Source organism: Pseudomonas sp. HS6-2 (assembly GCF_049325675.2).
Classification (GTDB): Bacteria; Pseudomonadota; Gammaproteobacteria; order Pseudomonadales; family Pseudomonadaceae; genus Aquipseudomonas; species Aquipseudomonas putida_N.
Genome location: NZ_CM143906.1, coordinates 2,825,659 through 2,882,763, shown reverse-complemented (window position 1 = coordinate 2,882,763; position 57,105 = coordinate 2,825,659). Strand labels below are relative to the sequence as shown.

At 65.1% G+C, this 57,105-nt stretch carries 49 protein-coding genes and 1 pseudogene (1 of these 50 only partly in view); 17 read left to right on the top strand and 33 right to left on the bottom strand.

Translation table 11 applies throughout. The annotated features are described in order from the left end of the window. Nucleotides 1-43 precede the first annotated feature (43 nt). Nucleotides 44-511: a VOC family protein gene (locus ACOKS3_RS13430; RefSeq protein ID WP_103447164.1), complete on the top strand. Its 468-nt coding sequence runs from the start codon at nucleotides 44-46 to the stop codon at nucleotides 509-511. A 63-nt stretch (nucleotides 512-574) separates the two neighbouring features. Further along, complete coding sequence (locus ACOKS3_RS13425; RefSeq protein WP_103447163.1) at nucleotides 575-1,762, top strand: hypothetical protein; 1,188 nt, start codon at nucleotides 575-577, stop codon at nucleotides 1,760-1,762. A 72-nt stretch (nucleotides 1,763-1,834) separates the two neighbouring features. Here the strand turns inward: ACOKS3_RS13425 and yiaY are convergent, their stop codons facing one another. The 3 genes from yiaY to ACOKS3_RS13410 form a co-directional block, all read right to left on the bottom strand. Continuing rightward, nucleotides 1,835-2,983, bottom strand: a complete 1,149-nt coding sequence (yiaY, locus tag ACOKS3_RS13420; protein ID WP_422763188.1) for an L-threonine dehydrogenase — start codon at nucleotides 2,981-2,983, stop codon at nucleotides 1,835-1,837. Between the two features lie 78 nt (nucleotides 2,984-3,061). Further along, nucleotides 3,062-4,624 carry a threonine ammonia-lyase, biosynthetic gene (gene ilvA, locus ACOKS3_RS13415; protein WP_103447161.1) on the bottom strand — a complete coding sequence of 521 codons (1,563 nt, stop codon included), beginning with the start codon at nucleotides 4,622-4,624 and terminating at the stop codon, nucleotides 3,062-3,064. A gap of 183 nt (nucleotides 4,625-4,807) precedes the next feature. Then, a complete protein-coding gene (locus ACOKS3_RS13410) occupies nucleotides 4,808-5,239 on the bottom strand; it encodes a PACE efflux transporter (protein WP_103447160.1) in 432 nt (143 codons plus the stop codon). Between the two features lie 195 nt (nucleotides 5,240-5,434). Between ACOKS3_RS13410 and wecB the strand changes: the two are divergent. The 5 genes and pseudogenes from wecB (at nucleotide 5,435) to ACOKS3_RS13385 (ending at nucleotide 13,832) form a co-directional block, all read left to right on the top strand. Continuing rightward, nucleotides 5,435-6,590: pseudogene (wecB, locus tag ACOKS3_RS13405) on the top strand (non-hydrolyzing UDP-N-acetylglucosamine 2-epimerase). Next, nucleotides 6,587-8,761 carry a cyclic di-3',5'-guanylate-activated glycosyltransferase NfrB gene (gene nfrB, locus ACOKS3_RS13400; protein ID WP_103447158.1) on the top strand — a complete coding sequence of 725 codons (2,175 nt, stop codon included), beginning with the start codon at nucleotides 6,587-6,589 and terminating at the stop codon, nucleotides 8,759-8,761. Before wecB ends, nfrB begins: the two are co-directional and overlap by 4 nt. Beyond that, nucleotides 8,758-11,760 (top strand): phage receptor, encoded by a 3,003-nt coding sequence (locus ACOKS3_RS13395; protein WP_422763187.1) that lies wholly within the window; start codon nucleotides 8,758-8,760, stop codon nucleotides 11,758-11,760. The genes nfrB and ACOKS3_RS13395 overlap by 4 nt, the downstream gene beginning before the upstream one ends. After that, the gene (locus ACOKS3_RS13390; protein WP_422763186.1) at nucleotides 11,760-12,599 is read left to right on the top strand and encodes a DUF4434 family protein; all 840 of its coding nucleotides are present in this window, start codon (nucleotides 11,760-11,762) and stop codon (nucleotides 12,597-12,599) included. The genes ACOKS3_RS13395 and ACOKS3_RS13390 overlap by 1 nt, the downstream gene beginning before the upstream one ends. Before the next feature lie 141 nt (nucleotides 12,600-12,740). Then, a complete protein-coding gene (locus ACOKS3_RS13385) occupies nucleotides 12,741-13,832 on the top strand; it encodes a GGDEF domain-containing protein (RefSeq protein ID WP_422763185.1) in 1,092 nt (363 codons plus the stop codon). Here the strand turns inward: ACOKS3_RS13385 and ACOKS3_RS13380 are convergent. Continuing rightward, nucleotides 13,807-15,105 carry an ATP-binding protein gene (locus ACOKS3_RS13380; protein ID WP_103447154.1) on the bottom strand — a complete coding sequence of 433 codons (1,299 nt, stop codon included), beginning with the start codon at nucleotides 15,103-15,105 and terminating at the stop codon, nucleotides 13,807-13,809. The two genes, ACOKS3_RS13385 and ACOKS3_RS13380, sit on opposite strands and share 26 nt — an antisense overlap. Before the next feature lie 6 nt (nucleotides 15,106-15,111). Then, a complete protein-coding gene (locus tag ACOKS3_RS13375) occupies nucleotides 15,112-15,813 on the bottom strand; it encodes a response regulator (RefSeq protein WP_103447153.1) in 702 nt (233 codons plus the stop codon). 184 nt (nucleotides 15,814-15,997) lie between these two features. Between ACOKS3_RS13375 and ACOKS3_RS13370 the strand changes: the two genes are divergently transcribed. The 4 genes from ACOKS3_RS13370 (at nucleotide 15,998) to ACOKS3_RS13355 (ending at nucleotide 21,616) form a co-directional block, all read left to right on the top strand. Then, the gene (locus tag ACOKS3_RS13370) at nucleotides 15,998-17,167 is read left to right on the top strand and encodes an efflux RND transporter periplasmic adaptor subunit (RefSeq protein ID WP_422763184.1); all 1,170 of its coding nucleotides are present in this window, start codon (nucleotides 15,998-16,000) and stop codon (nucleotides 17,165-17,167) included. Between the two features lie 11 nt (nucleotides 17,168-17,178). Beyond that, entirely contained in the window at nucleotides 17,179-20,301 is a 3,123-nt protein-coding gene (locus ACOKS3_RS13365; protein ID WP_422763183.1) for a multidrug efflux RND transporter permease subunit, read from the top strand. A 61-nt stretch (nucleotides 20,302-20,362) separates the two neighbouring features. After that, the gene (gene mobA / locus ACOKS3_RS13360; protein ID WP_103447150.1) at nucleotides 20,363-20,938 is read left to right on the top strand and encodes a molybdenum cofactor guanylyltransferase MobA; all 576 of its coding nucleotides are present in this window, start codon (nucleotides 20,363-20,365) and stop codon (nucleotides 20,936-20,938) included. Between the two features lie 234 nt (nucleotides 20,939-21,172). Further along, on the top strand, nucleotides 21,173-21,616 hold the full coding sequence (locus ACOKS3_RS13355) for a hypothetical protein (RefSeq protein ID WP_103447149.1): 444 nt from the start codon (nucleotides 21,173-21,175) through the stop codon (nucleotides 21,614-21,616). Nucleotides 21,617-21,856: 240 nt separating this feature from the next. On the opposite strand, the gene ACOKS3_RS13350 is transcribed toward ACOKS3_RS13355, so the two are convergent. The 5 genes from ACOKS3_RS13350 to peaA form a co-directional block, all read right to left on the bottom strand. After that, entirely contained in the window at nucleotides 21,857-23,530 is a 1,674-nt protein-coding gene (locus ACOKS3_RS13350) for a fatty acid CoA ligase family protein (protein ID WP_422763182.1), read from the bottom strand. 123 nt (nucleotides 23,531-23,653) lie between these two features. Beyond that, nucleotides 23,654-24,775, bottom strand: coding sequence for a quinohemoprotein amine dehydrogenase subunit beta (gene peaD / locus ACOKS3_RS13345; protein ID WP_103447147.1), 1,122 nt, complete (start codon nucleotides 24,773-24,775; stop codon nucleotides 23,654-23,656). Between the two features lie 32 nt (nucleotides 24,776-24,807). Next, entirely contained in the window at nucleotides 24,808-25,131 is a 324-nt protein-coding gene (qhpC, locus tag ACOKS3_RS13340; RefSeq protein ID WP_027916687.1) for a quinohemoprotein amine dehydrogenase subunit gamma, read from the bottom strand. A 1-nt stretch (nucleotide 25,132) separates the two neighbouring features. Beyond that, nucleotides 25,133-26,563, bottom strand: a complete 1,431-nt coding sequence (gene peaB, locus ACOKS3_RS13335; protein WP_103447146.1) for a quinohemoprotein amine dehydrogenase maturation protein — start codon at nucleotides 26,561-26,563, stop codon at nucleotides 25,133-25,135. Nucleotides 26,564-26,612: 49 nt separating this feature from the next. After that, the gene (peaA, locus tag ACOKS3_RS13330) at nucleotides 26,613-28,178 is read right to left on the bottom strand and encodes a quinohemoprotein amine dehydrogenase subunit alpha (RefSeq protein ID WP_103447145.1); all 1,566 of its coding nucleotides are present in this window, start codon (nucleotides 28,176-28,178) and stop codon (nucleotides 26,613-26,615) included. A 445-nt stretch (nucleotides 28,179-28,623) separates the two neighbouring features. Here peaA and ACOKS3_RS13325 point away from each other — a divergent pair, with 445 nt between their 5' ends. Then, entirely contained in the window at nucleotides 28,624-30,117 is a 1,494-nt protein-coding gene (locus ACOKS3_RS13325) for an aldehyde dehydrogenase family protein (RefSeq protein ID WP_422763181.1), read from the top strand. Here the strand turns inward: ACOKS3_RS13325 and qhpG are convergent. The 4 genes from qhpG to ACOKS3_RS13305 are packed head-to-tail and all read right to left on the bottom strand — an operon-like array spanning nucleotide 30,081 to nucleotide 35,708. After that, nucleotides 30,081-31,406: a flavin-dependent monooxygenase QhpG gene (gene qhpG / locus ACOKS3_RS13320; protein WP_422763180.1), complete on the bottom strand. Its 1,326-nt coding sequence runs from the start codon at nucleotides 31,404-31,406 to the stop codon at nucleotides 30,081-30,083. The genes ACOKS3_RS13325 and qhpG overlap by 37 nt on opposite strands. Then, on the bottom strand, nucleotides 31,399-32,070 hold the full coding sequence (gene qhpE, locus ACOKS3_RS13315) for a subtilisin-like serine protease QhpE (protein WP_422763179.1): 672 nt from the start codon (nucleotides 32,068-32,070) through the stop codon (nucleotides 31,399-31,401). Before qhpE ends, qhpG begins: the two co-directional genes overlap by 8 nt. Next, nucleotides 32,060-33,793 (bottom strand): ABC transporter ATP-binding protein, encoded by a 1,734-nt coding sequence (locus ACOKS3_RS13310; protein WP_422763178.1) that lies wholly within the window; start codon nucleotides 33,791-33,793, stop codon nucleotides 32,060-32,062. Before ACOKS3_RS13310 ends, qhpE begins: the two co-directional genes overlap by 11 nt. A gap of 1 nt (nucleotide 33,794) precedes the next feature. After that, a complete protein-coding gene (locus ACOKS3_RS13305; protein ID WP_422763177.1) occupies nucleotides 33,795-35,708 on the bottom strand; it encodes a sigma-54-dependent Fis family transcriptional regulator in 1,914 nt (637 codons plus the stop codon). 339 nt (nucleotides 35,709-36,047) lie between these two features. On the opposite strand from ACOKS3_RS13305, the gene ACOKS3_RS13300 reads away from it, so the two are divergent. From ACOKS3_RS13300 to alkB, 5 genes are all read left to right on the top strand, one after another. Then, entirely contained in the window at nucleotides 36,048-37,376 is a 1,329-nt protein-coding gene (locus ACOKS3_RS13300; protein ID WP_422763176.1) for a hypothetical protein, read from the top strand. 32 nt (nucleotides 37,377-37,408) lie between these two features. Beyond that, nucleotides 37,409-39,643 carry an Ig-like domain-containing protein gene (locus ACOKS3_RS13295; protein WP_422763175.1) on the top strand — a complete coding sequence of 745 codons (2,235 nt, stop codon included), beginning with the start codon at nucleotides 37,409-37,411 and terminating at the stop codon, nucleotides 39,641-39,643. Nucleotides 39,644-39,658: 15 nt separating this feature from the next. After that, a complete protein-coding gene (locus tag ACOKS3_RS13290; protein WP_103447139.1) occupies nucleotides 39,659-40,129 on the top strand; it encodes a curlin in 471 nt (156 codons plus the stop codon). A 16-nt stretch (nucleotides 40,130-40,145) separates the two neighbouring features. After that, the gene (locus tag ACOKS3_RS13285) at nucleotides 40,146-41,591 is read left to right on the top strand and encodes a curlin (RefSeq protein ID WP_103447138.1); all 1,446 of its coding nucleotides are present in this window, start codon (nucleotides 40,146-40,148) and stop codon (nucleotides 41,589-41,591) included. A gap of 151 nt (nucleotides 41,592-41,742) precedes the next feature. Then, nucleotides 41,743-42,387, top strand: coding sequence for a DNA oxidative demethylase AlkB (gene alkB / locus ACOKS3_RS13280; protein WP_422763174.1), 645 nt, complete (start codon nucleotides 41,743-41,745; stop codon nucleotides 42,385-42,387). 21 nt (nucleotides 42,388-42,408) lie between these two features. Here the strand turns inward: alkB and ACOKS3_RS13275 are convergent, their stop codons facing one another. The 19 genes from ACOKS3_RS13275 to ACOKS3_RS13185 form a co-directional block, all read right to left on the bottom strand. Next, on the bottom strand, nucleotides 42,409-42,645 hold the full coding sequence (locus ACOKS3_RS13275; protein WP_103448242.1) for a hypothetical protein: 237 nt from the start codon (nucleotides 42,643-42,645) through the stop codon (nucleotides 42,409-42,411). Between the two features lie 740 nt (nucleotides 42,646-43,385). Next, entirely contained in the window at nucleotides 43,386-44,237 is an 852-nt protein-coding gene (locus ACOKS3_RS13270; RefSeq protein WP_103447136.1) for a CsgG/HfaB family protein, read from the bottom strand. A gap of 34 nt (nucleotides 44,238-44,271) precedes the next feature. Further along, nucleotides 44,272-44,685 carry a curli assembly protein CsgF gene (locus ACOKS3_RS13265; RefSeq protein ID WP_103447135.1) on the bottom strand — a complete coding sequence of 138 codons (414 nt, stop codon included), beginning with the start codon at nucleotides 44,683-44,685 and terminating at the stop codon, nucleotides 44,272-44,274. Further along, nucleotides 44,682-45,083: a curli production assembly/transport protein CsgE gene (gene csgE / locus ACOKS3_RS13260; RefSeq protein ID WP_103447134.1), complete on the bottom strand. Its 402-nt coding sequence runs from the start codon at nucleotides 45,081-45,083 to the stop codon at nucleotides 44,682-44,684. The genes ACOKS3_RS13265 and csgE overlap by 4 nt, the downstream gene beginning before the upstream one ends. Beyond that, nucleotides 45,080-45,607, bottom strand: coding sequence for a type II secretion system protein (locus ACOKS3_RS13255; RefSeq protein WP_103447133.1), 528 nt, complete (start codon nucleotides 45,605-45,607; stop codon nucleotides 45,080-45,082). The genes csgE and ACOKS3_RS13255 overlap by 4 nt, the downstream gene beginning before the upstream one ends. Further along, a complete protein-coding gene (locus tag ACOKS3_RS13250; RefSeq protein WP_422763173.1) occupies nucleotides 45,582-45,956 on the bottom strand; it encodes a type II secretion system protein in 375 nt (124 codons plus the stop codon). Before ACOKS3_RS13250 ends, ACOKS3_RS13255 begins: the two co-directional genes overlap by 26 nt. 5 nt (nucleotides 45,957-45,961) lie before the next feature. Then, the gene (locus tag ACOKS3_RS13245) at nucleotides 45,962-46,435 is read right to left on the bottom strand and encodes a type II secretion system protein (protein WP_103447131.1); all 474 of its coding nucleotides are present in this window, start codon (nucleotides 46,433-46,435) and stop codon (nucleotides 45,962-45,964) included. Beyond that, nucleotides 46,432-48,324: a secretin N-terminal domain-containing protein gene (locus ACOKS3_RS13240; RefSeq protein WP_422763172.1), complete on the bottom strand. Its 1,893-nt coding sequence runs from the start codon at nucleotides 48,322-48,324 to the stop codon at nucleotides 46,432-46,434. The genes ACOKS3_RS13245 and ACOKS3_RS13240 overlap by 4 nt, the downstream gene beginning before the upstream one ends. Next, complete coding sequence (locus ACOKS3_RS13235) at nucleotides 48,321-48,830, bottom strand: hypothetical protein (protein ID WP_103447129.1); 510 nt, start codon at nucleotides 48,828-48,830, stop codon at nucleotides 48,321-48,323. Before ACOKS3_RS13235 ends, ACOKS3_RS13240 begins: the two co-directional genes overlap by 4 nt. Further along, nucleotides 48,830-49,393 carry a type 4a pilus biogenesis protein PilO gene (gene pilO / locus ACOKS3_RS13230; protein ID WP_103447128.1) on the bottom strand — a complete coding sequence of 188 codons (564 nt, stop codon included), beginning with the start codon at nucleotides 49,391-49,393 and terminating at the stop codon, nucleotides 48,830-48,832. Before pilO ends, ACOKS3_RS13235 begins: the two co-directional genes overlap by 1 nt. Next, the gene (locus ACOKS3_RS13225; protein ID WP_103447127.1) at nucleotides 49,380-49,922 is read right to left on the bottom strand and encodes a PilN domain-containing protein; all 543 of its coding nucleotides are present in this window, start codon (nucleotides 49,920-49,922) and stop codon (nucleotides 49,380-49,382) included. The genes pilO and ACOKS3_RS13225 overlap by 14 nt, the downstream gene beginning before the upstream one ends. A 1-nt stretch (nucleotide 49,923) precedes the next feature. Continuing rightward, on the bottom strand, nucleotides 49,924-50,703 hold the full coding sequence (locus ACOKS3_RS13220; protein WP_103447126.1) for a hypothetical protein: 780 nt from the start codon (nucleotides 50,701-50,703) through the stop codon (nucleotides 49,924-49,926). Further along, the gene (locus ACOKS3_RS13215; RefSeq protein ID WP_103447125.1) at nucleotides 50,687-52,369 is read right to left on the bottom strand and encodes a GspE/PulE family protein; all 1,683 of its coding nucleotides are present in this window, start codon (nucleotides 52,367-52,369) and stop codon (nucleotides 50,687-50,689) included. Before ACOKS3_RS13215 ends, ACOKS3_RS13220 begins: the two co-directional genes overlap by 17 nt. Before the next feature lie 60 nt (nucleotides 52,370-52,429). Next, complete coding sequence (locus ACOKS3_RS13210; protein WP_181004477.1) at nucleotides 52,430-52,963, bottom strand: response regulator; 534 nt, start codon at nucleotides 52,961-52,963, stop codon at nucleotides 52,430-52,432. A gap of 236 nt (nucleotides 52,964-53,199) precedes the next feature. After that, nucleotides 53,200-53,841 (bottom strand): SurA N-terminal domain-containing protein, encoded by a 642-nt coding sequence (locus tag ACOKS3_RS13205; RefSeq protein ID WP_422763171.1) that lies wholly within the window; start codon nucleotides 53,839-53,841, stop codon nucleotides 53,200-53,202. An 11-nt stretch (nucleotides 53,842-53,852) separates the two neighbouring features. Next, complete coding sequence (locus ACOKS3_RS13200) at nucleotides 53,853-55,370, bottom strand: cytochrome c/ABC transporter substrate-binding protein (RefSeq protein WP_103447123.1); 1,518 nt, start codon at nucleotides 55,368-55,370, stop codon at nucleotides 53,853-53,855. A gap of 3 nt (nucleotides 55,371-55,373) precedes the next feature. After that, nucleotides 55,374-56,009 carry an SCO family protein gene (locus ACOKS3_RS13195; RefSeq protein ID WP_103448240.1) on the bottom strand — a complete coding sequence of 212 codons (636 nt, stop codon included), beginning with the start codon at nucleotides 56,007-56,009 and terminating at the stop codon, nucleotides 55,374-55,376. Nucleotides 56,010-56,032: 23 nt separating this feature from the next. Then, complete coding sequence (locus ACOKS3_RS13190; protein WP_103447122.1) at nucleotides 56,033-56,689, bottom strand: SCO family protein; 657 nt, start codon at nucleotides 56,687-56,689, stop codon at nucleotides 56,033-56,035. Next, on the bottom strand, nucleotides 56,686-57,105 hold the end of the coding sequence (locus ACOKS3_RS13185; RefSeq protein ID WP_103447121.1) for a cytochrome D1 domain-containing protein. It continues 1,569 nt past the right edge of the window; only the last 420 of its 1,989 coding nucleotides appear in the window; its start codon lies off the right edge, out of view; its stop codon occupies nucleotides 56,686-56,688. Before ACOKS3_RS13185 ends, ACOKS3_RS13190 begins: the two co-directional genes overlap by 4 nt.

The following is a 57,105-nucleotide window of genomic DNA, read 5'->3' as shown; positions in this document are numbered from 1 at the left end:
CATCAGGGCGCCCATCGGCGCCCATTGCAAAGGAGAGTCGAACATGGCTGTCAAACCCATCCCCGAAGGCCAGCACAGCATCACCCCGTACCTGGCCATCAACGATGCCGCCAAGGCCATTGAATTCTACAAGAAGGCCTTTGGTGCCACGCAAATGTTCCGCCTCGAAGGCCCAGACGGCCGCGTCGGCCACGCCGAACTGCGCATCGGCGACTCCTCGCTGATGCTCGGCGACCCCTGCGACCGCGAAGGCGGCCTCACCGCCAGCCAGAAACTCGCGGGTGCCGGCGTCGGCCTGCACCTGTATGTCGAAGACTGCGACAAGGTCTACGCCCAGGCCCTGGCGGCAGGCGGCACCCAATTGCATCCGGTGACGGACCAATTCTACGGCGACCGCAGCGGCACGCTGAAAGACCCGTTCGGCAATATCTGGTTCGTCTCTACCCACAAGGAAGACCTCAGCCCCGACGAAATCCGCGCGCGCGCTGCCAAGATGTTCGGCAGCAGCTGAGTGACGAGTTGAAAGCGCGGCGCGTTTGCTTGAAGCTTGAGGCTCGTAGCTTGGAGCTGCCTCATGCGAATCATCGACAAAACCGCCGCGCAGGTGCGCAGCCTGACCCTGGCCGAAGAGGAACTGCTGGTCGGTTTCGCCACCGGCAGCCTCGCCGGGCCACGCCTGCTGCAGGCCAACCAGCTGCTGATGAAGGTTCGCAGCGCCAACCAGTGGCTAGCCTGCGATTGCCGCAAGGATGCCTTGCCGGTGCTCAACGTCACCCTCAATGGCAGCACCGGCACGCTGTTTCTGAAGAACAACCCGGGCACCGCCGAGCATGCGCCCGGCTGCCCGTTCACCAAGGACGAACGCGAGGCCAGCGAGCGCGAGGATGAACCCGTCGCGCCTGCCGCCTGGCTGGCACCTGACACCCCGCTGCGCCTTATCGGCGATTACCGCAAGGCCAGTGATGAGGATGGTACGGCGGGCGAAGGCAATGAACGCCGCGAACAGCAGCGCCTGTTGTCGTTACTGCTGACCTGGATCGAGACCAGCGGCCTTAACCTTTACGCCACGCACCTGAAGAAAGACCTCACCGGCCAGTTCGCCGAGCTGCGCAGTGTCGCCAGCCGCTACCCGTTGCTTGAACGGGTGCCGGCCAGCAACTACCTGGAAACCCGCCTGGACATGAAGCACATGATGATGCTCAAGTCCCGCTTGCGCGAAGCCACGGTGTTCGGCAACCACCGTCGCCATGGCCTGCTGCTGGACTGCGTCGACCAGATCAAGGGGCGCAAGCTTTTCAATAACCGCAGCGAAGACGGATTCGACTTCCAGGGGCATCACCTGTACTGGGGTGGCAGCCGGGCGTCGGGCCCGCTGTTGGCGCTGGCCCTGTACTCACCGACCACGGCGGGCAGCCACTTCTATGAATTGATTCACGTGGCCAGCGTGCCGGTGCTGTCGCGCGCGCAGATGTTCCCGGTGTACCGCGACGAAGAACGCGAGCCACTCAAGGCGCTGGTGTCGCTGATCGACTGGATGGCCAGCAAAGGGGTGAAGGTGCAGATGCGCCGCCCGGTGATCGGTGGGCAGGTGATGGATGAGCTGGTGCTGACCTCGGATCAGGACCGAGTGCTGTCGGTGTCGCTGCTGGAGAAGCCGATCGGCCCGGAGCCCGATGCCGAAAACTTCAAGCGCTATGCGGACTTCAAGAGCCTGGAGACCTTCAGCAAGTATGTGGCCGGGTTCTTCATGCGAGAACGCTGAAGACCGAGTTGCCCGCTCCCACAGCAAGTACAGCCTGTGGGAGCGTGCTTGCCCGCGAATGGGCCCTGACTATCAGAATGCCGCCCGGAAAATCCCCTCGATCTCGTCCTGGCTGGCCGGCCGCGGGTTGGTCAGCCCGCAGGCATCCTTCAAGGCGTTCTGCGCCAGAATGCCAACATCTTCAAGCTTTGCCCCCAGCTCCGCCAACCCCGCCGGAATGCCCACAGCCGCCGCCAGGTGCTCGATGGCTGAAATCGCCGCCCCGGCGCCCTGCTCCGCATCCAGCCCACACACCTTGATGCCCATGGCCTTGGCCACATCACGCAGGCGCGCTGCGCTGACCTTGGCATTGAAGCGCTGCACATGCGGCAACAGCACGGCATTGCATACACCGTGGGGCAAGTCGTAGTAACCGCCCAGCTGGTGCGCCATGGCGTGCACGTAGCCCAGCGAGGCATTGTTGAACGCCATGCCCGCAAGAAACTGCGCATACGCCATGTTTTCCCGCGCCTGCAGGTCGTTGCCATCGTTCACTGCCTGGCGCAGGTTCTCGCTGATCAGGCTGACGGCCTTGAGCGCGCAGGCGTCGGTGATCGGCGTGGCCGCCGTCGACACATAGGCCTCGATGGCATGGGTCAACGCATCCATGCCGGTGGCCGCCGTCAGCCCCTTGGGCATGGCAACCATCAGTGCCGGGTCGTTGACCGACAGAATTGGCGTGACGTTACGGTCGACGATGGCCATTTTCACGTGGCGGCTCTCGTCGGTGATGATGCAGAAACGGGTCATTTCACTGGCCGTGCCAGCGGTGGTGTTGATGGCGATCAGCGGCAGCTGCGGCTTGCGTGAGCGGTCGACGCCTTCGTAGTCGCTGATATGCCCACCGTTGGTGGCGCACAAGGCAATGCCCTTGGCGCAGTCATGGGGCGAGCCACCGCCCAGCGACACCACACAGTCGCAGCGCTCACGCAGCAACACGGCAAGGCCCGCCTCGACGTTGGCAATACTGGGGTTGGGCTTGGCGCCGTCGAACACCACCGAGTCGATATCCTGCAAGGCCAGCATGCGCCCGATGCGAGCGGCGACACCGGCCTTGGCCAGGCCCTGGTCGGTGACGATCAGCGCCTTGCGCAAGCCATAACCAGCAATCGCGGCCATGGCCTCGTCAAGGCAGTCAATGCCCATGATGTTGACGGGCGGGATGAAGAAGGTGCTGCTCATGACCGGATCCTCCTGGTGGGTCTGTCTACCCATGAGGATCCGCCCGTTCAATGCAGCGGATGTTGATCCAGAGCAACGTTAGCCAAGGAACAGCCGGTAAGCCGGATTATCGGTTTCGTCCCAGTAGCGGTAGCCCATCTCGTCCAGCGCCTGGGGCAGGCCGGCCTGCTCGTCGGCGGGCACTTCCAGCGCCGCGAACACCCGCGCTTCGGCCGCGCCATGGTTACGGTAATGGAACAGGCTGATGTTCCAGCGCTTGCCCAGCCGCTCCAGGAAGCCCAGCAATGCCCCTGGCCGCTCGGGGAATTCGAAGCGCAGTACCCGCTCATCGGCCCCCGGCGCTGCATGCCCGCCCACAGTGTGGCGCACATGCAGCTTGGCCAGTTCGTTGTCGGTCAGGTCGAGCACGCTGTAGCCCTGCCCGCGCAGGCTGGCCAGCAGCTGATCGCGCGGGTCGTTCACGGGGTGGGTCTGCACGCCAACGAACAGGCGCGCTTCCTTGCCCGGGTAGTAGCGGTAGTTGAACTCGGTGATCTGCCGCTTGCCCAGCGCCTGGCAGAAGGCCCGGAAGCTGCCGGGCTGTTCGGGGATGGTCACGGCGATGATCGCCTCGCGCTGCTCGCCCAGTTCGGCACGCTCGGCCACGTGGCGCAGGCGGTCGAAGTTGACGTTGGCGCCGGAGTCGATGGCCACCAGGGTTTGCCCCGTGACGCCCTCGCGGGCCACGTACCTCTTGATTCCGGCTACGGCCAGGGCGCCCGAGGGTTCAGTGATCGAGCGGGTATCGTCGTAGATATCCTTGATTGCCGCACACAGCTCATCACTGCTGACGGTCACCACTTCATCGACAAAATGCCGGCACAGCTCGAAGCAATGGGCGCCGATCTGCGCCACCGCCACGCCATCGGCGAAGGTACCGACCTGCGGCAGGATCACCCGCTCGCCCGCCGCCATGGCAGCCTGCAGGCAGTTGGAGTCTTCCGGCTCGACACCGATCACCTTGACCTCGGGGCGCAGGTACTTTACGTAGGCAGCAATGCCCGCGACCAGTCCGCCACCGCCAACCGGCACGAAGATCGCGTCCAGCGCACCTGGTTGTTGGCGTAGGATCTCCATGCCCACGGTGCCTTGGCCGGCGATCACGTCCGGGTCGTCGAACGGCGGCACGAAGGTGGCCCCGTCGCTGTCGGCCAATTGCAGCGCGTGGGCCAGGGCATGGGGGAAGCTCTCGCCGTGCAGCACCACATGGCCACCCCGCGAGCGCACGCCTTCGACCTTGAGCGATGGCGTGGTGGTGGGCATGACGATGGTCGCCTTCATGCCCAGGTGCGCCGCCGCCAGGGCCACGCCTTGGGCATGGTTGCCTGCCGAGGCGGTGATCACGCCACGTTCGCGCTGGGCCGTGGTCAGGCGCGACAGCCGGGTGTAGGCACCGCGGATCTTGAACGAGAAGGTCGGCTGCAGGTCTTCACGCTTGAGCAACACCTGGTTGCCAAGGCTGGCAGACAGCGCGGGGGCCGCTTGCAAGGGCGTCTCGATGGCCAGGTCGTACACCGGCGCGGACAGAATGCGGCGCACCTGTTCCGACAGCAGTTGCTGCGGGGTGGACGGGGTACGAGGGCTGACGTTGAGGCTGGTCATCGATTGCAACTCCTTGGCTTGTTCACGTTGCCCAGGAGTCAGAGAGAAGAAACCCGCCTCCAGGGCGGGTTCGGTGCACGTACGCGCTAGCCCGCCAAACTGATAATGGCGGTAATAATAATGGCGTTCACGTGCGGGAAGGTTTTCATGGGGTAGGACGTTATCCCGCCTGGCTTGGCCAAGTCAACACTTTGCTTGTTGCGCCGACAGCGGCACGTCGAACACCTTGTCGAAGCCCCACTGGAACACGAAGGCATAGACGAAGAAGAACACGAACAGAGCCAGGTTGGTGATCAACGCCGCCCACAGGCTGACATCCAGCCAGTACGCCACCAGCGGCAGCAGGATCAGCACCAGCCCGCCCTCGAAGCCCAGCGCGTGCAGGCCCCGGCGCAGCAACGTGCGCTCGCGCTTGGGCTGGCGTGCCTCCCAGCGCTCGAATGCCCAGTTGTAGGCCATGTTCCAGCTCATGGCGATGCCCGACATCAGCACCGACAGCACTGTCGACTCCGCCATCCCGGCTCCGAACGCCAGCTCCAGTGCCGGAGCCACGCAAGCCACGGCAATGGCTTCGTAGAGAATGGCCTGGACGATCTTGCGCGCCTTGCCTTGCATGTTCTGCTCCCAGAAGAATCGGCCTACAAAACTACAAGATGAGCGCCCCAAGCAAAAGCTCGAAATTCAGTGATAGCTGCACGCCATCACCGATCACGTATTGGACAACCCTGCATGCGACTGCTTGTATCTATCACTTGCAAGCGGCGACATGTCCCACCCCTTCGTCCAGGGAAATGAACGAGGAACAAGACGATGGCGTATAGCGTCATGATGGTGTTCGGCACCCGACCCGAAGCGATCAAGATGGCCCCGCTGGCCCGCGTACTGCGCAGCTGGCCGGAGGTCGACCTGCATATCTGCTCCACCGGCCAGCACCGCGAGATGCTCGAGCAGGTGCTGACCGCCTTTGGCCTGAGTGTCGATCAGGACCTCAAGGTAATGACCCAGAACCAGACCCTGAACGGCCTGGCCCGCGACCTGCTGGACAAACTCGACCAGGCCTACGAGCAAGGTAAGGCCCGACATCGTACTGGTCCACGGCGACACCACCACCAGCTTCATCGCCAGCCTCGCGGCCTTCCACCGGCACATTCCCATCGGCCATGTCGAAGCCGGCCTGCGCACTGGCAACCTGCAGCAGCCTTGGCCCGAAGAAGCCAACCGGCGCCTGACCGGGGTGCTTGCCGACCTGCACTTCACCCCGACCCGCGACTCGGACGCCAACCTGATCCGCGAAGGCGTGCCGCCGGAGCACATCGAAGTCACCGGCAACACAGTCATCGATGCCCTGTTGTGGATGCGTGACCACCTGGCCGAACGGCAATGGCAGCCGGCCGCCGACTCACCGCTGAGCGTGCTGCGCCCCGAGCAGCGCATGGTGCTGATCACCGGCCACCGCCGGGAGAACTTCGGCCCCGGCTTCGAGCGCATCTGCCTGGCCCTGGCGCAGCTGGCCGAACGTTACCCCGACGTGCAGTTCGTCTACCCCGTGCACCTCAACCCGCAGGTGCAGAAGGCCGTGTATGGCGTGCTGTCGAACCGCAGCAACATCCACCTGATCGCCCCGCAGGACTACCCGCACTTCGTCTGGCTGATGAACCGCGCCCAGATCATCCTCACCGATTCCGGCGGCGTTCAGGAAGAGGCCCCGGCACTCGGCAAGCCGGTGTTGGTGCTGCGCAAGGTCACCGAGCGCCCCGCCGTGCTCAAGGGCGGCACGGTCAAGCTGGTCGGCACGCTGACCGAACGCATCGTCGAGGAAACCCGCCAGCTGCTCGACGACCCGGTGGCCTACGCACGCATGGCGCGGGTCTATACCCCGTTTGGTGACGGCCACGCCAGCGAGCGCATCGCCGAGCGCCTGACGCGCTGGTTTGCAGAAACGGCCAACCCGCGAGATGACGCATGAGCCTGGCCTTCATCGACTTCCTCACCTATGTGCTGTTCGGCCTCAAAGTCCTGGCGATCATCCTCGCCTCGCTGATGTTCCTGCTCGGCCTCGACGACCTTTTCATCGACCTGTGCTACTGGGGTCGCAAGCTGATCCGCCGTTTCCGCATCTATGACAAGTATGAAAAGGCCGACGAGAAACGCCTGTTCGAAGTAGCGGAAAAACCCCTGGCGATCATGGTCCCGGCCTGGAATGAAGTGGGCGTGGTCGGCGAGATGGCACGCCTGGCGGCCTCGACCATCGACTACGAGAACTACCAGATCTTCGTCGGCACCTACCCCAACGACCCGCAGACCCAGGCCGATGTGGACGCCGTGTGCCTGCACTACCCGAACGTGCACAAGGTGGTCTGCGCGCGCCCCGGCCCCACCAGCAAGGCCGACTGCCTGAACAACATCATCGACGCCATCCTGCGCTTCCAGGACGATGCCCGCATCGAGTTCGCCGGCTTCATCCTGCATGACGCCGAAGACGTGATCTCGCCAATGGAACTGCGCCTGTTCAACTACCTGTTGCCGAACAAGGACATGATCCAGATCCCGGTGTACCCCTACGCGCCGGAATGGAAGGGTTTCACCGCCGGGCACTACGTCGACGAGTTCGCCGAAAACCACGGCAAGGACGTGATCGTGCGCGAAGCACTGACCGGCCAGGTGCCCAGTGCTGGCGTCGGTACCTGCTTCAGCCGCCGTGCCATCAGCGCCCTGCTCGAAGACGGCGATGGCATCGCATTCGACGTGCAGAGCCTGACCGAAGACTACGACATCGGCTTTCGCCTGAAGCAGAAAGGCATGAAGTGCATCTTCGCCCGCTACTCCATCACCGACCCGGCGTTGGCCCTCAAGCACGAATGGCGGCCGGGCATGAGCCGCGAGTTCTCCCAGGTGATCTGCGTGCGCGAGCACTTCCCGCGCGATTGGCAGCACGCGATCCGGCAGAAGTCACGGTGGATCGTCGGCATCGTCTTCCAGGGCACCAGCAACCTCGGCTGGAGCCGTACCGGTGCGCTCAACTACTTCCTTTGGCGCGACCGCCGCGGCCTGTTTGCCTACCTGCTGAGCTTCCTGGTCAATCTGTTGCTGCTGGTGCTGCTGGCCATGTGGCTGGTGACCGTGATCGCCCCGGACTCCTGGCGCTTCATGTCGATCCTCAGTGATAGCCAGCTGCTTACCACCCTGCTCTGGCTCAACGGCCTGATGCTGATCAACCGTCTGTTTCAGCGCGGCTGGTTCGTCACCCGCTACTACGGCATTTTCGAAGGCCTGCTGTCGGCGCCACGGATGATGTGGAGCAACTTCGTCAACTTCTTCGCCAACCTGCGCGCCCTGCGCCAGGTCATGGAGATGGGCGATTCGCGGCGGGTGGCGTGGGACAAGACCACCCACGAATTCCCCGCCCTCGCCTCGCCAGCGCGCACACCACTGGGTCATCGCCTGGTGGAAAAAGGCTATATCACCGAAGAACAGCTGGAGCAGGCGATCACCAGCCCGGTGCGCCGGCGTCTGGGCCGCGAACTGCTGCTGCGGGGCTGGCTGACCAGCGAGCAGCTGGTACAGACGCTGGCCGAACAGCTCGACCTGCCCTGGGCACCGCTCAACCCGTTCAAGCTCGACCCGCAACTGATTGCCCAGTTGCCACGCCGGCTGGCCACGCACTATGGCGTGCTGCCAGTCGCCGAAGACGGCAACACCCTGGTGCTGGCCAGCGAAAGCCCGGTCAGCCAAGTGTCGCTGGGGGTGATCAGCCGCCAACTGAAACGCCCGGTCAGTTGCCGCCTGGCACCCCAGGGCCGGGTCACTCTGGGCCTGCGCTATCACTACCCAAGCCCCTGGCAGACGCCCGAAACCCACGACATGCTCGCGGTGCTGGAGCGGCACCAGGATGATGCCGATCTGATCGAGCGGGTCAGTCACCACCAGGTGATGCTGGGCGCCCTCCTGCAGGTACGCGGCATGGTCCCGGTCACCCTGTTCAACCAGGCACTGATCGATTTCGACCCCGAGCAGCAGAGCCTTGGCGAGCACCTGATCGCCCGCGGCATCATTACCGAAGAGGTGCTGCAACAGGCCCTCGCCGAACAGGCCAGCGAACAGCAGGCTGCCTTTGACCTGACCCGGGAGGTGGCATGAAGCCGCGTCTTTCCCTCACCCTTTCCGGGCTGTTGCTGTGTTCCACCGCGCTGGCGACCCAGGCAGCCCCCATGACCGAGTTCCAGCGTTTCACCAGCTACCCGTTCATGGAGCGCAGCTACCGCGAAGCGAAGAAGGACAACTGGGCCGAAGTCGAACGCCTGACTCGCCATGTACTCAGCCGTGTACCGAACAACGATGAAGCCCGTACGCTGTTGGTCGAGGCCCTGGCCCACCAGCGCCGCTACAAGGAAGCTGAAGCCATGGCCGAGCAGTTCGGCGATGACCCCGAATACGCCAACGCCCTGCTGGAGCTACGCCTGACCTGGATCGAGCAGGACCCGCCAGCGGCCAGCCAGGTGGAAGGCTGGCTGGCCAGCACCGATGGCACCCAGCGGGTACGCCTGTGGCAGGCCTACAGCCTGAGCCTGGCCAAGTTCGGCGGTGCCGGCAAAGCCCTGGACTGGCTCAACCAGCTGCCGCCGCGCGACGATGGCCAGGTGCTGCGCCTGGCCCGGGCCAACTTTGCCGAACAGCTGCGTAACTGGAAGGAAACCATCGAGCAACTGCAACCCTTGGCCGACAAAGGACAACTGCCGCCCAAAGACTGGCAGCGCCTGGCCAACGCCTATGTCCAGCAGGTCGATGAAAAGGGCCTGGAAAAGCTGCTGCAAAGCGCCCCCTCCCCCGAAGTCGCCAACCAGACGCGCCTGGCCATGGCCAATCGGGCCATCGCCGTCGGCCACAACCAACTGGCGCAGCGCTGGTTGGAAAAATTGCCCACCGAGCAGTTGCAGCAACCTGAGCAGCGCCAGCAGTTGTGGGAGCTGGCCCGTGAAGGGGATGACGCGCCGCTGGTACGGCAGCTGAGCAACGAACTGCAACGGCCTTGCCTGGAGACCGTCGACTGGTTATCACGCCGTGACCCGGAAGTTGCCCGCGAACAGTTCAAGGACTGCCCGGCCAGCACAGACCCGCGCGCTTATGCGGTGCTCAAGCAGCGCCTGTATGGCGACCCGGTACAGCCGCCACAACCCCGCACAGCAGCCGAATGGGAAAAACGCTACCGTCAGGACGGTGACCTGGCTGCGCTTGAGCAGGCAACCTATCTGTTGCTGCAACAAGGCCATAGCGAGCGCGCCCGCACCCTGCTGGAGCAGGCCTATGACCGTCGCCAGGGGCGCCTGACACCTTCCTTGCTGCAGCGCTTGGGTAATATTTATGCGCGCAACGATGGCCCGCTGAACAGCCAGCGCATGCTCGGGCTGATCCCCAGGGTCGACGCCAATACTCGCGCCCAGTTGCTTGGCCGCCTGGCTGAAAACGGCCAGTGCGACGCCGTGCGCCGGGCCATCCCGGCGAACCCGAGCGAGGCCGGCCAGTTCCGCGCCCTGGGCCGCTGCGCCATGCCCGATCAACCCGGTGAAGCCGTGGTCTATTACCAGGCCGCCGAACGTCTGGGCGACAGTGGCAACCGCCTGCCCCTGGCCTACGCCCTGGAAGCTGCGGGTGACTCCGAAGCGGCCATGCCGATCTGGCGCAACCTGCCGGCCAGCGTCTGGAACGACAACGCCCGCCTGACCGCCGCCCGTGGCGCCTTGAATGCCGGCGATGCCGACGCCGCCCGCCGCTACTGGGACGGCGCCGCGCACAACAGCGCCGATGACTGGGCACTGGGTGCCGCCATCGCGCAACGTCAGGGCGACCTGAACGCGGCGCTGGGCTTCCAGCGCCAGGCCCTGGCGCACGACCCGCGTGCCGACCACTACTACGCCGCCGCCAGCACGGCGCAACTGGCCGGCGACAGTGAGCAGAGCACCGCCTGGCTGGCCGAAGCGGTGCGCCTTGAGCCCAACCAGCCGCGCTATCGTGCCGACTACGGCATGCGCCTGGCCGGTTCGCCGGACAAGGCCCAACGTCGCCAGTCCATCCCTTATCTGGAGCGCGCCAGCCACGACTTCCCCGAGGACTATCGCCTGGGCGAGACCCTCGCCCTGCGCTACGACGAAGCCGAGAACAGCGCCGCCGCACGCCGCGAGCTGCGCCGGGTGATCGACGTGGAAGAGAACCTGGTCGATGGCGACGACGAATACGGCAGCCTGGAAGCGCGCAAGTACCGCCAGCGCCGCGCCCACGAAACCCTGTCGCGGCGCGACACCATTACCCTGGCCAGCACCTGGTCGCCCGCCGGCACCTCGACCAACGACAAGTTCCTCGACAACGGCGAGCGCAGCGGCACATCGCGCCGTGCGCAATCGCAGAACGTGCAGCTGGCCATGTGGGACCACGCCCTGGGTGAGGAGCCCAGCCGCAATGGCAGCACCCTGTCGGTCTATGGCCGTGTGCTGTTCGGTGGGCAGAGCCGCACCGACTATGCGCAAAGCATGGGCACTGGCGTCGGCCTGCGCTACAAGCCGCTGGGCCAGGCCAACCTCAACCTGTATGCCGAGCTGTACCACCAACGGCAGATCGACGACGACCACTACAGTGGCCTGAGCCTTGGCGAGCTGCTCAGCCCGGCCAAGGTCGGCGGCAACTGGGGCGACTTGCGCCACCATGCCGAATCGAGCAACGACCTGCTGCTGCGCGCCACCGCCTCGTTCCTCGACCAAGGCGACTGGCGCAACGACTGGCGAGTCGACGAAGACGACTGGAACGAGCGTTTCCTCTACCTCGATGCCGCCTGGTGGACCCGCGCCGGCGACCACGCCTGGCTGTCGCGCTACCAGCAGGGCCATGCCTGGAAGCTGCCTGGCAACTCGCCACAAACCCTCATGCCTTACGGCTTCTTCGAGTTCTCAAGCCAAGACCCGAGCAACGACTGGCGCCAGGACGCCCGTGCCGGGGTCGGTGTGCGCTGGCAGTGGTGGTTCGACGATGACCGCTACAACGCCTACCGCGGCTCGCTGAAAGTGCGTGCCGAGTACCAGCAGTCGCTGGGTGGCAACCTCTACAAGAGCGCCAATGGCGTGCTGGTTGGCGCGGAGATGACCTTCTGATGCGTACGCTCCTGGCAATCTGCATGCTCGCCCTGTGCCTGCCGGCCCTGGCCGACCAGCGCCTGTTCTACCAGCCGCTCAACCGCGATGCCGCCGTGACCCCGGCGCAGTGGCAGCAATTGTGGCGGGCCACCAAGGCGCAAGGTGGCAAGACCCTGATCGTGCAGTGGAGTGCCTACGGCGACAGTGATTTCGGCGGTGCCCAGGGCTGGCTGGCAAACAGCCTGCGCGAGGCCCACGCGCAAGGTCTGGAGCTGGTGCTCGGGCTGTACCTGGACCCGGCCTATTACCAGCGCATCGAGGAACTCGACGGTGACGGCCTGAACAATTACTGGAAGGCGCAACTGGGCCGTTCGCTGGGCCAGTACCAGCAGCTGCGCAAGGACTGGCAGCTGCCCGTCGCCGGCTGGTACCTGCCCATGGAACTGGACGACCTGCACTTTCGCGACGCCGGTCGCCGCGAGGCCTTGTACAGCCAGTTGCAGGCCTTCAATCGGCGGCTGGACAAGCCGCTGCACATCAGCGCGTTCAGCGCAGGCAAACTGGCACCGCGGGTCAATGGCGCCTGGCTGGATCAACTGGCCAGGTTGGGCTTGACTGTGTGGTGGCAGGACGGTGCCGGGACCGGGCGCTTGCCGCCGCTGGTGCGCCAGAATTACGAACAGGCGCTGCCGTGCCGGGTGGGGGTGGTGCGCGAGGCATTTCGCCAGGTGAGTGCGCCGGGGCAGGCGTTTCGGGCTGAGGCTGCAGAGCCGAAGCTGGGTGCTGGGTGCCATGCCGAAGCGGTATTTGCCTTGCGCTATCGGCCTTGGGCCCGGGGTGTTCTGCCACTGAATTGAGTCGACCTGTACCGGCCTCTTCGCGGGGCAAGCCCGCTCCTACAGGAATAGTGCAAGCCGAGGCAACGCTATTCCTGTAGGAGCGGGCTTGCCCCGCGAAAGGGCCGTAACAGGCAGAGCATTCCTCCCAGGAGCCCACCGATGTTCAAGACCATCGAAGAGCACGTGCGCAAGCAGGTCGCCCCCGCCGCCCTGCGCGCCGAGTTCCGCCAGCACGAATTCGAAGCCATGCGACCGTTCTGCATGCTGGTGTTTTGCGTCAGCATCGCCATCTGGCTGGTCTTCGACCTGATCGTCAGCTTCCTCGGCGGCCAGGGCTTCACCTGGTTGTCCTACCTGTTCATCGCCCTGCTCGGCAGCCTCACCGTGATACTGCGCTTCACCCGCCGCAGCCATCACTTCGACGTGCTCAACCTGCTGTTCATCGCCGTCATCACCCTGGGCATGCGCCTGGTGATCGAAGGCATTCCCGAGCCGCTGCGCCCCGTGTGGCTGGTGCTCGGTGTTTCGACCGTGCTGTATGCCGTATCGGTGCTGCCGGTGCGGCGCTGGTCGTTCTTCTGCGCCATGGTCATCACCTGGGTCATGCTCAGCCCCTTCTACCACACCCGCATAGATGTCGATCAGCTCGAAGGTGCCATGCTGCTGAGCTACGCGCTGTTCCTCAGCGGGCTGGTGATCTACAGCTATCTGCAGATACGCCAGGCCAAGCTGCACAACTTCTACCTGTCCAAAGTGTTGCTGGAGCAGGCTTACTTCGACGCCCTGACCGAGATTCCCAACCGCCGCTCGTTCATGACCAACGCTGAGCGCCAATTACGCCTGGGCACACCCGGGCAATACCTGGCGATGATCGACATCGACAATTTCAAGCGGGTCAACGACCGCTTCGGGCATGACGTGGGCGACGCCGTGCTCAAGCGCGTGGCGCGGCATATCAAGGCAGGGGTGGCTGGGCACGAATTTGCCCGGCTCGGTGGCGAGGAATTCGCCATCTTCTTCGCCGGGCTGGATCAGCAGGCTGCCGAGCGCTGCGTGACGGCACTGTGCAAGCGAGTGCGCGACGATCTTGGTGTGCCACCGGTAACCATCAGCATCGGCCTGGCCAGGGTAGACAGCGGTGACACACTCAGCATGGCGCTGATACACGCCGACCAGGCGCTGTACGAAGCCAAGCACAGTGGCAAGGACCAGTTCGTGCTGTGGACTAGCCAGCTGGCAGCCGAATCCTGAACTGCGCCCCTCCCAGCGCTGACTGCGCCACAGTCAAGGTCCCGCCCTGCCCCTCGATCGCCCGGCGGCTGATCGCCAGGCCCAGGCCAAAGCCGCCGGTGTTGCGATCGCGGCTGCGGTCCAGACGATAGAACGGCTGGAAGATCCGCTCACGCTCCTCGGCCGGGATACCGATCCCGTCGTCTTCCACGGTCAAAAGGCAGGCGCCGTCCGCCTCCAGACGCAACCTCAGCAACAGGCTTTCATCGCAATAGCGCATGGCGTTGCGCACCAGGTTCTGCACGGCCCGTGCGGTCAGCCGCGGGTCCAGCACGAAGCGCGGCAAGTTGTCCTCGGCCTGCACTTCCCACTGGATACCCCGTGTATCGAGCTCCTCGGCAAACCCGCCGAGCACGCTGTCGACCAGCTCCAGCAACGACACTTCGACCCGTTCCCGCGCCTGGTCGGCGTTGTACAAGCGGCTGTACGACAGCAGTTCGAGCACCAGCTCGTCCAACTCGCGCACATGCCCGACCAGCTCCAGCAGGCGCTTGCGGCTGGTCGGTGGCACCTCGTCGAACAGCAGCACCAGGCCGAAATCCAACCGGGTCAGCGGCGTGCGCAGCTCGTGGGAGACCGCATTGAGCAGCTCGCGCTGCTGGTTGACATGGCGTTCGAGGTCGCTGGCCATGGCGTCGAACACCCCTGCCAGCTCGCCGATGTTGGAGTGCGGCGAGATGTGCGTGCGCTCGGCCATCCGCCCCTGGCCCAGGCGCCGGGCGGTTTCCTTCAGCCGCTCCAGGTCACGCCAGTGCGGCCACACCCACAGCAGCAGGCAGCCGAGCATTGCCGCGCCGATCAGCACGGTCACGCCCCAGGACAACACGTTGATGTCCAGTGGGTCTGGCGGCGAGTGCAGGCTGACCAGCCAATCCTTGTCCAGCGGTGCCAGAACGGTCTGGTAATAGCCCCAGTCACCGATGCGCACGGCGTACTGGCCCTGCTCCAGGCGCGCCTGTTCCTCCGGGCTCAGGCCGGCGTTTTCGCTGCGCAGCAGTTTGACCTCCAGGGGCGCGAAGGCCCTGGCCAGGTCTTCCTCCACCGCTGGCCATTGCGCTTCTGGCACCTGGCGAAACTGGCGGACGATCAGCGACTGCACGCCCTTGGCCTGGTCCAGGTTGTAGGCCACGAAGCGGTCGTGGAACAGGCCGACAATGGTGTCGGGGATCAACAACAGCGCCCCGGCGTAGGCGACGATGATCACCAGATACAGACGCACCAGGATCTTCAGCATGGTGCGTCAGCACTCCCACTCGACACGGCTGAACAGGTAACCCTTGCCCCACACGGTCTTGATCTTGCGCGCCTCGCCGGCACTGTCATCGAACTTGCGGCGCAGCTTGGAAATGGCCACGTCCACCGAACGGTCGGTACCGTTGAACTCGATGCCGCGCAGCTGCTGGAGGATGCGATCACGGCTGAGTACCACACCGGCATTGCGGGCCAGCACTACCAGCAGGTTGTATTCGCCGCTGGACAGTTCCACTTCCTCGCCGCGCCAGCTGACCAGCCGCTCGGCGAGGTCGATGCGCAGGCCACCGATAAGGATCTGATGGTTGTCCAGGCGCGGTTCGTTGACGCTGCTGCGGCGCAGCAAGGTGCGCACGCGGGCCAGCAATACCCGTGGCTCGCAAGGTTTGGTCACGTAGTCGTCGGCGCCCATCTCCAGGCCCAGCACTTGGTCGTGGCTGTCGTCGCGGGCGGTCAGCATCAGGATCGGCAGGCTTTGTGATTCCTGACGCAGCAGGCGGCACAGTTGCAGGCCATCGATGCCGGGGAGCATCAGGTCGAGAATCACCAGGTCGGGGTGGTCTTGCCGGAAAGCTTCCAGCACGTGGTCGCCACGGGCAATCACCCGGACATGGAAATCGTTACGTTGCAGGTAGCTGGCGATCAGCTCGGACAGCGCGCTGTCGTCTTCGACCAAAAGAATGTTGGGCATAGAGGGTTTGCTTGTAGGAGCGGATACATCCGCGATGAGGCCGGAACAGGTACCTGCAGAGTATAGAAACCTACAAATCGGTAGGACTGTTCTTAACACTTTTTCACACAGGTCCTACAGGTGTTAACAGCTGCCCACGGAACGGTTGCCTTAGTATACGCAAGGTCATCATCGGAAGATCCGCATGCCTATTACCCTCCCCCCGCACCTGCGCCCCCTGGCGCTCGTGGCGCTGCTTGCCCTGCCCCTGGCCGGTTGCGACGACGCGGCCGAGCAGGACGAAAAACAACCCGTACCCCAGGTCCGGGTCGAGACCCTGCAACTGCAGCCCCTGGCCATCAGCACCGAGCTAAGCGGGCGCATCCTTGCCCCGCGCACGGCAGAAGTGCGCGCGCGCGTCGCGGGCGTGGTGCTCAAGCGGGTATACCGCGAGGGCAGCGACGTCAAACAGGGCGATGTGCTGTTCCTCATCGACCCGGCGCCGTTCAAGGCCGACTACGACAGCGCCCGCGCGACCCTGGCCAAGGCCGAGGCCACGCTGTACCAGGCGCGCCTGCAAGAGCAGCGCTACCGCCAGCTGGTCGACGACAAGGCGGTCAGCCGCCAGGATTACGACAACGCCCGCGCCGCCTTCCTCCAGGCCGACGCGGCGGTTGCCGAAGCCAAGGCGGCACTGGAGCGCGCCCGCCTGAACCTGGGTTATGCCACAGTCACCGCGCCAATCTCCGGGCGCATCGGCCGCGCCCTGGTCACCGAAGGCGCCCTGGTCGGCCAGAACGAGACCACGCCGCTGGCGACCATCCAGCAACTGGACCCCATCCACGCCGACGTCACCCAGTCGACCCGCGAGCTCACCGCCCTGCGCCGGGCCTTGCGCGCCGGTGAACTGCAGCAGGCCGGCGATGGCCAGGCCCGCGCCACGCTGATTCAGGACGATGGCAGCGCTTACCCGTTGCCGGGCAAGCTGCTGTTCTCCGACATCAGTGTCGACCCGAGCACCAACCAGATCACCTTGCGCAGCGAATTCCCCAACCCGGACCTCGACCTGCTGCCGGGCAGCTACGTGCGCGTGCGCCTGGAGCAGGCCGTGCAGCCCAAAGGCCTGAGCGTGCCGCAGCGGGCCATCCTGCGTGACAGCGCCGGGGTGCCGAAGGTGCTGGTGGTCGACGCGCAGTCGCGCATCAGCGAACGCCAGGTAGTGCTGGGGAACGCCCAGGGTGATCGCTGGCCGGTCACCGAGGGCCTGGCGCCCGGTGAGCGGGTGGTGGTCGAAGGCCTGCAGCACGTCAAACCGGGCGACCAGGTTCAGGTCGACCCCGACGCCCAGTCCATCGTCCAGCACACCGGCCAGTGAGGGCCTGATCCATGCCGCAGTTCTTCATCGACCGCCCGATCTTCGCCTGGGTGGTCGCGCTGTTCATCCTGCTTGCCGGCGCCCTGGCCATCCCCCAGCTGCCGGTGGCGCAGTACCCCAACGTGGCGCCCCCGCAGGTGGAAATCTACGCCGTGTACCCGGGCGCCTCGGCGGCCACCCTGGACGAAAGCGTGGTCAGCCTGATCGAGCAGGAGCTCAACGGCGCCGACAACCTGCTGTACTTTTCGTCGCAGAGCAGCCTGGGCAGCGCCACCATCACAGCCACTTTCGAGCCCGGCACCCACCCCGACCTGGCCCAGGTCGATGTGCAGAACCGCCTCAAGGTGGTCGAGTCGCGCCTGCCGCGCCAGGTGACCCAGCAAGGCCTGCAGGTGGAGAAGGTGTCCACCGGTTTCCTGCTGCTCGGCACCCTCACCTCGGAGGACGGCAGCCTCGATGAAACAGCACTGTCCGACATCCTCGCGCGTAACGTGATGAACGAAATCCGCCGCCTCAAGGGCGTCGGCAAGGCGCAGTTGTACGGCTCCGAACGCGCCATGCGCATCTGGATCGACCCGCAGAAGCTGATCGGCTTCAACCTCACCCCCAATGACGTGGCCGAAGCCATTGCCGCGCAGAATGCCCAGGTCGCCCCCGGCAGCATCGGCGACCTGCCTGCCCGCGGCACCCAGGAAATCACGGCCAACGTCGTGGTCAGGGGCCAGCTGAGCACGCCCGAGGAGTTCGCCGCCATTGTCCTGCGGGCCAACCCGGACGGTTCCAGCGTCACCGTCGGCGATGTCGCCCGGGTCGAGATCGGTGCTCAGGAGTACCAGTACGGCACCCGCCTGAACGGCAAGCCGGCCACCGCCTTCAGCGTGCAGCTGGCGCCGGGTGCCAACGCCATGGAAACCGCCACCCTGGTGCGGGCGAAAATGAAAGACCTGTCGCGCTACTTCCCCGAAGGGGTCAAGTACGACATCCCCTACGACACCTCGCCGTTCGTCAAGGTGTCGATCCAGCAGGTCATCAACACCCTGTTCGAAGCCATGCTGCTGGTGTTCGCGGTGATGTTCCTGTTCCTGCAGAACCTGCGCTATACGCTGATCCCGACCCTGGTGGTGCCGGTGGCGCTGATGGGCACCTTCGCCGTGATGCTGGCCATGGGTTTCTCGGTCAACGTGCTGACCTTGTTCGGCATGGTCCTGGCCATCGGCATCCTGGTCGACGACGCCATCGTGGTGGTGGAGAACGTCGAGCGGATCATGGCCGAGGAAGGCCTGCCGCCCAGGGAGGCCACGCGCAAGGCCATGGGCCAGATCAGCGGCGCCATCGTCGGCATCACCCTGGTGCTGGTGGCGGTGTTCCTGCCGATGGCCTTCATGAAAGGCTCGGTGGGGGTGATCTACCAGCAGTTCTCGCTGTCGATGGCGGTGTCGATCCTGTTCTCGGCCTTCCTCGCCCTGAGCCTGACCCCAGCCCTGTGCGCCACCCTGCTCAAACCGCTGGCCAAGGGCGAACACCATGAACGCAAAGGCTTCTTCGGCTGGTTCAACCGCCGTTTCGAAAGCATGAGCAACGGTTACCAGCGCTGGGTGCTGCAAGCGCTCAAGCGCAGTGGCCGCTACCTGTTGGTGTATGGCGTGCTGCTGGCCGTGCTGGGTTATGGTTTCAGCCAGCTGCCCACGGCGTTCCTGCCCACCGAAGACCAGGGCTACACCATTACCGATATCCAGCTGCCGCCGGGCGCCAGCCGCATGCGCACCGAGCAGGTTGCCGCCCAGATCGAGGCGCACAACACCGACGAGCCGGGCGTGGGCAACACCACGCTGATCCTCGGTTTCAGCTTCTCGGGCAGTGGCCAGAATGCCGCGCTGGCCTTCACCACGCTCAAGGACTGGTCCGAACGTGGTGCCGACGACAGTGCTCAGTCGATCGCAGACCGGGCAACCCTGGCCTTTACCCAGCTCAAGGACGCCGTGGCCTACTCGGTGCTGCCACCGCCGATCGACGGCCTGGGCGAGTCGACCGGCTTTGAGTTCCGCCTGCAGGACCGCGGCGGCATGGGCCATGAGGCGCTGATGGCCGCCCGTGACGAACTGCTGGCCGGTGCACACAAGAGCAAGGTGCTGGCCAACGTGCGCGAGTCTTCGCTGGCCGAAAGCCCGCAGGTGCAGCTGGAGATCGACCGCCGCCAGGCCAACGCCCTGGGCGTGTCGTTCGCCGACATCGGCTCGGTGCTGGACGTTGCCGTCGGCTCCAGCTACGTCAACGACTTCCCCAACCAGGGCCGCATGCAGCGGGTGGTGGTGCAGGCCGAGGGTGACCAGCGCAGCCAGGTGGAAGACCTGCTGAAGATCCACGTGCGCAACAACAGCGGCAAGATGGTGCCCCTGGGCGCGTTCGTCCAGGCCAGGTGGGTCAGCGGCCCGGTGCAGCTGACCCGCTACAACGGCTACCCGGCGGTGGCGATTTCCGGTGAACCGGCGGCGGGCTACAGCTCGGGTGAAGCCATGGCCGAGATTGAGCGCCTGGTCGCCCAGCTGCCGGCCGGTACCGGCCTGGAATGGACCGGCCTGTCATTACAGGAACGCCTCTCCGGCAGCCAGGCCCCGGTGCTGATGGCGTTGTCATTGCTGGTAGTGTTCCTGTGCCTGGCGGCGCTGTACGAAAGCTGGTCGATCCCCACCGCCGTGCTGCTGGTGGTACCGCTCGGCGTGCTCGGCGCAGTGTTGGCGGTGACCCTGCGCGGCATGCCCAACGACGTGTTCTTCAAGGTCGGCCTGATTACCCTGATCGGCCTGTCGGCGAAGAACGCCATCCTGATCATCGAGTTCGCCAAGCACCTGGTCGACCAGGGCGTGGACGCCGCCGACGCCGCCGTACAGGCCGCCCGCCTGCGTCTGCGGCCGATCGTCATGACCTCGCTAGCGTTCATCCTTGGCGTGGTGCCCCTGGCCATTGCCACCGGAGCCAGCTCGGCAAGCCAGCAGGCGATCGGCACCGGAGTGATCGGCGGGATGCTCAGCGCCACGTTGGCGGTGGTGTTCGTACCGGTGTTCTTCGTGGTGGTGATGCGCCTGGCCGGGCGCGGCCGCAGCAAGGCCGAACAGCCGCAGACCCGCGAAGCCTGACTGGACAAGCCGGGCGTTGAATGAGAGGGTTCCGGGCATTGACTGCCCGGAACCCTTTTTCATGCCTGATGCCCTGCCCCCCTGCTCCGTCCTGATTCTCGCCGGTGGCCGCGGCCAGCGCATGGGTGGCCGCGACAAAGGCCTGCTGGAATGGCGCGGCGAGCCGTTGATTGCGCATATCCAACGTACCGTGCGGCCGCTCAGTGATGACCTGGTGATTTCCTGCAACCGCAACCAGCAGGCCTATGCCACTTATGCCGATCAATTGGTGGGCGATGCCGACGCGGACTTCCCCGGGCCGCTGGCCGGGGTAATTGCCGGTCTGAGGGTGGCCAGGCATGAGTGGGTGGTGCTGCTGGCCTGTGATGCACCGTTGGTTGACCGGGCATTGATCGACGCGCTGCGGGAAGTCGCAGCGTCCGGTGACAGTGCTGCGATGGTGCGCCAGGGCGGGTATTGGCAGCCGATGTTCAGTGTCCTGCCGCGCCGGTTGTTGCCGGTGCTGGAGCAGGCCTGGGCGGCGGGTGAGCGGAGTTTGCAAAAGGCCTTGCTGCGCGAAGCCGTGCAAGGGGTGGAGTGTGCCGACAATGATCGCAGGTTGAGCAATTTCAACAGCCCGGAATTGTTGCAAGGCTGAAGCCTGCACGGCCTGAGCAGGAGCGGCCATGCCAGGGTGCGGTCCAGTCGGAACGCGCCGCGCAGCTGCATTTCAACCACCGTAATGAATACCTCTGGCAGCGCTGAAGCACCTATCAGAAATGCCAGGTGACACCTCAAAAACGACTGGTTAGGCTCCCTATTGAGAAAGCAATAAACACCCGTTGGGTCAGACTCGACACCGTTGAACCGCCTCGACATTCGGAGAGCCGCCATGAGCACCAAAGACAATGTGAAAAAGCCGCTGCTGACTTTGTACAGCGATGGCGAGGGTAGCAACGGATACCCGATTGACCTCGACAAAACCACCCTGAATGAAAAGCTCCCCGCCCTCCAACCACCCCTGGCCTATACACATTACAAAATCGAGAATGCAAAGTCGGCAAACCTCATCACTTTCAGCAACAGCCTTGAAAGCCAGGTAAACGGCAATGAGCTTCTGATCTTCGCGCCTATTCAATCTACGGGCCACGCTACGGGTACTTTCCAGATAAGGGTGATCGTCCAGAACACCACCACTGCCATATGCCCGCTGTCCGACATCTATCACGTAAAAGCTGACGAGGAAGTCATCACGCGGGGCATACGGGTCATGAAATGTGAGCGCGCCGCAACGGATGACGCCAATCAACCCCGCATGGTTTCAGTCGTCTACTGAAAAATAAATGGACGGTTTGGAGAGGCCGAAAAACCCGATTTTCAGCCGCTGACTCTTGGATAACCAAGGCACAGCCTTGGTTTCCTGCCCTCACGGGCGCACCTCTCCCGCTCCAGGCAATAATTGTCGGCGCACCATCCACAGATTCGACAGGGCAAACAGCGTGGTCAGTTGCGCCGTGTGACGGAGGGCTATTCCAGCACAGGTCAGATGGCCTGTGCTGACTTGATCGGAAAGTCCCTAGCGCTCTGGCAGCGACTCAAGAGTAATCTCACGCATCCTGAATTTCTGCACCTTGCCGGTCACCGTCATCGGGAACTCATCGACGAAGCGGAAATACCGGGGCACCTTGAAGTGCGCGATCCGCGCCTTCGCCCATTCGCGCAGTTCATCCGCGCTGGCGGTATGCCCCGGATGCAAACGCACCCAGGCGACGATCTCTTCGCCATACTTGCTGCACGGCACGCCGATCACCTGCACATCGGCCACCGCCGGGTGGGTGAAGAAGAACTCTTCCAGCTCCCGCGGGTAGATGTTCTCGCCGCCGCGAATGATCATGTCCTTGCTGCGCCCGACAATACGCACATAGCCCTGCTCGTCCATCACCGCCAGGTCGCCGGTGCGCATCCAGCCCTCTTCATCGATGCTTTCGGCAGTGGCCTTGGGGTTGTTCCAGTAACCCAACATCACACTATAACCACGGGTACACAGCTCGCCGATCTCGCCACGGGGCACGGTGGCTCCGTCGGCGTCGATCACCTTGCTCTCCAGCCGTGGCTGGGTGCGGCCGACGCTGGTCACCCGGCGCTCCAGGTCATCGTCGGGGCCGGTCTGCAGCGACACTGGGCTGGTCTCGGTCATGCCGTATGCAATCTGCACCTCGGCCATGTGCATCTCCCCGATCACCCGGCGCATCACTTCGATGGGGCAGGTAGCACCGGCCATGATCCCCGTGCGCAGGCTCGACAGGTCGAAGTCGCCACGCTGCGGGTGGTCCAGTTCGGCGATGAACATGGTCGGCACGCCATACAGTGCCGTGGCCTTTTCCTCGGCCACGGCGCGTAGGGTCGCCAATGGGTCGAAAGCATCATTGGGGTAGATCAGCGTGCTGCCGTGGGTCATGCAACCGAGGTTGGCCATGACCATGCCGAAGCAGTGGTACAACGGCACCGGTACGACCAGCCGATCGTGTTCGGTCAGGCCAAGGCTTTCGCCGACCATGTAGCCGTTGTTGAGGATGTTGCTGTGGCTGAGCGTGGCACCCTTGGGAAAGCCGGTGGTGCCTGAGGTGTACTGAATGTTGATCGGGTCGTCGCAGCGCAGTTGCGCTTGGCGCTCGGCCAAGGCTTCACGGCTGACGGACTCGGCACGGGCCTGCAGGTCGTGCCAGGCAAGGAAGCCAGGTGGCGGAGCAGCGGCCAGGCTGACGACCCCGCGCAGTTCGGGGAAGCGCTCGCAGACCAGGGCGCCGGGCTGGCCGGCTGCCAGCCCCGGGATCAGACCCAGCAGCATGGCGTGGTAATCGGAGGTCTTGAAGGCGTCGGCGCAGATCACCCAGCGGCAACCGGACTGGCCGAGGGCGTAGTCCAGCTCGCTGGAGCGATAGGCCGGGTTGATGTTGACCAGGATCGCACCGACCTTGGCGCTGGCGAACTGGGTGATGCACCATTCAGCGCAGTTGGGTGCCCAGATCCCCAAGCGGTCGCCGGGTTGCACGCCCAGGGCCATGAGGGCGCGGGCGTGCTGGTTGACAGCTTCGGCCAGTTGCTGCCAGGTGTAGCGCTGGGCCTGGTGGCGGACCACCAGCGCTTCGCGGTCGGGGAAACGGGCGACTGTGGAGTCGAAGGCGTCGCCGATGCACTGGCTGAGCAGGGATTTGTCCTGATTGCCCTGGGAGTAACTTGGCTGGGGCATGGGCGCTCTCTTGTTGTTTTTGTGTTGTCTGGACTGTCCTCTTCGCGGGACAAGCCCGCTCCTACAGGAGATCGACTACCCCCTGTAGGAGCGGGCTTGTCCCGCGAAGAGGCCAACACCGATCTAGCGGATGAACACCTGCGGCGTGGTGGTGGACATGTCACCGCCCGGCAACTTGATGTTCTTCACCTTCTCCAGGGTCTCGGGGTCGAACACCGCCAGGTCGTTGAAGGTGCCGCCCAGGTACAACTTGTCGCCCTTCTTGTCGAAGGTCACGCAGTAATAGGTGTGCTCCAGATTAGCCGCCTTGATCAGCTTGCGCTGCTTGATGTCGTACTTGGCCAGGCGGTTGAGCACGCCGTAGATCTGGTTCGGATCCTTCGGCGAACGCAGGCCGGTAAAGTACAGCTCGGTCAGGTCGGCAAATTCCTGGGTGTGGGTCTTGCCGGTCTTGAGGTCGACGCTCAGGTAGCCGTACAGCAGCTCGGCCTCGTTCAGGTCCTGCTTGGCATCCTTGAACTTGGCAATGGTGTAGAGCATCGAGAACTCATGGCGCGGGCTCTGGTGCGGCCAGAAGTACAACACATCCGGGGCGCTATAGCCTTTGCGGTGCCAGTTGCGCAGCGGCAAGGCCACCGTGTACTTGCCAGTCTTGACGTCCATCTTGTAGATGTCCGGCCCGGCGACGAACAGGCTGCCATCGTCAGCGGCGCGCATCAGGTAGACCTGGCGCGGCATCGGGAAGGTACGCACCGGCTTGGCCTCCAGGCCGGCAGCGGTGCTGAACACCTCCAGGCGCGGCGGCTTGACCACGTAGTGGTCATTCAGGCGCTGGGTCGGGTTGACCGTGGCGTACACCTCTTTGCCATCGGGGCTCAGGGCGAACGAGTACATCGACTTGCCGACTTCCCCCGGCACGCTGGACAGGTTGGCGTGGAAGGTGGTCTTGCAGGTGTCCAGATCGATGCCGTAGATGTCGGCATAGTGATTGTTGAGCACATAGGCGGTGCGGTTGTCCGGCGCCATCATCGCGGTACCAGGGCCGAACTTGTCGGGCATCTGGCAGCTTTTGTACAGCGTGTCGCTGGCCACGTCGATGACGTGCAGGTTGTTCGGGTAGTTGGTGGTGATCAGGTATTCCTGGCCAGCCTTGAGGGCCGGCCCGGCATCATCGGCCTGTACCGCCCAGGCGCAGGCCGTGGCGGCGATGGTCAGCGCGAGTTGCGCGCAGCGTCCAGCTTTCATGCGGTTTCCCCTTGTCATTCTTGTTGGGCCGGTCACTTGTCTTTCGGGAACACGGTGCCGAGGTTGCGCCAGTCTTCCTGGGAGTTGTTCGCCTGGGCGTTCCAGTCCTGGTAGGTGCTCATCATGTCCGGCACCTGGGCCGGCCACCAGCAAGGGTCGGAACAACCGTACAGGTCGGCCTCCATCGGCTGGCACAGCGAGCTGACGCCGCCAAAGGCGTCCACTTCCCAACCCGGGTCGGTGGTGGCGGTACAGCCGGCCACCGCGCTCATGGCCATGACTTCTTCGACGCGGTCTTCGGCGGCGGCCTGCTCGAGGATGCGCGCCTTGTTGTTCAGGGGCTTCAAGTGCTTCATGTCAGTGCGCCTTCCGCGGGGTGATGTAACGGTCGATGAAGGCCGGGTTGGCGGCCATGATGCGGCTGTAGACCTCGATGCCGAAGTCGACCCAATCGCGCATCAACTCGCAGTAGTGGTAGGTCGGGTGCTGCGGGTCGCCGTAGCGGGCGTAGCTCTCGTGGTAGCAGCCGCCAGAGCACAGGTTGCGGATGCGGCAGCTCTCGCAGCCGGTGTTGCTGCGGTCCAGGCGCTGCGACAGGAAGTCGTTGAGCTGCGCCTGCTTCACGCCCTGGTGCACGTTGCCGAAGGTCGGCAGGCTGGAGCCGGTAAAGCGGTGGCACAGGTTCAGCTCGCCCTCGTGGTCCACGGCCAGCATCTTCAGCCCGGCACCACACGGCAGGGCCTTCTTGTGGCCTTCATGGATGTCGGTGATCAACTGGTGCAGGTTGGAAAAACCGATATTCCGATGCTCCAGCGCCGCCTCCAGGTATTGGCGGCCCAACGCCTTCATGTTGGCGAACACCTGCACCAACTCTTCACCGGTGAGGTTGAAATCGGCCATGTCGCCGGAGGTGACCGGGGCAAAGCCGACTTCGGCGAAGCCCATTTCGTTGAACAGGTGGTTCCAGATGGTCTCGACGTCGGTGATGCCACGGGTCAGCGTCACCCGCGCGCCCACCGGGCGGCTGGTGTAGCGCGACAGCAGCAGGTCGGCCTTGCGTCGCACCACGTCATAGGTGCCCTGCCCGCCCACGGTGATACGGTTGCGGTCGTGCACGGTCTTCGGGCCATCGATGCTGATCGACAGGCCGAAGCGGTGGGCGTTGAGCCAGTCGATGATCTCTTCGGTGAGCAGGGTCGCGTTGGTGGTCATGATGAATTCCACCTGCTTGCCGGCTTCGGCAAAGCGCCGCTCGCAGTAGGCGACCATGTGCTCGATCAGCGGCCGGTTGGACAGCGGCTCGCCGCCGAAGAACACCACGCTGTAGCGTTCCTCGTTGGGCGATTCCTTGAGCAGCATCTCCACCGAGGCTTCGGCGGTGGCGGTGCTCATCTTCTTGCCGGCGGACGGTTTGTCCAGATCTTCCTTGTAGCAGTAGGTGCAGCTGAGGTTGCAGCCGGTGTTGACGTTGAGCACCACGGTGTTCAGCGCCGTGCGCTCGACCTGCTTGAAGGCGATTTCCGGGGTCAGCGGCGAGCCGTCACTGACCAGCTCCAGCGCGATCAGCTCGCGCAGGGTGTCCTGGATATCATCACCGGCAAATTGCTGGCCAAGGCGCTGCATCAGCTCCTCGGCCGAGCAGCCTTGCTGGCGCAGGGTGTCGATGATGCCGCCGGTCACCGCGTCGGCGGTGAACAGCGAACTGCTGGGGATATGGAACAGCATGCGGTCGGCATCGACCTGCACTTCGTGCAGGTTGCGTTCGACCAGGTTCAGTAGCGCGCCCATGGCGACCTCCCGATAATCGATCCGTTGGAAAAACCGTCTTGCCCTGCCCTTACGGCAGCGGCGGGTTGTTCCAGCGTTGCACCGCGACGATCATGTGGCCTTCGCCCTTCTGGCCGCCATCGGCAAGTGTGGCGATGACCTTCAGGTTACCGGCGTTGTTGGTGCCCATCTTGCGCGCCGGGTTAGGGCCTGCGCCGCCTGGCACGAACACGCCGTCGGCCTGCATCTGCCCGGCGAACTTGACATCCTCGTCCTCGGCGGCGCGCTCGTTGAACGGTTCGACCGCCCAAGTGGCCGGCAGGTAGCCGATACGCAGCGGCTGGCCACTGGCGTCCTTGCCCCAGGCTTCGGCTTCGAAACGGCCCTGGACCTTGGGCACCGAAGCACCGTTCTCGCCGATACGGGCGATGGAGAACGCCGGCACCACCTTCACTTCCTCGACCTTGTCGTAGACCGCCAGGTCGACGCCCTTGAGTTCCCCCACCGCCACTTCGCGCCGGCCAGGCTTGGCGTCGGCCGCAGCGCGGGCCTTCACGCGCACCAGGGTCGGGGTCTGTTCCAGCACCTCGGTCACCTCCACCCCAGCCCCCAGGTCAGGCTTGCCGGCCAGGCCGGTGCCGACCAAGGTGATCTCACTCTCACCACCAGCCTTGATGAACGCTGGCTGCACCGCCAGCAGGCGGGCCTTGCCTTCTTGTGCAGCCGTGAAGTCCAGGCCGCGCTCATCGTGATCGGCCTCGAACATGCGGCCTTTCATTTCGCCGTCCAGCGCAGCAAACACCTGGCGCAGGTTGCTGTCGCCGACCTTGACGTTGCCGCGCCATTCGTAGCCGTTGTAGAGCATCGCCGAACCACTGCCGTTGAACGGCGTGCCGTCGGCGTAGTTGCCTTTTACCTCGACCTTGAAGGTGTCGCCCTGGTCGGCAACCACCGTCATCACCCCACGCACATCGCCCTTGGCCAGCATGTGGCCGCTGAACGCCCACTGCCCTGGCAGCGCATCGGCGGTCGGCTTGGCTTTCTGCCAGGCGGCCCAGGCCGGGCTGTCCAGCGGGAAGCGCTTGGCCAGGTCCGGTACCACTTGCTTGAGGGCGATTTCCAGCCAGTCGCGGTCACGCGCCTGCGCCTGGTATTCGAGGGACGGCCACTGGCCGAGGTGGAAGTTGATCAGGTGTTCCCATTCCTGCGCCGGGCGCCGCTGCAGAGCGACACGGGCACCGGAGTGGCAGCGGCCACAGGTTTCGCTGAGCTGGGTATCGAAGTGTTCGACGGTGTTGAGCCGGCGTTCCATGGCGTAGCGCACGCCATCGGTCTCGCTTGGCGCAAGGCCTTGTTTGTCGGCCAGGTACTTGACCAGGCTGCGACGATCGTCGTCGCTGATCTGCAGGCCATGCATGACCTGCATGCGGGCGATGCTCATCAGCCAGCCTTCCGGGGTCTTGCGCTGGTGGCTGATGCGGCTGTAGGTATCGTTGCCCTCGGGGATATGGCACCCCATGCACTTGTTCTGCAACAGGCTCGGGCCCTGCTCGGCCGCCATGGCCTGGGTGCCCAGCAGTGCGGCGGCGACCAGCGCCAGTTTGCCCGCATGCCGCCGGAGTCGAGTCGTCTTCAAGGTCAGACCTCCACGGTTGTTGTTCTTATCGTTTTCACACGCTTTGGTACAGCAGGTGTGCATGTGACGGTTGTGATACAGAAACTGTGCCAAGTGCTGCAAAGGCGTTGTATTTCAGGCTTTTAGCGCCTCCACCCAGCTATGTGGCCCTGCTGGCCAAGTGGTCGGAGCGTGCCATTTCGCGACAAGGTGTTTCATCGTGAGACAGGGCCTTCTGCGCAGCCCATTCGCGGGACAAGCCCGCTCCTACAGTGACCGAGCCAGTGGGAGCGGCGGTGTTTCATCACCGTCTCAAACCGTCTCAATGTGCAACAGCGCAGCCCTGCAATCCCAACCTTGCACAACGGCAAAACCCAGGCAGTTCAGCACCTTGCGGCCATCGGCCGACCTTGGCACGGCCATTGCGCTTATACCGGTCACATCCAATGACAAGAGGCACAGCCCCATGCTTTCCGACCTGCCCATCCTGCCCGCCACCCGCGCCTTCCTCGAACGCAAGCTGAAGATGCGCATCGGTGCCGACTGGCAGGACGCCGCCAGTGGCCGCACCCTGTCGTTCCGTAACCCGGCCACCGGTGAAGTCCTGGGTGAAGTGCCCGCCGCCGAGCAGGAAGACGTCGACCGCGCTGTGCGCGCCGCGCGCCAAGCCTTCGACGACTCGCCGTGGAGCCGTGTGCGCCCCCGCGAGCGGCAGAACCTGCTGTGGCGCCTGGCCGACCTGATGGAGCGCGACGCGCAGCAGCTGGCCGAGCTGGAATGCCTGAACAACGGCAAGAGCGCCGCCGTGGCCAAGGTCATGGACGTGCAGCTGGCCATCGATTTCCTGCGCTACATGGCCGGCTGGGCTACCAAGATCGAGGGTAGCACCGTCGACGCGTCCATGCCGTTGATGCCCAACGACCAGTTCCATGGCTTCGTGCGCCGCGAAGCCGTGGGTGTGGTCGGCGCCATCGTCGCCTGGAACTTCCCGCTGCTGCTGGCTTGCTGGAAGCTCGGCCCGGCCCTGGCCACCGGCTGCACCGTGGTGCTCAAGCCGGCCGACGAAACCCCGCTGACCGCGCTCAAGCTGGCCGAGCTGGTGGACGAGGCAGGCTACCCGGCCGGGGTATTCAACGTGATCACCGGCACCGGCCTGAACGCCGGTGCCGCGCTGAGCCGCCACCCGGGCGTAGACAAGCTGACCTTCACCGGCTCCACCGAAGTGGGCAAGCTGATCGGCAAGGCGGCCATGGACAACATGACCCGCGTCACCCTGGAACTCGGTGGCAAGTCGCCGACCATCGTCATGCCCGACGCCAACCTGCAGGAAGCCGCCGCCGGCGCCGCCACGGCGATCTTCTTCAACCAGGGCCAGGTGTGCTGCGCAGGCTCGCGCCTGTATGTGCACCGCAAGCACTTCGACAACGTGGTGGCCGACATCGCCGGCATCGCCAACGGCATGAAGCTCGGCAGCGGCCTGGACCCGGCGGTGCAGATGGGCCCATTGATCTCGGCCAAGCAGCAGGACCGCGTGACCGGCTACATCGAACTGGGTCGCGAGCTGGGCGCGACCATCGCCTGTGGCGGTGAAGGGTTCGGCCCGGGTTACTTCGTCAAGCCGACGGTGATTGTCGACGTCGACCAGCGCCATCGCCTGGTGCAGGAGGAGATCTTCGGGCCGGTGCTGGTGGCAATGCCATTCGACGACATCGACGAAGTGATCGGCATGGCCAACGACAACCCCTATGGCCTGGGTGCGAGCATCTGGTCCAACGACCTGGGCGCAGTGCACCGGATGATTCCGCGGATCAAGTCAGGGTCGGTGTGGGTCAACTGCCACAGCGCGCTGGACCCGGCGCTGCCGTTCGGCGGCTACAAGATGTCCGGTGTCGGCCGTGAGATGGGCGCTGCGGCCATCGAACACTACACCGAGTTGAAGTCAGTGCTGATCAAGCTCTGAGCTGCACCCTGGTCTGCCAGCCAGCGCATCAACATCCTCTGATGCTCTGCTGGCAGGCTGCTCATGGCCGCCAAGGGTGATCGACCAGCCAGCAACTCACGGACTACCGGCGCCAACTCAATCCCCTGCAAATGCCACACCCCCAACGGCTGATCCGCCGTCACCACCACCTCCGCTTCGTCCACCCACCCATCCCCCAACACCGGCCGCCGCGCCACCCGCACCGCCGCCCAGTCCGCCGCCAAGTGCAACGGCTGCGCATCCGGCCAGCCTCGACGGCGTTCCCAGAATGGCTGCCCTGCGCGCTCAAGCTCCTGCCCATAGAAATCCCGCCCGATGCGGGCAAAGCGCAAAAACAGCTGCTCGATCCGCTGCTGATGAAACTGCTTCGCCAGTGCCGCGCGCTCGGGCCGACGGAACAAGGTGTTGATCACCACCGGCGCCTGCAACGCCGATGACAGCGACTGGAAAATCCCATTCCCCGACAGTGGGTCAACCGCCATCGCCGCATCGCCCACCCGTACCCAGTCATCCCCCACGCAGTCGCCGGCGAGAATCGCCGTGCTGCTGCGGGCGTGCACCTGTGCAGGTTCCAGCGCTCGCGCACCGAACAACTCAGCCACCAGCGCCGACATCCGTCGGCGTGCGGCGCAATATTCTGGCAGCGCCGCCTTGCCCGGCAGCCCCTGGGCGTCCAGCGTAATCTGCCAGTAGCAACGCCCATCGGCCAGTCTGGCCATCCAGGCCCAGCCATCGTCCAGGCTTTCCACGGCCGACGCAGGTGTGCCTGGCTCAGCCTGCCAGAGGTTGAGCAGGCTGACCGTCTCCGGCCCACGCAAACGGTCGGCCGCCAACGGCGCCTGGCGCCCGCGCGCTTCGACCAGAAAATCGCCCTGCAGCACCTGCCCGTCGTCCAGCCGGACCTGGTAGCCCTCGGCACGCGAAACTTCGCGAACGCGCCCTTCCAGCAAGGTTGCCCCTGCCCGCCCCAGGTCATCGCGCAAGGCGCGGTCGAAACGCTGGCGATCGAGCAGAAACTCCTGATTGAGCTGCAGATGCTGGCCATTCCAGCGTACCTGGCGTGCAGCCGGTACCGCTGCCTCGGCCAGGGCGCCGCCCAGGCCAGCATGACGCAGCCCTTCCAGCACCCGTTGCGAAACCCCTTCCACGGCGGCAAAACGCCGCCAGTCGGAGACCACCGTCACCGGGTAGCCCAGCCGCCGCAGGCCAAGTGCGGTAGCGGCGCCAGCCGGTCCGGCGCCCAACACCAGAATGTGTGGTTCAGGCATCCGCTGCACCTCGTCGCTCCGGGCCGCTGAACGCGGCATGGGCCTGCAACCAGGCAAATACCTGCTGGCGGTCCAGGCCGGGCCGTTGCTGCAACAACGCCGCAATCCGCCCGCTCACCGCCGCACAGCCCAGACTCGCACCGGCCCGCCCGCGCTCCCCCACATGGCCACCAAAGTCAGCCTGGGCACTGCCGAGCCACGACCACTGCCCTGGCGCGCAACGGGCATCGCCGGTGATGCGGATAACTCCCGGATACGCAGCCGGGTATACCGCACTGCCCTGCGCCGGGCTGGACGCGCACAGCAGCACGCCGGCCTGCTGCACTTCAGCACAGGCCTGGCGCAGCACCGGCCGGTCCTGCTGCAAGCCAAGGCTGAGATTGATCAGCGTCACGCCCTGCTCCGCCAGCCAGAACAACCCGGCAGCGACCTGCAGAGCACTGGTGCTACCTTGCTCGGTGAATACCTGGGCCAGTAGCAGCGGTAATTCGCCGGCCTCGGCTTGCAAGCTGGCCAGCACGGCGCTGCCATGGCCGAGCCGGTCCGGTTGCAACTCGCCCTCGCACAGCACCTCCCCGTGCAGCCAGAAGCGCCGGGCAGCGACCAAGGTCTGCGCTGACGCACAACCACTGTCGATCACTCCGACCCTGAATTCAGCGGCCATGCCTGATCACCTCCTGGGGCAATACGCGCAGTTGCCCGCCCTGCAGGTGCAGGTGCAGGTTGGCATCGGCCAGGGTCGAGGCGCGGTGGCTGATGAGGATGCGCGTGCGCCCGGCGAACAGTTCGTCGATGGCGGCAATCACTTCGCGCTCGGTGGCTTCGTCCACTGCCGAAGTGGCCTCGTCGAGCACCAGGATCGAAGGCGCCTGCAGCACCGCCCGGGCAATGGCGATCCGCTGTTTCTGCCCGCCGGAAAGCTGCTGGCCGCGCTCGCCGAGCAGCCCGTCCAAACCCAGCGGCAAGCTTTCGACCAGGCTGTCGAGATGGGCCAGTTGCACCACCCGCTCCAGCTCCGCACGGCTGGCCTGCGGCGCGCCATACGCCAGGTTTTGCGCCAGGGTGCCGCGGAACAGCACGATGTCCTGGCTGACCACGGCGATGCGCTGGCGCACGGCGGCCAGGTCAAGTTCGCGCAGGTCGGCGCCATCGAGCAGGATGCGCCCGGCATCCGGGTCGTAGAAGCGCTGCAGCAGGTCGATCAGGGTCGATTTGCCGACGCCGGAAGCACCGCTGATGGCCACCTTCAGGCCACCGGCAATACAGGCATCGACCTGCGCCAACACCGCGCCCTGGCGCCCGTCATGGGCAAAGCTGACGCCTTCCAGGCGCAGCTCGCCCGGCCCTTCTGGCATCGGCCTGGGCGAGTCGGCCTCGCGCACGGCCACCGCTTCCTGCTTCAACTCCATCACCCGGCTCAGGCTCACCGCCATGCGTTGCACCGCAACGTACAGGCCCAACAGGCTCTGCACCGGGCCGACCGCCATGCCCATGTAGGTGGAAAACGCGATCAGCGCACCGAGCTGCCAGGTGCCCTGGATCACCCACCAGCCACCGACCAGGAACGCGCAGGCGCGGCACCACGAGGTCAGGGTGCCGGGGATTGCCTGGGTGAAGAACTCGGTCACCTGCACTTTGAGCAACTGGCGCATATAGCCCTGCCCCAGCTGGTCCAGGCGCCCGGCCTCGCGGTTCTGCTGGCCGGACGCCTGGATGAACTTCATCGCCGGCAGGGTCTCAACCAGAAACGACGAAACATCAGCCGAGCGCTCGCGCAGGTTGCGCACCTCGCGCTCGACCTTGCGCCGCATCCAGCGCAGCCACAGCACTTCAATCGGGATCAACAGTGCCAGCAGCAGCGACAGTTGCCAGGACAGCATCAGCATCAGCGCCACCGCGCCTATCAGGCCAATCACCGCCGACACCGCCGAGAACAGCGAATCCACGGCAAAACGCTGGATCTCGGCAACATCGCCGTCCAGCCGCGAGAGGATGTCGCCGGTACGCCGACGCCCGTAGAAAGTCGGCGACAGTTGCTGCAGATGGCGGTACAGGTCATCACGCAGGGCGAACAGAATGCGCCCCGACAGGCGTGTATGCAGGTAGCGATTGACGCCCGCCAGCACCGTGCCCAGCAGCCCGGCGCCAATCATGATCGCTGCCATGTGCCAGAGGGTCTGATAATCCTTGGCCAGCAGGCCTTCGTCGATCAGTGTCTTGACCAGCCAGGGTTGTACCAGGGCCAGCAGCGAAGCGCCGAAGGACAAGCCCAGCAGCACGCCGATGGCCCGTCGATGGGGGCGGACGAAACCATACAGCCAGGTCAGGGCCTGGCGCATGAGTAGTGGGTTGCTGGACTCCACCAGCCTGGCGAACAGGTTGCCCATGTCAGCCGCGCAACTGCTTGAGCTTGCGGTACAGCGTCGCCCGGCTGATGCCCAGCGCTTCAGCGGCGGCCGAGACATTGCCCTGGTGGCGCGCCAGGGCGCCACGGATCAATTCCAGTTCGTTGTCCTTGAGACTGCCGGAGGGCGTCGCGCCGCTGGCCAGTTCTTCCAGCAGGCAATCGGTCAGGTGGTCGAGGGTCAGCACCTGCTCGCCGTCCTCGCGCATGGCCAGGGCGGTGCGCACGACCATTTCCAGCTGGCGGATGTTGCCCGGCCAGTCGAAGCCTTCGAGCAGCGCCGCCAGGGCCGGGTCGAGGCTCACACCCTTGGCGCCGGACTTGTCCAGCAAGCCCTCGATGATGCTCGCCAGGTCATCGCGCTCGCGCAGCGCCGGCAGGCGCAGGGACACGCCGTTGACCCGGTAGTACAGGTCTTCGCGAAAGTGCTGTTCCTGTACCAGGCGCTTGAGGTCGCGGTGGGTGGCGCAGATCAGCGCCACGTCGATGTCCTGCTCGTCGCCCGCGCCCAGCGGCGCCACCCGGCGTTCCTGCAGCACGCGCAACAGCCGCGCCTGCAGGGCCAGCGGCATGTCACCGATTTCGTCGAGGAACAGCGTGCCGCCATGGGCCTGCATCAGCCGCCCGACCATGCCGCCCCGGCGCGAGCCGGTGAAGGCGCCCTCGCGGTAGCCGAACAGTTCAGACTCGATCAGCCCCTCGGGAATCGCCGCGCAGTTGACCGCAACGAACGGCTTGTCGGCCCGCGGGCTGGCCTGGTGCAGGGCGCGGGCCACGACTTCCTTGCCGGTACCGGTCTCGCCCAGCAGCAACACCGGCAAACCGTTGCCCAGGCCCTGGCGGGCCATGCGCAGGTTGCGCGCCAGCCGCGCATCAGCGCCGGCCAGGGCATCCAGCGCGAGTGTCTTGTTGGCCGCTGCCGGCCTGGCCTGCGCCGCGCTGCCATTGAGCGGGCTGTGCCGTGGCAACTGCAGCGCCCGGAAGAAGAATTCGCCCTTGGCCGTTTGCACGTTGCTCACACCACCCTGCCACAGGCGGGCGATGAAGGCCGGTGAGCGCTCGCCCAGCAGGTCGCTGCTGCGGCGCCCGATCAGGCCCTGGCGCGGCACCTGGAGCAGTTGGCAAGCGTTGTCGTTGGCGGCCAGCACCTCGCCGTCCAGGCTCAGGGCCAGCAGGCCGTGCCAGGCACTGTTGAGGTATTGCGGGCGGCTGTGGAAGGCCAGCACCAACTGCTCGGGGTGGCACAGGCCGAACAGCCGGCTCTCGATATTACCGGCCGCCAGCATCAGCATGCTCAAGCTGTCCTGCGGCTGGGCCATGACCCCTTCGCGGGTGATGTCGAGCACGCCGATCACGTCGCCACGCGGGTCGCGCAGCGGCACCGAGGTACAGGAGAACGGGCTCAGGCGGTCGAGGTAGTGCTCGCCGCAGTTGATCAGCGTCGGCCGGCCTTCGACCACGGCGGTGCCGATGGCGTTGGTGCCGCGCAGCGATTCGCTCCAGCAACTGCCGGGTTGCAGGTCGCGCAGGCCTTCGCGTTGCAGCACATGCTTCTGCCCTTCGATGGCCAGCACGTTGGCCTGGGCATCACCGAGGATGATGATGCCGGCTTTGCCCTGGCGCGAGACCAGGTAGTCCAGCTCGGGGGTGACCGCGTCCACCAGCAGCCGGTTGCGTTCCAGCAGCGCGCGCAGGTCATGGCCCTGTTCCAGGCCCAGGCCGACCTGCTCGCCCTGCAGGCAATCCAGGCCATGGCCGAGGCTGCGGCGCCAGGAGGCGTCGATTTCGTCGCGCAGCATGCCCAGCGGCAGCTCGCCTTCGTGGGCCAGGCGCAGGCGGGCCTGGCGGGATTCCTGCAGCGGGTCTTGGGCGTTTGTTATGGGAAATTGTCGCGCCATTTTTTGCTCCAGCTGTGGCCCTTGGGTCAGGGCTACGGGCTTGGGAATTTTTCCGCAGTGTGCGGGAGATTTTGGTGGGCGTCGAGGTGCATGCCTTTAGGGGTGTGTCGCCTGGAAGATCGAGCGCCACACCTCTCAAGACCTGCTCTCCCAGCCCCACCGTTGCCCCCAATCCTGGGGAACACCGCCCATCAAAAACCCTGCCAAAAATTCATCCACCGCTCTGAAACCCATGTCCCACAAGCCCTCCAGCCATTTATGAAAAAATTGGCACGGCTGTTGCGCTAGCCCTCCCAGACGCCCCAAGTCCATGGGCCCGTTAGCAGGAGGAACCGACTCATGCTCCGACCGATACCCAACATGCTGGCAGTGGCGATCGTCGCCGGCCTGTTCCAGCTCCCGGCGCAGGCAGCGCTGTATGCCGTCGACACCGGGCCCTACACACCTGAAAACGGCCACTACGCCGCCTGGTACCAGGACACCCATGGCCGCACGCTCGACCTGTGCCTGTCCAAGGCCGTGAGCTCACGCGTTCCCGGCGCACCTGGCGCACCGTCGTACATGTGCACGCTGTTGCCTGCCCCCGGCATCTTCGATGACACCAAGCCGTTGGTCTTCCCGACCAACTGGCCAGATGAATCCTTCTGGTTCACCGCCGATGCGGCCATCAACGACGTCGCCCGGGGGGTCAACCTGATCTACGTGAGCGCACTCGAAGCCGCGTTCGGCGGTGGCGATCCGGCAGAAAACGACCAGATCAGCTTCGCCCGCGTGCGGATCCGGGTCGACGTTCCCGTGGCCGGCACCTACGTGATCACCCACCCCTACGGCGTCGAAGTGTTCGATGTACCCGCCGCCGGGCGCCGGGCGATCAACATGACCCGCGACATCGGCATCGGCTCCGCTGGCACTTATACCGGCGCCTTGAAGGGCGATATCGGGCCGTTCCTGCGTAGCATCAACGGCCCCTACACCGAAGGCAGCGAGAAATTCATTGGCGACCCCAACCTCAACGAGCGCGTCACCGGCAGCCCGTTCAACACCAACTTCGTGCGGATCGAAGGCCCCAACGGCATCGACCTGCGGACCGACCTGTTCGCTGTTTCCGGCAAGCTTTCCGAAGTCGTCCGGCCCACCCCGTTGATCCCATTGCGCAGTACCTATTCGCGGCACACCGAGAACGGCGACCTGCGTGCCCAGCAGGACGTGTTCGTGCTGGCCCCGCCACCGCCAGGCAGCGCCACCCTGACCAGCCAGACCCCTAACCTGCCACTGACCGAAGCCAATGGCACCGGTACCTGGTATGCCCAATCGGCGCTCAACCCGGCACTGCCGACCAGCCTGCTGGTCAGCGCCGACAACAGCGTGGCGATCCCCACCAGCAGCGTGACCACCGCCGACATGCCGCTCACCGACCTGGTCACCATCACCAAAGCCGAATACAGCCTGGCCAACGCCACCCTGAGCGTGATCGCCACCAGCAGTGACGAAACCAGCCCGCCAGCAATGACTGCCCGCACCGGCAACGGCACCTTCATTGGCAACTTCACAGGCGACGGCGCGCAGAAAAGCCTGACCGCCAACTTGTCACCCGTTCCGCCGGCCAAGGTGCAGGTCTCCAGTGCCAACGGCGGCAGCGACATCGAAGACGTGGTGCTGGTGCCATGAACAGACAAAGGCTCCGCCTTCAAGGAGGTAGCATGAACACTTGGCAACGCCGTGCGCTGTTGGCCGCCGGTTTCTCCCTCACCCTCAGCAGTGCGGCCTGGGCTACCCTGTCCGATGTCGACCCGGGCCCCTATACCTTCGCCACCGGCGGTTTCCCGTTGTGGTACAAGGACACTAACGGCCTGTCACTGGAATTGTGCCGCTCACACGCCGTCAGCACCCTGGTCGCTGGCGCACCCGGTGCACCGGCCTACATGTGCACCCTGCTGCCAGAGCCGGGCGTCTTCGACGATACCCTGCCCTTGGTGTTCCCTGACAACTGGCCATCGGAGATGTTCTGGTTCCTGGCGGAAACCAGTATTCCTGCCGTTGGCAACAGCGGCTATGAGCTCGACGCCTATGTGGCGGGCATAGAAGCGGCATTCGCTGGTGGCAACCCGGTCGATGGTGACCAGCAGAGCTTTGCCCGCATCCGTCTGCGCGTCTCGGTACCCACTGCGGGTACCTACACCATCACCCACCCCTACGGCGTGGAGACGGTCAACGTCACCACACCCGGTCGCCGGGCGATCAACATCACCCGTGACATCGGCATCGGCGCCCCGGGCAACTTCACCGGTGCGCTCAATGGTGCGATCGGCCCGTTCATCCAAGGCTTCGGCGCACCCTATACCGCAGTCAACCCGGAGACCGGCACCACCGACACCTTCATCGGCGACCCCAACCGGCCGGAAGCGATCAAGGGCAGCCCCTTCGGCACCAATTTCATCCGCATCGACGGCCCGCCCGGGCGCATCGAAACCAGCCTGTTCACGGTTTCCGGCAAAGTGCTCGACCAACGTCCGCAGCTGCCAGCCTCGCTGGAGCGGGCCACCTACTCGCGCAATGGCAGTGGCACCCGGGTGGAGGTATTCGCCAAGGCGCCGAACACCGCCAGCGTCTGCTTGCGCAGTGGCCTGGCGCTGGTCGGTACCCCGCCCTCGCCCTGCCAGTTCAGCATGACGTCGGACAACAACGGGCTGTTCTTCAGCCAGCAACTGAGCCAGCTGGCGCCGCCGCCGGTAGTCGTGGTGACCGCCAGCAGCAGCGACATCAACACCCAGCCGACCGCCATTTCGAGCAAGCTTTCCGATGTGGTCAAAGTCAGCACCGCGCGCTACGAGTGGGCCAACAAACGACTGACGATCGAGGCGCGCTCCAGCGATGAAGTGGTGATCCCGGACATGGTCGCCCAGGGCTACGGCCGCCTGTCCAAGTCCGGCACGCTGCAGACCCTCACCATCAATGACCTGACCCAGCCTCCGGCCACCGTCACCATCAAGTCGAGCCATGGCGGTGTCGATGTCGAACCCGTGGTGGTGGTCGGCACCGCACCGGTCGAAGCGGCCAACCAGCCACCGCTGGCCCAGGCCGATGTCGGCAGCACCAGCATCGGGGTGCCGCTGACGATGAACCTGCTGCTCAACGACAGCGACCCGGACGGCAACGTGCCACTAAGCATTACCGACCTCACTCAACCCGGTACCGGCCTGGGTGGCGTGGCGCTCAACGGCAGCACCTCGGTGACCTACACCCCACCACCAGGTGCCACGCAGCCGGTGGTGGCGACCTTCACCTACCGGGCGATGGACGCCAAGGGCCTGAAGTCGGAACCGGCCACCGTGACCGTCAACGTCGCGCCCAACCAGGCACCGACCGCCAACCCGGAAACCGTGACAACCTTGGCCGCCCCGCTGACCATCAATGTATTGGCCAACGACACCGATCCGGAAGGCAACGTGCCGCTGAACGTGGTCAACCTGACCCAGCCAGCAGCCGGTCGCGGCACCGTGAGCACTGATGGCACCACGGTCAGCTACACCCCTCCGGCCACGGTGACGACGGCGTTCACCACTACCTTCACCTACCAGGCGCGTGACTCCCTGGGTGCGGTCTCCGCGCCAGCCACCGTCACGGTCAACGTGCAGCCACGGCCTGCAGCCGGCGAGTCCTTCACGGTCACCGCAGCCACCGTCCTGGCCCGCTCGAACAACCGGTACAACTGGGACGTCAGCGGCACCTCGTCGGTGACCACCGGCAACACCATCACCGTGCGGGTCACCACCACCACCGGTGTGCAGACCCTCGGCACCACCACGGTACCGGTGACCGGCCGCTGGCGCCTGACGGTGAGCAACAGCACCACGATCGTCCCGACTGCGGCACCGACCGCCACCGTGACGAGCAGCCAGGGCAGTACCCGCACTGTCAACGTGACTGTGCAGTAAGGCCAGGAGAACACCATGAAGCGCCTGTATCCACTGCTGCTGAGCCTGGCCCTGGCGGGCCAGGCCGGGGCCGATGACCTGATGGACAACGCCGACCTTGCACCCGGCAGCGACCTCGGTGAACCGGTGATCATCCGCCTGCTGCCGGTCGGTGCCGGCCAGGCGGCGGTGATCGAGCAGCAAGGCAACGGCAACCGCGCCGCCCTCGACCAGCACGGCCAGGCCCTGCTGGGCCGCATCGTCCAGGCCGGGGGCGCGCAAGAGGCGTACATCCTGCAGGAAGGCAGTGACCTGATGGCCAACATCAGCCAACAGGGATATGGCAACAGCGCTGCGATCCGTCAGAGCGGCACCAGCAACAGCGCCAGCATCGATCAGATCGGCAACAACAACAGCGCCAGTATCGAGCAGGCCGGCACAGGCCTGAGCAGCTCAGTGACCCAAGCCGGCAATGGCCAGCGTGTTCAGATCACCCAATACCGATAGACCTGGAGGCACCACCATGTTCAAGCTCGCTCCCCTAAGCGCCGCTATCGTCCTGGCCCTGGCCGGCCAGGTCATGGCTGACGACAGCACCTCGAACCAGTCGCAGACCGGCAACCAGAACATCGCCGAGGTGCAGCAGACGGTTGCGCCGTTCGCCGCGGCCACCCAGACGCAGACCGGCAAGGGCCACAACCACCTGGCGGTGCAGGAAAACAGCACCAGCACCATCAACCAGACCGCCAGTGGTTCGTACAACGCCGGCTACGGCGAGCAGCTGTTCGAAAATGGCAGCCAGATCACCCAGCAGGCCGCTGGCTCCTACAACGACGCCTTCGCCAGCCAGTCGGTGGGCGAGAACAACCAGTCGCTGCAGAACCAGCAAGGCAGCGAAAACCGCTCGACCGTGTGGCAGGACACCCAGACCGGCAGCCAGGTCACCACCACCCAGAGCGGCCAGCGCAACGAAGCCTTCGTCGAGCAGCTGTTCGGCGGCAGTAACAACCGCGCCAACATCACCCAGGATGGCCAGGACAACTACGCGACCTCCGAGCACATCCTGCACAACGATGGCTATGTGCAGATCTACCAGCAAGGCAAGCAGAACTTCGCCTACGGCGACCAGCGCGACGGCAACGGTGGCACCATCAACATCGACCAGTACGGCACTGGCCACTCGGTGGAGGTCTGGCAGGACACCCAGACCGGCGCCCGCGCCACGGTCAACCAGACCGGCCAGACCAACGAAGGCTACATCGACCAGAGCTTCGGCAAGGACAACGTCGCCAACCTGTATCAACAGGGCCAGTCCAACGCCAGCTGGTCGGATCAGTTCGAGACCAACAACTCGAACACCACCGTCTCCCAAGGCGGCAAGAGCAACAGCAGCTTCACCTACCAGACCGGTGACAACCAGAGCCTGACCGTCAACAGCAAGGGCACCGGCAACAAGGTCCTGGCCAGCAACTGGAAAGGCGACAAGATGGGCGGCCAGTTCGGCAAGAACCAAACCGCCAACATCAACCAGAACGGCACCAGCAACAGCGCCAACCTGACCCAGAACGGCGAGTACCAACTGGCCACGCTGAGCCAGAAAGGCACCGGCAACACCATGGAGACCAAGCAGGCCGACAGCTACAACGAGCTGTACTTCGAGCAGAACGGAAGCGACAACAGCCTCATCGCCGACCAGCGCGGCACCGACAACTACGCCTTCGGCTCGTCCACCGGCAGTGGCAACAGCATCAACCTGGACCAGTCCGGCTATGCCAACCAGAGCTATACCAACCAACTGTATGGCAGTGGCAACAGCGCCACCATCAAGCAGGCTGACAGCGCCAACGTCGCCTACGTGACCCAGGGCGGCAACAACAACGCGGCCATCGTCAACCAGAGCGGCGCCTACCAGAGCGCCACCATCAGCCAGATGGGCAACGGCAACACAGCCACCGCTACCCAACGCTGACCAGCTCCCCCCTTGAACCGCGGCGTCTCCTCTCCCTGGCGTCGCGGTTCCTTTTTTTCTGCCTCTGTATAGCCCCTCAAGCCTGATGCAATCCCTGTGGGGCCGTGTTTGCCTTACAATGCCTGACATCCTCACATCACGCCGTCGCACCATGATCCAGTCCGACCTCGACCTGTTCGGCCCCCAGCCGCAACGCCTGGCCAGCCACACCGTGCTGCTGCCCGGCTTCGCCCTGGCCGTGATCGAGCCGCTGCTCGACGCTCTGCGGCCGGTGCTGCGCGCCGCGCCGTTCAGGCACATGCAGACACCGGGTGGCCTGAACATGGCGGTGGCGTTGACCAATTGCGGGGCGCTGGGCTGGGTCAGTGACGCCAAGGGCTACCGCTACAGCCCCACCGACCCGGTCAGCGGCCAACCCTGGCCCGCCCTGCCCCAGGTCCTGCTCGAGCTGGCGGGTCGCGCAGCGGCGGCAGCCGGCTTCGAGGGTTTCGTGCCTGATGCCTGTCTGGTCAACCATTACCTGCCCGGCACCCGCCTGAGCCTGCACCAGGACCGCGACGAGCAGGACTTCGACCAGCCGATCGTGTCGATCTCACTGGGGCTGCCGGCGGTGTTTCTGTTTGGTGGGTTGCAGCGCTCGGACAGAACTCAGCGGATACCGTTGAACCATGGTGATGTGCTGGTGTGGGGAGGCGAAGATCGGCTGCGCTTTCATGGGGTGTTGCCGATAAAGCCGGGGGTGCATCCGCGGATGGGGGAACGGCGGATCAACCTGACCTTGCGCAAGGCAGGTTGACCCAGTACGCAGGGCCGACTGTCAGATACCCGACACCGTCTTCCGCCCGGCCAGCTGCTGCCGCTCCACCCCATCCAGCAACGCCTCCACCACCGCCTTGGCTGAATCCAGCCCATGGTCATTACTCAACAACAGATCACGACAGGTCCCCTTGGCCAGCTCCAGCGCCTTCAGATTGGTCGCAAACGCTCCTTTCAGCAGCGTGGACAGGTGCACCAACGCATCTTCGTAATCCACCCCCGAGCGCACGGCAAACAACGGTGGATGGCTGGATTCACAGGTGGAGAAACTGGAGGCCGCCGTGGTGGCGCGTACGGGAGGATCAGGTAAGCCTTTTGTCATTGTGTCGCTCCTTGATTCAATGGAGCCGCCACACAACGTGACCAAACGAAAGGGTGGCGACTGTACGCGGGTTGGTCAACCGGGAATCAAGGAAACCGGCGCGCACGGAGGCGCCCCACGCACAGCCGCCATAAAACGAAACAGCCGGGCACAAAAAAGCGCCAACTGTATCTCAGAGCGGGCGCTTGTGCGCCTTGATGATTGCGGGTGACCAAACCCGACTGCTGGATTTACAGCAGCGCGCCAAGACTACCGGTGTCGGGGAAGCGTTTCAAGCGAAGGGCATGTGCAGTAACACTTCTCCTGCTGGCCGCCACATCCTCACCTGCTGACGCGGTCGATGCTGGGGAAATGGCTGGTGGTGTATGGCTCTCAAGCTTGGGTGGGGCTGACATCGAGCGCCGCCCGCGCGGCGCATCGCGAGCTGGCGCTCGCTCCTACGTTTGTTTCGGGCCAATAACGCCTGTGACGGGCGCGCGCGACCGCCTTGTTGGTACGGCGCGATATCGCGTCATGCGCCAAAGCGTACGCGCGCGAATCCCACAGAAATAATTGGCCCGAAACAAACGTAGGAGCGAGCGCCAGCTCGCGATGCGCCGCGCGGGCGGCGCTCGATCTCACAGGCGCCAGATACCTCAAGCCAACCCCCAAGCCATTCACTGCTGCTGGTTCTGGCTAAGGAACTTGTCCACTTCGGCCTTGCCTTCCCCCGGATCCCCCGCCACCTGCCACAAGCGCCGCTCGATCCCCTGGGCCAGCAGATGCCCCACCGCCGCCTCGATCGCCGACAGCACGCACAGCTGCGCCGGTTCGTTGGTGGTGTAGCCGACCTCAGCTTCCAGCAGCTTCTTGAACTCGATGAACTTGAACACCCCGGCATTGCGGCCGATCGAGTAGATGGTCTTGCTGGTCATGACGTTGGCCAGCACCTGCCCGGTGCGCACGTCCACCGCGCGCAGGTTGACCGTGACCTGGTCGACCCGGTATTCGCGGGAGATGTCGACGCCCAGGTAACGGGCGCCCTCGCCGCCACTGCGCACGTTGGTGTCGTAGGCGATGATGCCGCCTTCGAGCATCAGGTTGGCGGCCTGCAACGGTGGCAGTTCGCTCATGATGTTCTCGGGCACGTCGGGCTTCTTCTGCGAAGCACGGATGATCTTGCGTTCGGTCAGCAGGTTCTGCAGGCCTTCGCGTTCCAGCACCACGAACCAGCCGCTGGCATTCAGGGCATCCATCAGCATGCTCGCCGCGCCCTGGGTGACACTGGTGGAGAACGAGCTGGCCGGGGTCGGCTTGTACTGCCCGGTCTGGTCGCGGAAGCCGTACACCACGGCCATCAGGCGGCCTTTCGGGCGCGGCATGTTGATCAGGTCGTAGTAGGTCGAGGCCCGCGGCGTCAGAGTCGGGGTTTCCGTGTCCTGTTCGGCCGGCATCGGTTCGCGCAGGCCGCAACCTTGCAGGCCCGCCAGCGCGGCGACAATCAGTAGAGTGCTCAACAGACGTTTCATGGTGCTCTCTCCCCAGCTAAACGACCAGTCCCTCTCAGGGGTTCAGGCCACTGACCTCAATGAGCGAAGTTTCTCCTGTGGCGCGGTCAGTGACCTTGATGCTCAGCGCACCGGAGTCATCGATGACATCGATCAGGAACGCGTCGGTGGCCATGCTGCCGGTCTTGCCGTTGCTGATGTTGTCCATCAGTTGCGACAGCATTCGGGACTCCAGCTGGTTGCTGAAGCGCTCCAGGGCCGAGGTACCGCCAAAGGCGGATGCGCGGTCCTTGAGGTCCGGGTCGTCGTAATCGTTCTGCGCCTGGGCGTTGTTCAGCAGCCAGGTGCCGTTCAACGGGTTGCCGCCGAACGCCGGGTTGACCGGGGTGTACACCAGCTCGGTGGCGGAGGCGGCGCAGGCACTGAGCAGCAGGCCAGCCGCAAGGCAACGGGGTATGCACGTGTTCATAGCTCATCCCTATCCAGATCAGTGGTGTCCTGCAGCAGCCGTTGCAGCTTGCGCTGAATGACTTCCTGCTTGACCAGGTCGGCGGCCGCGACGGCCTCTTCTTTTAATTGCGTGACGTTCGGCGGCAGAAAGCGTCGGTACAGCACGTCACGGTCGAACTCTACGGTCACCAGGCTGCCCCAGCGGGCATCCGGGCGTTCGCGCACCACCAGGTTGAAGTCCAGGCGGCTGGTGGCGCGCAGGCGGTCGGCGAAGTAGTAGTAAAAGTCGTGGCCGATGTGCGAGATGGTGTTGTCGACGATAAAACCCTTCATCTCGTCCTCGGCGTCGGCCATGGCCGTACCCGGCACCCCGGCTGCCAACAGCAGGCACAGGTACAGGGCCTGCAGGCGTTTCATGGCGTGTCTCCCGGGCCGGCGTGGGTCCGAGCACCGCCGGCACTCTCGTTGAAGGCCTGCTCGGCGACAAACTGCCAGTCGCTGTAGTGCTCCAGGCCTTCGAAACCAGAGAACTGTGTTTCGAAGCCACTGCGCTTGAACGGGGTGGCATCGGAGCGGCTATGCACGCCGGTGATACGCCCATCGATTGCGCGCAGCAGGCCCCAGTCGTCACTGTTGGTGATCGGGTCCGGGTACAGACGGCGGATATGCCGCTTGGCCTCCGGGAAGCGGTTGTCTTCGAGCAGGTCGACCAGCTCCTTGGGGTACTGGGCCAGGCCCGGCGAGGCGCGATAGTAGCTGCGCAGGGCCTGAGCATACTGGCCACCGACCCACAGCAGCTCGCGCTCATGCTCGCGCTGCGCAACGCTTGACCACACCGTACCGGTAGCGGCCAGTGCGACGCTGCTGATCGCGATCAACAGCAGCACGCCCAGGTAGGTGAAGCCGGCGCTGGCCTTACCATTGCGCAAAGAGGCTGCCATCACGCGCCCTCCCTGTGGCACCGCTCTTGATGTCGGCCACGCCACCGGCCACGCCTTCTGGTGGTGGCACCAGCTGCCAGGCGTCGCTGCGCTCAGTGATGGGGTCAACCGGGGTATTGCGCAGGTAGCGCTGCTCAACCAATTGCTCCAGTGAGTCCGGGTAATGGCCGGTGTCGCCGTAGTAGTGGTCCAGGGCTTCACGCAGCACCGCCAGGCTCTGGCGCAAGGAGGCCTCGCGGGAGCTGTCCAGGCTGTTGAAGTAGCGCGGCATGGCGATGGTCATCAGCGTGGCGATGATCGCCATCACCACCAGCAGTTCGATCAGGGTGAAGCCTTTGCTGCGTTTCATGGCTGTCACCATTGCCCGTAAGGGATGTTGTTGAGGCCCTTGCCACGGGCCTTGGAATACACGTCGAACACATCTTCGCCTTCGCGTGGGTTGTCCGGGCTGCTGGCGTAGGCGCGCAGGCCCCAACCGCCGTCGTCCTGGTTCTTGGCCGCCACCAGCGGGTCGTGGGGGATGCGCCGCAGGAAATAGAACTTGGCTCCCTTGGCACTGCGCACATCGCGCACGCCTTCGACCAGCACCTGCAGGTTCGGCGGGTAGCCGCTGGCATCCAGGCGCTTTTCGATGAACCCGGCGTCGAAGGCACGCTTGTAGGCGTCGATGGCGTCGCGGATCTGGTAAAGCGCCTCGCGCAGCTGCTGCTCCTTGCCACGGCGCACCACCGTTTCGGTCAGGGGTGCGGCCATGGTCGCGAGCATCCCGAGCAGGGCCAGGGTCAGCACCACTTCGATCAGGCTGAAACCCTGCTGGCGGCGTTTCATGGCCGTGTGCTCACAGTGACCGTGGCTGGGGCAGTGGCCGGGGCACTGGCCACTTGGCTTTGCACGGTCGGCGCGCTGTCGCGGCTATCGCTCGGTACGTCGCCCGGCACGTCACGCGGTGGCAGCGGCATCGTCTGGCGCACCTGCATGCTCGATTCGGTGCCGGTGCCGAACTCCATGTCCGACGGGCTCTGGTACGGCAGGTTGCGCACGATGCGCGGGGTGATCGCCAGCACCAGCTCGGACTTGCTCATGTCGTCCTTGTTGCTGCCGAACAGCCGCCCCAGGCCTGGGATGTCACCCAGGCCGGGGATCTTGTTGCCGCTGGCGTTGTGGTCGTTGCGCACCAGGCCGGCCAGCACCTGGGTTTCGCCATCGTGCAGGCGCAGGCTGGTCTGTGCGTTGCGGGTGTCGACCTGAACCGGGATGGTGCCCTGGCGGGTGGCTTCCAGTGGGGTGGCGTTACTGACTTCCAGCGCCACCTTGATCGCCACTTCGTTGTTCAGGTGCACGGTGGGCTGCACTTCGAGCTTCAGACCGACGTCCAGGTAGGTGACGCTTTCGGTGATCACCGGGCCCTGGGTGGAAGGCACCGAGGTGGCACTGATGATCGGCACCCGCTGGCCGATGTGAATGCGTGCCTGCTCACGGTTGCTGACGCGGATCACTGGGCTGGCCAAGGTGTTGATGTCCTTGTCCTGGGCATTGATCTTGGCCTGCGGAGCCGGCGCGATGCTGATGCGGCTGGAGTTGATGCCGCGCAGCTGGTCCAGCACGCTGACCGGGTTGCCGTCGTCGCTCAGCACACCGAAGGTGTTGGGCCATTGCAGGCCAAGGTCGAGGATGCGCGAGGTGGCAACCTCCATCACCTCCACTTCCAGCACCACTTCGGGGTTGGACTGGTCCTGGGACTGCAGCAGTTTTTCGGCCATGCGCACGGCGTCGGGGGTGTCGCGCATGGTCAGAGTATTGAGGCGCTCGTCGACGAACACGTCACGGGTCTTGAGCATGGTCTTGACCATGTTCAGCGCCGTGTTGGCGTCGATGCTGGTCAGGTAGAAGGTACGCATGACCAGTTCCTGGTAGTCCTTGGTCTTCTGCGGCGAATCGGGGTAGATCAGCAAGGTGTTGTCGTTGACGATCTTCTGCCGCAGCTGGTTCTGCTCCAGCAGCAGCGACACGGCATCTTCGATGCGCACATCACGCACGAAGATGGTGGCCTTCATGTCGGGACGCAGATCCTTGTCGAAGATGAAGTTGATACCGGCAACCTGCGACAGCACCTCGAAGATGGTCTTCAGGCCGGCGTCACGGAACTCCAGGGTCACCGGGCGCTCCAGCTTGCTGCGCAGTTGCGGGAACGGCGTGGCGGTGCGCGCCTGGACATTCTCGATGTCGGTGCGCAGGGCGATGCCCTTCTGGTTCTGCGGGTCCAGGCGCAGTACTTCGCGCATGTAGCGCTCGGCGCCGAACAGGTCGCCCTGGCGCAGCGCGGCCTGGCCCAGAGCTACGCGTTCGTCGAGGGTGCGGATCAGCTCCAGATGGCGGATGCCTTCCTGGGCGCGACGGTTGTTCGGCTCGATGGTCAGCACCCGGCTGTAGCCCATGCGCGCGCTGGTGAAGTCGTGGCGGATGCGGTCGGCATCGGCCTGGCTGATCAGCGCTTCCACCGCGGTCTGGCGACCATGGGCCAGGGCGATGTTCAGCTCGGTGTCACGCGGGCTGTCGCGCAAGGCTTCTTCCAGGCGGGCGATACCCGCTTCGTACTGGCCTTCCTTCATCAGCTCGGCGCTGTCCTTGCGCACCCCGCTGGAACCGCAGCCGGCGATGGCCACGCACAGCGCCAGGAGCAGGAACGGAGCAGGCTTGCACAGTTTCGACGACTTCATGGTGCGCTCCCTACAGACAAGGTCTGTGGCTGATGCAAAGGCAGATAAACCAGGTCCAGCTCGTTGGCCGAGACTCTGTCGAGGCGATAGGTGCTGTCGATCACGTCACCCTTGCGCACGACGTACAGCTTTTCCCCGCTCTGCAAGAAGATCTGCAGGTCGTCGCGGTCGCCCATGCGGCCGACGAACTGGAACGGCAGCGCCGGGGCGGTGGGGGCCGCAGCTACGACGGGCGCGGCGGCTACGGGTTGTTCGCTGACGGTGGCCAGGGCTTGTGGCTTGGTCCATTGCTGGGCTGGGAACAGATCTTTGGAGGCCTGTTCCGGCCCCTTCGCCGGCAAGCCCGCGCCCACAGGTTCTGCAGGCGACACCGGCGCTGTGGGAGCGGGCTTCCCTGCGAAGGGGGCGACGCTGTCTTGCTGGCTGAACCAGTGCCCGGGTGCCCATGCCAGTGCTGCCGACACCCCGAGGAACGCGGCCCACATCACTGCGCGTTGTGTGTTCATCACGACCTCGACAGGTAGAGGGTCAGGCGCACCCGGCCGTTGAGTTCGGTATCGCCGATGGTTTTGCGCTTCAGTTCGAGGTCTTCCAGCACCAGGGTCGGCAACTGGCCGATCAGGCCGCGCAGGAAGCCGCGGATCTGCGGGTAGCTGCCGCGTACTGGCAGGATGATCTGGTATCGCGACAGCTGGGTCTTCGGATCGACGCCCAGGGCGTACTCGCCGCGCGCCAGGCTGATGTGCTCGGCACTGGCCAGGTGGTAGAGGCGCTCGATCAGCTCGCTCGCTTCAGGCTGCCCGGGCAGTTGCTGGCGCAGACTGTCCAGCGCCTGCTGCTCGGGTTTGACGGCGATCTTCAGCTCGCCGCGCTTGACCCGTTCGACCTGCACGCTGGCATCCGCTTCGCTGGCACGCAGTTCGCGCACGGCCTGCCACTCGGGGACCACGCCGGCCATGGCGACAGCGACGGCGAGCACGGCGACGGCGGCGGCGCCCAGGCCAACCGGGCCGATGCGGCGCAGGCGCTCCTGGAGGACGAGGCTGTTGACAGCATCAGGGACGTGCATGGCCAATCTCCCAGGTGGCGGTAAGGTTGAAGCGCACCGGGTGCTCAGGCTGCCCGGCCACCACTTCATGGTTGAGCAGCGAGACATCGCTGAGCTCGTCGCTTTGCTCCAGGCGCAGGTGGTACTGCAGCATCGCTTCCAGGTTGCGTGCCTCGGCGGTGATGCGCACCTGGCCCTTGCGCGCATCCGGGGTCAGGGTCAGCAGTGCCACGTCTTCCTGTGGCTGCGCTTCGAGCATGGCGAACAGCTGTTGCCAGGGCCGTTGCAGCTGCTGCGAGACGCTGCGCATCTGGGCCAGGCGTTCGGCCTGTTCGCGGCTGGCGGCGCTGTTTTGCGGGGCGACCGGGGCCGGGCGGCGGCCCAGTTGCAGTTCCAGGCTGTGCACGCGGGTTTCCAGGTCTACCTGCTCGACCTGCAGCCGCTGTTGCACCAGCACCAGCCCAGCGACGACGACGGCGCCCAGGGCCAGTAGCGACCAGGCCAACGGGCCACTGCGACGGGGCTGGAATTCCAGGTCGAGGTGGCGCATGTCAGGCCACCGCCCGCCACATGGCGCACAGCGGGTCGCTGTCGCCGGCCGGCTGGCACAGCTGCACCGCCGCCAATTGCGGCACGTCGCCGCGCCCTGGGGCATGCAGGTAGACCCGGGGCAGATTCTCGCCGTACAGCTCGCAGGTGCGTTCGATCAGCGCCTGCAGGGCCTGGTCACTGTCGGCGCAGCCCTGGGCCAGCACCTGTTGCCAGGCACCGCCGGCGGCCAGCAGCAGCACACTGCGGCGCGGTTCGGCGAGCACGAACAGGAAGTCGCCCTGCTCCAGTTGCGCCGAGCAGCGGTTGTAGGCGGCCATCAGGTAAGGCTGCACCGAACGCAGGTTCAGGCGGCTTTCCCGGCCCAGGCTCTGCAGGCCTTGCAACAGGGCTTCGGGCAGCGCGGTGGCGATGCGTGCGGCACCGGCTGGCTCGGGCGAGAGGACGATGCGCCAGTCATCCAGCGATTGGCCGTAGAGGTTTTCGAAGCAGGCCCGGGCGTAGGCATCCAGCTCGCGTGGGTGGCCGATGGCATCGCTCCAAGGCACCAGGCAGAAGCGGCTGTAGCGGGCCGAGAGCAGCACGCGCAGCTGAGCGCCTTTGACGGCGTGCTCGGCCAGCAGTGCACTCAAGGCTTGCAAGGCGGCTTCCCAGGCCGGTTGCGCGGCATCGCAGGTGAACTCGCGGCTGCCCAGCCACTGCGTTTGATTGCCGTGCGCGCGACCCAGGCCGACACCTTCAGCACCGAGTACGGCACAGAAACGTTCAGATGAATGTGACACGGTTGATCTCCTCGAGTGTGGTGCGGCCATCACGGACCAGGTCCAGGGCCGAGGCACGCAGCAGGCGCAGGCCGCGTTGGCAGGCCAGCTGCTTGATCTGCGAGAGGGGGCGGCGTTCGACGATCATCTGCCGCAGGTCATCGTCCAGATGCAGCAGCTCGGCAATCGCGCTGCGGCCGCGGTAGCCGCTGCCACGGCACTGGCCGCAGCCCTGGGCGCGGACGAACTTCCAAGCGGTTACCGCTTCACGGGTCAGGCCCGAGGCGGTCAGGGTGTCTTCATCGGCCTCGCACGGCGTGCAGCAGTGCGGGCAGGCCAGGCGGATCAGGCGCTGGGCCAGCACGGCATTGAGGGCCGAGACGAAGCTGTAGGGGTCAACCTGCATCTGGCTGAAGCGGCCGATCACATCGAACACGTTGTTGGCGTGGATGGTGGTGAACACCAGGTGGCCGGTCAGCGCCGACTGCACGGCGATCTGTGCGGTGTCGGGGTCGCGGATCTCGCCGACCAGGATCTTGTCCGGGTCGTGGCGCAGGATCGAGCGTAAGCCGCGGGCGAAGGTCAGGCCCTTCTTCTCGTTGACCGGAATCTGCAACACGCCGGGCAGCTGGTACTCGACCGGGTCTTCGATGGTGATGATCTTGTCCACGCCATGGTTGATCTCGCTGATCATCGCGTACAGGGTGGTGGTCTTGCCGCTGCCAGTGGGGCCGGTGACCAGGATCATGCCGTAGGGCTCGGCAGCCAGCCGGCGCAGGGCGCGCAAGGTTTCGTCGGCAAAGCCCAGGGCCTGCAGCTGCACGCCACTGACGCGGTCGGACAGGTCCTGCTTGTCGAGCACCCGCAACACCGCATCCTCGCCGAAGATGCTCGGCATGATCGACACCCGGAAGTCGATCTGCCGCTCGCCGATGGCGACCTTGAAGCGGCCATCCTGAGGCACGCGCTTTTCACCGATGTCCAGCTCGGCCATGACCTTGATGCGCGAGATCACCTGATCGGCAAAGGCACTGCCGCTGGCCTTGCCGGCGCCATTGAGCACCCCGTCGATGCGGTACTTGATGACCAGGCCCTGGCCGGTCATGCCCAGGTGGATATCGCTGGCGTGCTGCTTGAGGGCGTCGTACAGGGTCGAGTTGACCAGCTTGACCACCTTGCTCTGGTCTTCGCTGATGCTGGTCAGCGACAGGCGTTGTAGCGGGTCGATCTCACCGCTGGATTCGGCGTCATGGTCCAGGGCGTCGACCGCGTGGAAGCTTTCTTCGTGGCGGGCCAGGAAGGTGGCCAGGTCGGCCGCGTGGGCCAGGTACAACGGCGCGCCTGGCAGGTTGTCGTCGATCCAGGCCAGGCGAGCGTGGTCGAAGGGGTCGGCGAAGACGCCGATCAGCTCGCCGTCCTGCTCGATCAGCACGAACTCGCGCTTCAGGCACTGGGCCAGGCTGACCTTGTCGAAGCGCGGGCTGCTGGCCAGCAGGGCCTGGGTTTCCAGCACTGGGTAATGCAGGGTCAGGCCAAGGCGGCAGATGAAGCGGTCGGGGGTTTCGTTGGCCAGGCGCTCCAGGCAGTTGAGCAGGCGCTCGTCACCCGCTTGCAGGCGGGCCTGGGCCAGGAGTTCGCGGGGGTAGGCGCTGTGCTTGCCTGCACCTGTATCGAGTACGTCTGACATGGCCTGCGACTCCGCTCAGGGGCGCGTCGCAGGCTGGCTTGGCCAGGGCAGCGGGCGCCGCTATTCCCCGGTGAGCAGTTGTTCGTCGTCAGGGCCTGGGGGCTTGGCGCCATTACGGCGGCGATCGGCCAACACCCAGCTGCCATCGTACAACTGCAAGGGGAACGATTCGTTCCTGTTCTGGCGTCGTTCGATAAACCCTTCGGCTGGATTGTCAGTGGCCCTGCGCCGGCGCTCGATGCCCAACAGGTCGAAGATCGCGCGGGCCAGTTCCGCCAACGGGAACGGCTTGAACAGGACATGACTCACACCAAGTTCGGCGGCGCGCTCACGGACTTCGACAGTCGGGTGGGCGGTGATCAGCACGAAATGGTACTCCCTGTCCTTGCGCACGGTCTCCAGGACCTGAAACCCCTCCATGTCGGGCAAGCGGTAATCCAGCACAATCACTTCCGGTGCCAGGCTTTGAGCCTGCTCGATACCACTGGCACCGTCGTGGGCGACGTGAGCATCCAGGCCTTGTCCCTGCAGGTACGCCTGCAGGTTTTGCGCAAGGGTCTGTTCGTCATCGACTACCAATACTCTGTTCACCAAGGTCGACTCCCAAATGCTGCCCGGTTACCCGGTTTGCGAAGTGCGGCCTCGATAAGGCTTGAGCAGGCTTCGTGCCAGGCGTGAATACTCATTTCGCACCACTGTAAGTCATTGATCCTGCAAGGCTGTGCCAACCCCTGCAACACAGGCGTAGGCCCGGTTCCCCACATCCGGGGGAAGTGATGGCACTTTGCCAAACCGTTATTCCCCAGCTTTGGGGAAATCCTTTCGAAGGCTCAGTCAGCGATTTCCACTGTAGCGGATTCGCGCAAACGTTGGCGCACGGAATCGCGCGCCTGCGCCTGCAGCTGACCGATGAGCGCGGCCCTGGCCAACTGCAGGCCCTGCTCGGGTATGACCGAGTAATTATCACTTTGGTTCTGCGCTCCTTGCAGGTTTTGGCGGTTGGCCTGGTAGAACGCCTCGACGTCGGCCCGGCTGGGCTCGTGTACCGCGCTGAGCCGGGCGTACAGCTGCTGTGCGGCCAGTTCATGGCGCATGTAATCAGCGTAATCTGCCCGATCGAAACCTGCATCCGCCAGGCGCCTTTCGAACAGTGCCGGGCTGCCGAAGGCGGCTTCGATTTCGCCAACTTGCGCTGATACCTGCTCATCACTGATGTGAATACCTGAACGTTGCGCCTCCTGCCAGAGCAGCTCCTTGTCGATCAGCTCGTCCAGGGCCTGGTCGCGCAGGCGCTTGTACAGCGTCGGGTTGCGGATACTGGTCAGTGCCCTGCCCTGGGCTTGCAGGTACTCGGTGAAATAACGCTCCAGGCGCATCACGTCAATCGTCACGCCGTTAACCCGCGCAGCGGGCACGTCGGCCCAGCTCGCCTTGGCAACCACCAGCAACAGGCACAGCAACAGGATATGCATGGCACCTCCGCTCAAGGGCTGGACGGCAGCGGCCGGTACGGGGCAACGGCGGTAAAGCGTGGCCCGGGCAACGCCACTGCGACGACATGGGCACCGGCCATGCCTTGGCGCCTGCCGGGGCCGAAGCCCAGCGCCGGGGTCAGGCCGGTGTCGACATCGTGCAGGCCCTCCAGGGCGGCCACCAGCTGTTCGCGGCTGGCATCGCGGCCAATCTGCTTCAGGGCTTCGGACAACAACTTCAGGGCACACATGGTGTTGACCTGCAGCGACGCCTGGCGTGGGTCGAGGCCTTGGCGTCGTTGCAGCCCGGCCAGGGCCGCCATGCCCTGCTCGCTCCAATCGTCAGGCACGAACGGATAGGCCAGGAACACCCGTTGCGACCACTGCGCTGGCAAGCCGGCCACGGCTCCCGCCACCTGGCTGGAGGCAGCGAACAGGTAAGGCTCACGACCTTCGGCCTGTAGCGCCTGGGCCAGCGCGGCAAAAGCCTGGGCACGGCCGACGAAGACGATGCCCGGCCCTTCCACGGCCTGGCCATCAAATGCTTGGATCGCTGGCGGTGCCCAGCCTTGCTGGCGCAAACGTTCGCGCACCTCTTCAGCCAATGCCGCCTGCTCGTTGCCGGCGTACACCACGCGCAAACTATCGGGCGCCAGGCCCAGGCTGCTCCTGGCATGTTCGGCCAGGCTCAGCAATTGGCTAGCAATACCTGGCATGGGGTCGAAAATCTGAGAACTGGCACCGCTGCGCGGTGTGTTGCCGATCAACGGCACACCCCGTTGTTCGAGCAGTGCCGGCAGTTGTTGATCGAGCATGGGCGCCAACGGCGCGATCAGGGTGAAGACTTGGCCCTGATCGAGCAAGCGTTGCAAGGCGAGTGCGGCACTGGCCTGATCGGTGCCGGTATCGGCTACCACCAGTTCCAGGCGCCGGCCATGAATGCCGCCCTGCTGGTTGATCTGCGCCACACCATCCTCCAGTACGGCACGCACGACATGCCCGGCATCTGCCAACGGGCCATTGGCGGGCAGCAAGGTGCCCAGGCGCAGCACGCCTTCTTCCACGCCGGGGTCGCGTTCCTCGCCCAGGCGTTTGAGATAAGCCGTGAGGTTGCGCTGGTCAGCCAGGGTCAGCTCGAAGCGCGGCATGGCGGGGTCCAGCCGCTGCCCCGCCGGATCAATGCCGTGCTGGATCGCGCGGGCCAGTGTGCCGTCGTTGTAGGCCGGGTAGCTGCGAGCGTTGCTTTGCCGCTCACCCTGCCCCAGTGCCAGGCGCTGCCAGTCGAGGCTGGGTGGGCGCACCCCGCCTTCTGCACGCCCGCGCCCGTCTGCGCCGTGGCAACTGGCGCAGGGCAGCACGCTGGCGGGGACGCTGATGTCGCTGGCGCCGACCCGGGCCATCAGCTGTGCGTCGCTGCTCGATACCCCTTGCCGGTACAGGCGCTTGCCGGCCTGTTCATTCGGGGTAAGGTCGAGCGCCAGCGCCGGGCCACAGAGGGCCAGGCTCAACAGCACTGCCCAGGGTTTCATGGCTCAACGCCCGGCCAGCGGTTGGGCCAGCAGCTGCATGCGCTGGGCGATGGCCGCAGGCGGTGCATCCGGGCGGATCTTGCTCCAGCGCTTGCCAGCCACGTCACCGGCGATCAGCTGGGTCGAATGCTGCTCGGGGCTGGGCAGGAACTGGCCGATGCGCCCCAGCACCAGGTCGACATCGGCCTTGTCGCCGGTGAGGAACAGCCAGTTGGTGCTGTCCACGCCTTGCTTCTCGGCGAAGGCCTTGAGCGCTGCCGGGGAGTCGTTGAGCGGATCGCTACTGATCGACACGAAGGTCACCTGGCGGGCCAGCTGCGGCCCCATGGCATCGCGCACGTCACGCAGCTTGCGGGTGATCAGCGGGCAGGCGTCGGTGCAGTGGGTGAATATCACGTTGAGCATCACCACCTTGTCCTTGAGCACATCGCTGTAGAAGCGCAGTTCGCGACCGTTCTGGTCCTTGAGCATGGTGTCGGTGAACCAGGTTTGCGCATCGCGGGTGCCGCCGCCGCTGGCCATGGTCGGCGGTGCCGGTTGCGGGCTGGGGCCCTGCGGTGCATGGCCCTCGTGGGCGAACGCGACCGAACTAAGGATCCACAGCACGGCCACCAGGGCCAGCCAGTCGGTGCTGCGCATCGTGGTGTGGCGGGCTGTGCTGCTCATGGCTGCACCTCACTGTGTTCGGCGATGGCGGTGCTCTTGGCGTGCACGCGGCGGGCACTCAGGCGGTTGATTTCCTCGACCAGCACGGCCGGGTCGGTAAAGCCGTAGTAGCGGGTCCAGTGGCCCGTGCGGCCATCACCCACCAGGATCAGCGGCGGATGCTGGCTGAGGTCGGCACTGAAGCTGCCGAGGCCCTTGAGGGTTTCAGTGATCGCGTACTGCGAGCCGGTCAGCCAGCTCCAGCCCGGGCCGTGCTGGAAGGCTTTGGCATAATTCTGCAGGCGCTTGGCGTCGTCACGCTGCGGGTCGACGCTGATCGACACCAACTGGATCTCCTCGCCCACACGGCCGCCCAGCTGTTGCTGGACCTTGCCCATGATCGACGACACCACCGGGCACACCGTGGTGCAGCTGGTGTAGATGAAGCCCATGACCACCAGGTGCTCGCCTACCAGGTCCTTTTCCAGGCGTACCGGCATGCCATTCTGGTTGAGCAGCGAGACATCGGCAAAGCGCACACTGGCCTTCTCCTGGTGTGCCGCCGGCGGCTGCCCGGCGTGGCTGTCGTGTTCATGGCCGGCATGGGCCAGGGCCAGGTTGCTGGCCAATGCCAGGCTCAGGGCAAGCAGCTGGAAAGAATGCTTGGCGTTCATCGCACATTCCTCACTTCGGTCTGGGAAGCAGTAGCCGCAGCGGCGGGCAGCACGCGCAGGCTGGTGTAGTTTTCTTCGGCGAACTTGCGTCCGAGCGACGGCGACTGCACATGCAGGTACCAGGCTCCGGCTTCGGGCAAGGTCAGCGGCGCCTGGTACACGCCATCACCCACCTCAACCAGCGGCAGGTTGCGCGGCAGCGACGAGGGTGCCAGGAAATAGCGCAGGGTCAGGTCGTCCAGACCGACCCGTGGCCGACCGTCGTCGCCGACGATGCGCACCTTGGCGGTGAACACCGTTTGCTGCGGCATGGGCTGGTCAAGGCCGATGAACTCGGCATGCGCACCCCGGCGCTTGCTCGCATCCGGCGCGGCGGCCACCTCGGTGCTGAAGCAGTGGATGATCTGCGGCTGGTT

Coding starts and splice junctions, on each gene's coding strand:
- ACOKS3_RS13365 (WP_422763183.1), top strand. CDS start 17,179: ATGCCGCAGTTCTTCATCGACCGCCCGATCTTCGCCTGGGTGGTCGCG.
- ACOKS3_RS13375 (WP_103447153.1), bottom strand. CDS start 15,813: ATGCCCAACATTCTTTTGGTCGAAGACGACAGCGCGCTGTCCGAGCTG.
- nfrB (WP_103447158.1), top strand. CDS start 6,587: ATGAGCCTGGCCTTCATCGACTTCCTCACCTATGTGCTGTTCGGCCTC.
- ACOKS3_RS13285 (WP_103447138.1), top strand. CDS start 40,146: ATGTTCAAGCTCGCTCCCCTAAGCGCCGCTATCGTCCTGGCCCTGGCC.
- ACOKS3_RS13240 (WP_422763172.1), bottom strand. CDS start 48,324: ATGAAGTCGTCGAAACTGTGCAAGCCTGCTCCGTTCCTGCTCCTGGCG.
- ACOKS3_RS13250 (WP_422763173.1), bottom strand. CDS start 45,956: ATGAAACGCAGCAAAGGCTTCACCCTGATCGAACTGCTGGTGGTGATG.
- ACOKS3_RS13190 (WP_103447122.1), bottom strand. CDS start 56,689: ATGAACGCCAAGCATTCTTTCCAGCTGCTTGCCCTGAGCCTGGCATTG.
- ACOKS3_RS13430 (WP_103447164.1), top strand. CDS start 44: ATGGCTGTCAAACCCATCCCCGAAGGCCAGCACAGCATCACCCCGTAC.
- ACOKS3_RS13380 (WP_103447154.1), bottom strand. CDS start 15,105: ATGCTGAAGATCCTGGTGCGTCTGTATCTGGTGATCATCGTCGCCTAC.
- ACOKS3_RS13410 (WP_103447160.1), bottom strand. CDS start 5,239: ATGCAAGGCAAGGCGCGCAAGATCGTCCAGGCCATTCTCTACGAAGCC.
- alkB (WP_422763174.1), top strand. CDS start 41,743: ATGATCCAGTCCGACCTCGACCTGTTCGGCCCCCAGCCGCAACGCCTG.
- ACOKS3_RS13385 (WP_422763185.1), top strand. CDS start 12,741: ATGTTCAAGACCATCGAAGAGCACGTGCGCAAGCAGGTCGCCCCCGCC.
- ACOKS3_RS13350 (WP_422763182.1), bottom strand. CDS start 23,530: ATGCCCCAGCCAAGTTACTCCCAGGGCAATCAGGACAAATCCCTGCTC.
- ACOKS3_RS13295 (WP_422763175.1), top strand. CDS start 37,409: ATGAACACTTGGCAACGCCGTGCGCTGTTGGCCGCCGGTTTCTCCCTC.
- ACOKS3_RS13235 (WP_103447129.1), bottom strand. CDS start 48,830: ATGAACACACAACGCGCAGTGATGTGGGCCGCGTTCCTCGGGGTGTCG.
- qhpE (WP_422763179.1), bottom strand. CDS start 32,070: ATGGCCGCTGAATTCAGGGTCGGAGTGATCGACAGTGGTTGTGCGTCA.
- ACOKS3_RS13200 (WP_103447123.1), bottom strand. CDS start 55,370: ATGAAACCCTGGGCAGTGCTGTTGAGCCTGGCCCTCTGTGGCCCGGCG.
- ACOKS3_RS13270 (WP_103447136.1), bottom strand. CDS start 44,237: ATGAAACGTCTGTTGAGCACTCTACTGATTGTCGCCGCGCTGGCGGGC.
- ACOKS3_RS13205 (WP_422763171.1), bottom strand. CDS start 53,841: ATGCATATCCTGTTGCTGTGCCTGTTGCTGGTGGTTGCCAAGGCGAGC.
- ACOKS3_RS13370 (WP_422763184.1), top strand. CDS start 15,998: ATGCCTATTACCCTCCCCCCGCACCTGCGCCCCCTGGCGCTCGTGGCG.
- ilvA (WP_103447161.1), bottom strand. CDS start 4,624: ATGACCAGCCTCAACGTCAGCCCTCGTACCCCGTCCACCCCGCAGCAA.
- ACOKS3_RS13355 (WP_103447149.1), top strand. CDS start 21,173: ATGAGCACCAAAGACAATGTGAAAAAGCCGCTGCTGACTTTGTACAGC.
- ACOKS3_RS13310 (WP_422763178.1), bottom strand. CDS start 33,793: ATGGGCAACCTGTTCGCCAGGCTGGTGGAGTCCAGCAACCCACTACTC.
- ACOKS3_RS13300 (WP_422763176.1), top strand. CDS start 36,048: ATGCTCCGACCGATACCCAACATGCTGGCAGTGGCGATCGTCGCCGGC.
- ACOKS3_RS13195 (WP_103448240.1), bottom strand. CDS start 56,009: ATGCGCAGCACCGACTGGCTGGCCCTGGTGGCCGTGCTGTGGATCCTT.
- ACOKS3_RS13425 (WP_103447163.1), top strand. CDS start 575: ATGCGAATCATCGACAAAACCGCCGCGCAGGTGCGCAGCCTGACCCTG.
- peaD (WP_103447147.1), bottom strand. CDS start 24,775: ATGAAAGCTGGACGCTGCGCGCAACTCGCGCTGACCATCGCCGCCACG.
- csgE (WP_103447134.1), bottom strand. CDS start 45,083: ATGAAACGCCTGCAGGCCCTGTACCTGTGCCTGCTGTTGGCAGCCGGG.
- pilO (WP_103447128.1), bottom strand. CDS start 49,393: ATGCACGTCCCTGATGCTGTCAACAGCCTCGTCCTCCAGGAGCGCCTG.
- peaB (WP_103447146.1), bottom strand. CDS start 26,563: ATGGGCGCGCTACTGAACCTGGTCGAACGCAACCTGCACGAAGTGCAG.
- ACOKS3_RS13325 (WP_422763181.1), top strand. CDS start 28,624: ATGCTTTCCGACCTGCCCATCCTGCCCGCCACCCGCGCCTTCCTCGAA.
- ACOKS3_RS13290 (WP_103447139.1), top strand. CDS start 39,659: ATGAAGCGCCTGTATCCACTGCTGCTGAGCCTGGCCCTGGCGGGCCAG.
- ACOKS3_RS13225 (WP_103447127.1), bottom strand. CDS start 49,922: ATGCGCCACCTCGACCTGGAATTCCAGCCCCGTCGCAGTGGCCCGTTG.
- ACOKS3_RS13390 (WP_422763186.1), top strand. CDS start 11,760: ATGCGTACGCTCCTGGCAATCTGCATGCTCGCCCTGTGCCTGCCGGCC.
- ACOKS3_RS13215 (WP_103447125.1), bottom strand. CDS start 52,369: ATGTCAGACGTACTCGATACAGGTGCAGGCAAGCACAGCGCCTACCCC.
- ACOKS3_RS13255 (WP_103447133.1), bottom strand. CDS start 45,607: ATGGCAGCCTCTTTGCGCAATGGTAAGGCCAGCGCCGGCTTCACCTAC.
- mobA (WP_103447150.1), top strand. CDS start 20,363: ATGCCTGATGCCCTGCCCCCCTGCTCCGTCCTGATTCTCGCCGGTGGC.
- ACOKS3_RS13305 (WP_422763177.1), bottom strand. CDS start 35,708: ATGGCGCGACAATTTCCCATAACAAACGCCCAAGACCCGCTGCAGGAA.
- ACOKS3_RS13265 (WP_103447135.1), bottom strand. CDS start 44,685: ATGAACACGTGCATACCCCGTTGCCTTGCGGCTGGCCTGCTGCTCAGT.
- ACOKS3_RS13395 (WP_422763187.1), top strand. CDS start 8,758: ATGAAGCCGCGTCTTTCCCTCACCCTTTCCGGGCTGTTGCTGTGTTCC.
- yiaY (WP_422763188.1), bottom strand. CDS start 2,983: ATGAGCAGCACCTTCTTCATCCCGCCCGTCAACATCATGGGCATTGAC.
- qhpC (WP_027916687.1), bottom strand. CDS start 25,131: ATGAAGCACTTGAAGCCCCTGAACAACAAGGCGCGCATCCTCGAGCAG.
- ACOKS3_RS13245 (WP_103447131.1), bottom strand. CDS start 46,435: ATGAAACGCCGCCAGCAGGGTTTCAGCCTGATCGAAGTGGTGCTGACC.
- qhpG (WP_422763180.1), bottom strand. CDS start 31,406: ATGCCTGAACCACACATTCTGGTGTTGGGCGCCGGACCGGCTGGCGCC.